Origin of the sequence: Variovorax sp. RO1, assembly GCF_002849325.1 — a bacterium.
Taxonomy (GTDB): Bacteria; Pseudomonadota; Gammaproteobacteria; order Burkholderiales; family Burkholderiaceae_C; genus Variovorax.
Genome location: NZ_PKMT01000008.1, coordinates 57672 through 113801 on the forward strand (window position 1 = coordinate 57672; position 56130 = coordinate 113801).

Genomic DNA, 56130 nt, shown 5'->3' on the forward strand with positions numbered 1-56130 from the left:
ACCGCGGCGCGGGCAAGCCCAACCCGGTACCCACCGGCGAACTCGGCGGTTTCCGCCTCGGCCCGATCTTCACGATGGGCAACCACATGGTGCTGACCGCGATGGAAAGCAACGGTGGGTTCGCGAGCCTGGACATCTCTGATCCGCTCAACCCCAAGGTGCTCGATTCGATCGCCGGCGCCACGCCGTTCTATTACGCGACCTGCTTCGACGGCAAGACCGTGCACACCTCCGCACGCGGCAGCGGCGCCAAGATGTACAGCTACGACCTGAGCGACCGCTCGCGCTTCGTGGCCGAAGACAACCGGCTCGTCATCGACGAACAGCTGTACTGCGCCACGCAGGACAACTACGTCATTCAAGGCGCACAGACCCGCATCCACAAGGTCGACGTGAGCAACCCGCTCAACCACGTGGAGGTGGGCCGCGGCGGCATCCTGCGCGAGGACGACCCCAACTACTCGCACTCGGACAACGGCCAGGTCGCGATGTTCGGCAACCTCGTCTTCGTGGGCAACGACCACGGCTCGGGCAGCGGCTTCGTCGTGCACTCGGTCGAGCCCGACACCACCAAGCCCGAAGTGAAGCAGGTCTCGCCCGTGAACGGTGCGAAGCAGCAAGCCCTCACCTCGCGCATCGGCCTGGGGATGACCGACAGCATCCGGCCGGAGAGCGTGAACAGCAACACCTTCATCGTGCGCCCGGTGGGCGGCAACACGCTGGCGGGCACCTACAGCGTGCAGCTGGGCATCGTCAACTTCCACCCCGCGCAGGCGCTGCTGCCAGGCACCAGCTATGAGGTGTTCCTGCCGGCCAACGGCGTGAAGGACTATGCGGGCAACGCCATCGGCGCCGACTACCGCTCCACCTTCAACACCGGCAACGCCAGCGACATCAACCTGATGCACCACTGGCCGCTCACGGGCAACCTGACCGACCAGATCGGCGCCAACGGCGGAAAGCCCCTGGCCGGCGACGCGTTCGAGAGCATCGGCCTGAACTTCGCGAACCGCACCACGGGCGTGGAGCTGAAGAACGACACCGTGGCCAGCGCGCTGGGCGGCACCGCCACGCTGAGCTTCTACATGAAGACCACGCAGGCCGGCAGTGCCAACTCGTGGACCGCGCCCGGCATCTTCGGTCGCGACCAGTCGGGCGGCACCGACGACGTGTTCTGGGGCTGGCTGGACAACAACGGGCGCATCAAGCTCTCGGTGGGCAATGACGCAGGCACCAGCTCCACCGCGGCCGTGAACGACGGCAACTGGCACCACGTCGTGCTCACGCGCGACGCGGCTTCGGGCGCGCAAGCGGTGTACGTCGACGGGGTGAAGACCACGTCGACCGGCTCCACCGGCACCAAGGGCCTGTCGACCAAGTTCAAGTACATGGGCCAGATCGAAGGCAACGCGGCGCTCTTCAAGGGCACGCTGGCCGAGGTGCGCGTGTACGGCCGCGTGCTCGGCCAGGCCGAGGTGGACACGCTGCGCGGCCAGGCCATCATCGGCGACCCGGGCCTGGGCGGCGGGCCCAAGCTGGTCAACGGCCAGCTGACGTTCAACCCCGCGACGCTCGGCGCCAGCGGTGTGCAGTTCCGCTGGAACTTCGGCAACGGCACGCAGACGGCCTTCTCGTCGGTACCGAACACCAGCTACACCTACACCACGCCCGGCCACTACACGGTGACCCTGACGGTGAAGGACAGCAGCGGCCGCGAGACCTACTACACCTACAACGTGACCATCATTGCGCCGGTCACCGCGACCGCGCCGACGCACACGACCAACATCGCGGGCGATGCGAGCCGGGTGTACTCGGTGAACCCCGACAGCGGCACGGTGGCCGCCGTCGACGCCACCTCCCTGGCCAAGCTCTGGGAAGTGCGCGTCGGCGACGAGGCCAAGACGCTGGCCGTCGGACCCGACGGCCGCATCTGGGTCGCGGTGCAGGGCGAGGACAAGCTGGTGGCGCTCAACGCCGCCGACGGTTCGCAGTCGGTGTCGATCCCGCTGGCCTACGGCAGCGGCCCCTACGGCGTGGCCTTCACGCCCAACGGCGCCAAGGGCCTGCTCACGCTCGAAAGCAAGTCGGTGCTCATGAGCTTCGACCCGAGCAATGGCACCACCACCGGCGCACTGGCGCTCGAAGGCGGCGTGCGCGGCATCGCCGTGAGCGCCGACTCGCAGGTGGCCTACGTCACGCGCTTCAAGTCGAAGATGACGGGTGGCCAGCTGCACAAGGTGAACCTGCAGACGCTGACCGCGCTGCAGACCATCCCGCTGCCGGTGGACACCACGACCGTCGACACCGAGAGCCGCGCGCGCGGCGTGGCCAACTACCTGAGCCAGGTGGTGATCTCGCCCGACGGCTCGCGTGCCGTGCTGCCTTCGAAGAAGGACAACATCGTGCGCGGCCGCTTCCGCGACGGCACCGACCTGCCACACGACCAGACGGTGCGTTCCATCCTGTCGCAGGTGAACCTGCAGGGCGCCGCCGAGGTGTTCGCCGAGCAGATCGACTTCGACGACCGTTCCCCCGCACGCGCCGCGCTGTACTCGCCGGCCGGCGACTACCTGTTCGTGGCGCAGATGGAAGGCAACCGTGTCGCCATCGTCGACAGCTACACCCGCGCGGTGCGCGGCGAAATCAACGCCAGCAGCGCCCCGCACGGCCTGTACCTCGATGCGGCGCGCAAGCGGTTGTTCGTGAACAACTTCCTGGCGCGCTCGGTGTCGGTGCATGACGTGGCGCAGGTGCTGTCGGCCGAGACCAACGCGGCGATCTTCCTGCAGAACGTGTCCACCGTGGCGCAGGAGCCGATGGCGGCCGCGGCGCTGCGCGGCAAGCAGGTGTTCTACAACGCGGCCGACCGGCGCATGAGCAAGGACAACTACATGTCTTGCGCCAGCTGCCACGCGGACGGCGGCGACGACGGCATGGTGTGGGACTTCACCCAGCGCGGCGAAGGCCTGCGCCGCACCATCAGCCTGCAAGGGCGGCGCGGCACCAGCCACGGCAAGTTGCACTGGACGGCCAACTTCGACGAAGTGCAGGACTTCGAGAACGACATCCGCAACGAGTTCGGCGGCACCGGCTTCCTGAGCAACGCCGACTGGACCGCCACGCAGGCACCGCTGGGCACGCCCAAGGCCGGCAGGAACGCGCAGCTGGACGACCTGGCCGTGTACCTGGGCTCGCTCAACAAGTACATGCGCAGCCCGGCCCGCGCCGCGGACGGCAGCCTGAGCGTGGACGCGGTGCGCGGACAGACCGTGTTCAACACGGCCCAGTGCGCCACCTGCCACACGGGCGCCACCTCCCGCGACGGCCTGCGGCACGACGTGGGCACCATCCAGACCTCGTCGGGCAAGGGCAGCAACCAGCCGCTGGCGGGCGTGGGCTTCGACACGCCGACCCTGTCGGGCACCTGGAACACCACCGCGTTCTTCCACAACGGCCAGGCGGCCACGCTGCAGGACCTGCTCACGGGCGGCCACGGCAATGCCTCCAGCCTGCCGGCGAACGACGTGGTGGCGCTGCGCGAGTACGTGCGCTCGCAGGACACCGCCCCGGCGGTGGTCACGCGGCTGCGCTCCGACCTCAACCCGACGATGTGCGTGAACATCAAGGGCGCCTCGACCACCAGCGGCGCGACGGCGGTGCAGTGGCCGTGCGGCAACGCGGGCAACGAGAAGTTCACGATGACGCCCGTCACCGGCGGCTACGTGCAATTCATCGCCGAGCACAGCGGCCTGTGCCTGGCACAGAACGGCACGGCGACCACGAACGCAGCGGTGGTGCAGGTGGCCTGCTCGACGGGCAACACGGCGCAGTGGAGCCTCGTGGGCGGCACGCTGCGCAACCGTGCCTCGGGCTCGTGCCTGGACGTGCCGAACGGATCGACCACGCAGGACACGGCGCTGATCACCTGGACCTGCAACGGCGGCAACAACCAGAACTGGACGCAGCTGCCGTAAGCGCCCAGCTTCGCACCTGATGCGAACCCGGCCGGCCGTTTCGACGGCCGGCTTTTTTTCGTCTGGCGCATGACCTCCCGCGTCATGGATTCGATGCATCCGTTCTGGAACAGTGGGTCCATCGATTCATCAACCACCAGGAGAAAAACCATGACCGGCTTCAACATCCTCCCGCTCGCCGTTGCCCTGCTGATCGGCATTGCCGCCCTCGGTTCGTGCCTCGGCATCGCGCTGGTGGGCCAGAAGTTTCTCGAAGGCACGACGCGCCAGCCCGAGCTGGTCGACACGCTGCAGACCAAGTTCTTCCTGGTCGCGGGCGTGACCGACGGGGCCTTCATCATCGCGACCGGCATCGGCCTCTGGTTCGCCACGGCCAGCCCGTTTGGTTGACGTTGGCGGAACCCTCCGGCGAGGGCACGGCGGGGCGGAAGCGACACGGTTCACTGGCACCATTCGTGCTAGTACCGTTGACACCGAATTGTTTACGGCTAAAGTATTTAACCATCAACAGTTCAGTTCTTTTTCCACCCTTCCTTCGCCGGAGAGACCGATGCGCCCCACGTTCCTGAAATCGCCCGCGCTGCCGCGCACCCTGCTCTCGCTGCTGCTGTGCGGCGCTGCCCTCGGCGCCTCGGTGTCGGCCGTCGCCGCGCCGGTCAAGGTCGGTTTGGCCCTTGATATTTCGGGGCCTTTCGCGGCCCTGGGCGCCGAGGCACGCGACGGCTTCGCGCTCGGCATCAAGCAGCTGGGCGGCAAGCTCGGCGGGCAGGACGTGGAGTTCGTGCAGGCCGACATGGCCGGCAGCCCCGACCAGGCCAAGCAGCTGGTCGACCGCATGATCCAGCGCGACAAGATCGACATCTTCAGCGGCCCCATCGGCTCCAACGTGGCGCTGGCCGTGGGCCCGACGCTGTTCAACGCCAAGGTGCCCTACCTGTCGGCCAACGCCGGCCCGAGCCAGTTCGCCGGCGCGCAGTGCAGCCCCTACTTCTTCGGCACCGCCTACCAGAACGACCAGTTCCACGAGGCCGCCGGCAAGTTCGCGCAGGACCGCGCGTTCAAGAAGATCGTGCTCATCGCCCCCAACTACCCGGCCGGCAAGGATGCGCTCGGCGGCTTCAAGCGCCAGTTCAAGGGCCAGGTGGCCGACGAGCTGTACACCAAGCTGGGCCAGATCGACTACGCCGCCGAACTCGCGCAGCTGCGCGCGGCCAAGCCCGACTCGATCTACTTCTTCCTGCCCGGCGCGATGGGCATCAACTTCATCAAGCAGTTCGTGGGCGCGGGCCTGTCGAAGGACATCACGCTCGTCACCAGCGGCTTCTCGGCCGACGAAGACGTGATCGGCGCCGTGGGCGAGCCGATGCTCGGCCTGTTCAACACCTCGCACTGGGCGCACGACCTGGACAACGCCGCCAACAAGGCCTTCGTGGCTGCGTTCCGCAAGGAATACAACGGCCGCTACCCCTCGGTGTACGCCGCGCAGGCCTATGACGCGATCCTCGCGATGGACGCCGCCGTGAAGCAATCGGGCGGCAACGCGCAGAACCGCGACGCCGTGGTCGCCGCCCTGAAGAAGGCCAACTACGCCTCGACGCGCGGCACCTTCAAGTACGCCAACAACCACTTCCCCATCGAGAACTTCTACCTGCGCGTGATCGGCAAGGACGCGCAAGGCAAGGTGACGAACAAGCTGATCAACACCGTGCTGACGAACTATGGCGACAGCTACGCCGCCAAGTGCAGCATGAAGTGATGCGGCTCGTTTTTCCATGAGCGGCATCCTCGTCCTCGAGCAATTGCTCAACGGCATCGGCTACGGCCTGATGCTCTTTCTTCTGGCGGCGGGCCTCACGCTGGTGTTCGGCATCATGGACGTGCTGAACCTCGCGCACGGCTCGCTGTTCATGGCCGGCGCCTACGTGGCGGCCGAGGCGCACACGCGCACCGGCTCGTTCGCCGCCGCCATCGTGGTCGCGGTGCTCGTCACCGTGGTGGTGGCGCTGCTCATCGAGGTGCTGCTGATGCGTCGCCTCTACAAGCGCGACCACCTGGCGCAGGTGCTCGCCACCTTCGGCGTGATCCTGGTGGCCGACGACATCGTCAAGATGATCTGGGGCCCCTCGCCCATCATGGCGCCCACGCCGGCCGCGCTCTCGGGCCCGGTCGAGCTGATGGACGGCCTGCCCTACCCCTCGTACCGCCTCGTGATCCTCGCGGGCGGCGTGCTGATGGCGCTGGCGCTGTACGTGCTCGTGAACCACACGCGCATCGGCATGCGGGTGCGCGCAGGCGCGTCCGACCGGCCGATGGCCGAGCTGATGGGCGTGCGCGTGGGCCGCATCTTCAACGGCGTGTTCCTGCTCGGCGCGGCGCTGGCCGCACTGGCCGGTGCGCTCATGGGCCCGATCGTCGCGGTGCAGGTGGGCATGGGCGAAGCCATCCTGATCCCGGCGCTGGTGGTGCTGGTGATCGGCGGCATCGGCTCGGTGCGCGGTGCATTCGTGGCCGCGCTGCTGGTCGGCGTGGTCGACACCATCGGCCGCGCCTTCGTGCCGATGCTGCTGCGCGCCACGCTGCCGCCCGCCACGGCGGCCGACCTGGGGCCGCTGTTCGCCGAGGTCGCGATGTACGCGCTCATGGTCGTCGTCTTGATCTTCCGGCCCTCCGGCCTTTTCTCGGCCCGCGCATGAAATTCTCGTCACGCACCTTCGGCCTCGGGCTGCTCCTCGTGGCGCTCGCAGCCTTTCCGCTGGTCGCGCCGCTGTTCGGGCTCGACTTCTACATCGGCTTCGTGCGGCGCGTGCTCATCGTCGCGCTGGCCGCCGCGAGCCTGAACTTCATCCTCGGCTTCGGCGGCATGGTGGCGCTCGGGCACGCAGGCTTCATCGGCATGGGCGCCTACACGGTGGTGGCACTCAGCGACGCCGGCGTGATGTCGGCCTGGCTCCTGTGGCCCATGGCCGCGCTGGTGGCCGGCCTCGTTGCCGCGCTGATCGGCACGGTGGCGCTGCGCACGCGCGGCGTGTACTTCATCATGACCACGCTGGCTTTTGCGCAGATGCTGTACTTCGTCGTCGTGTCGCTGCGCAAGTACGGCGGCGACGACGGCTACACGCTGATGTCGCGCCCCACGCTGCTGCCGGGCCTCGACCTCGGCAACGAGTCGACCTTCTACTGGGTGGTGCTCGCGGTGGTGGCGCTTGCGCTGTGGTGGCTGCACCGCGCCACGCAGGCGCGCTTCGGCCATGCACTCATGGGCATCCGCGACAACGAAACGCGCATGCGCGCGCTGGGCTACCCGGTGTTCCGGCTGCAGCTCGTCGGCTTTGCGGTCTCGGGCGCGATCGCCGGTCTGGCCGGCGCGCTGCTGGCCGGCGGCAACGGCTTCGTGAGCCCCGCGACCATGCACTGGACGCAGTCGGCCACGCTGGTGGTGATGGTCGTCATCGGCGGCCTCGGCCGCAGCTGGGGCGGACCGGTGGGCGCCGTGGTCTGGCTGGTGCTCGAGGAAGTGCTCAAGCAGCACACCGAACACTGGCACATGCCGCTGGGCCTGCTGCTGATCGCCGTCGCTCTCTGGGCCCCGCGCGGCCTCGCCGCACTGTCCACGAAACGCCGCACGGTCGCAGCAGCAGCGGCCTCCGCTGCAACTGCCGCAGGGAGCGCCAAGCCATGAGCCTTTTCAGAATCGAAGGGTTGGTCAAACGCTTTGGCGGCCTGCTGGCGACCGACCATGTGAACCTCACGGTGGAGCGCGGCGAAGTGCATGCGCTCATCGGTCCCAACGGCGCGGGCAAGACCACGCTGGTGAACCTCATCACCGGGCTGCTGGAGGCCGACGCGGGCCGGCTGATGCTCGACGGGCAGGACATCACGGCCTACAAGGACCACCAGCGCGTGGCTGCCGGCATGTCGCGCTGCTTCCAGGTGACGCGCGTGTTCGCCAAAGAAACCGTGCACGACAACCTGATGCTCGCGGCGCAGGCCCATGCGGGCAGCAGCCTGCGCTTTCTCGCGCCGCGTGCCAACGAACGCGCGCTGGTCGACCGTGCCCACGCACTGGCCGACCGCGTGGGCCTGGGCAGCGAGCGCCACCGCATCGCGGGCACGCTGCCGCACGGCGCGCAGCGCGCGCTCGACGTGGCACTGGCGCTGGCCGCCGAGCCCAAGCTGCTGCTGCTCGACGAGCCGATGGCCGGCATGGGCCCCGACGAGTCGGCGCGCATGGTCGATCTCATCGAATCGCTGCGCGAATCGATGGCCATCCTGCTCATCGAGCACGACATGGACGCCGTGTTCCGTCTCGCCAACCGCCTCACGGTGCTGGTGCAGGGCAAGGTGCTCATGAGCGGCACGGCCGACGAAGTGCGGGGCCACCCCGATGTGCAAGCCGTGTACCTCGGCACCGAAGCGGAAGGACACGCATGAGCACGACGACCACAACCACCGCCCTGCTCGAGGCCAGCGCCATCGAAGCCGGCTACGGCGCCAGCCAGGTGCTGTTCGGCATCGACGTGCGCGTCGGTGCGGGCGAAGTGATGGCGCTGCTGGGCCGCAACGGCATGGGCAAGAGCACGCTGCTGAAGGTGCTGACCGGCACGATCGCGCCGATGCGCGGCGGCGTGCAGTTCTGCGGCGCGGCCATCGGTGGCCACCGGCCCGACGCCATCGCGCGGCGCGGCATGGCCATCGTGCCCGAGGGGCGCCACGTGTTCCCCAACCTCAGCGTGGACGAGCACCTGCGCGCCTTCGCACGGCCCCGGCCCGACAGCGCGCCGCGCTGGACCGTCGAGGCGCTGTACAAGCTCTTTCCGCGCCTGTCGGAACGCAAGGCCAACGCGGGCAACCAGCTCTCGGGCGGCGAGCAGCAGATGCTGGCCATTGCCCGCGCGCTGTCGACGCACCCGCGCCTGCTGATCCTCGACGAAGCCACCGAAGGCCTGGCCCCGGTGATCCGCGAGGAGATCTGGCACTGCATCGCGACGCTCAAGTCCGAAGGCGAAGCGATCCTCGTGGTCGACAAGTACGTGCAGCGGCTGCTGCCGCTGGCCGACCGCCACATGATTCTCGAGCGCGGACGCGTGGTGTGGCAGGGCGACTCGGCGGCGCTCGACGCCGACCGGTCGCTGTGGACGCGCTACCTGGGCGTCTGAACGCGGGCCGGGCTCGTTATTCGGGCGCGGCGTCGAGCTTCAGGAGGAGGTCGCGGCTCGCTTGGTTGAGCCCCGTCACCTCCACCACGCTGCCATGCTTGCGCAGCCGCTCGACCCCCTTGGTCAGCGCGGTGACGGCGGTGACATCCCAGAAATGCGCCTGCGTCACGTCGATGCGCACCGGTGCGCCGTCGATCTCGCGCACGTCGAAGGCATCGACCAGCATGTCGGCCGAGGCGAAGAACACCTGGCCCGTCACACGGTAGACGCGCGTGTCGCCCTCTTCCACTTCGGCCTGCACCTGCAGCAGCCGCGCGACCTTGAAGGTGAAGAACACGCCGCTGAGCATCACGCCGACCGCCACGCCCGCGGCGAGGTTGTCGGTGGCGACGGTGACGGCCACCGTCGCGAGCATCACGGCGCTCGACATGCGCGGATGCCGCACCAGCGTGCGCAGCGAGCCCCAGTCGAAGGTCGAGGCCGACACCATCACCATGATTGCGACCAGCGCCGCCACCGGCACCTGCGACACCCAGGGCTTGAGCAGCACCATGAGGATCAGCAGGAAGACACCGGCGAACAGCGTCGACAGCCGCCCGCGCCCGCCGTAGCGCACGTTGCTCACGGTCTGGCCGATCATTCCGCAGCCCGCGATGCCGCCGAAGCAGCTGGCCGCGACGTTGGCGATGCCCAGGCCGCTGCACTCGCGGTTCTTCGAGCTCGGCGTGTCGGTGAGTTCGTCGACCACGCTCGCGGTCATCATCGATTCGAGCAGGCCGACCATGGCGATCGCGAAGGCCGGCAGCGCGATGATGCGCAGCGTCTCCAGCGTGAGCGGCACTGAAGGGAACGCGAACGTGGGCAGTGCATCGGGCAGGTGGCCGAGGTCGGCCACGGTCTTCAGCGGCAGGCCCAGCCACTGGCCCACCAGCGTCACGACCACGATGCACACCAGCGGCGACGGCACCGCGGTCGTCAGGCGCGGCAGCAGGTAGATGATGGCCAGCCCGAGCCCGACCATGGCCCAGGTCGCCGTGTTCGCGCCGATGAAGTGCGGCATCTGCGCCGCGAAGATCAGGATGGCCAGCGCATTGACGAAGCCGGTGCGCACCGACGACGACACGAAGCGCATCAGCACGCCGAGCCGCAGCAGGCCGAACACGATCTGCATCGCGCCCGCGAGCACGCCCGCGGCCAGCAGGTACGGCAGGCCGTGCGCATGCACCAGCGGCGCGGCCACCAGCGCCACCGAACCGGCCGCGGCCGACACCATGGCCGGGCGGCCGCCGGTGAAGGCGATCACGAGGCCGATGACGAACGAGGCAAAAAGGCCGACCGCCGGGTCCACGCCGGCGACGAAGGAAAAGGCGATGACCTCAGGGATGAGCGCGAAGGTGGCGACGGCGCCCGCCATCAGCTCGCGGGGAATGCTCGGGCACCACTCGGTGCGCAGGCGACTGTGGGTAGAAGACATGGGGAACGGCAACAGTCCGCAGGCGCCGCAAGAGCGCCGCGATGCGGAACAGAAAAGAGAAGGAGGCCGGCGTGCGGCCTCCGTGCGGATGGCGACGGCCGTGAGCCGCCGCGCTTCACGCCGCCCGTGTCAGGGAGGCGTCGGCCGCGAGCAGCCCGACTGCCGGCGGCGGATGGGGAAGCGGGGAATCCGGGAACACATGGGCGCCGATTGTAGGGAGCGCCGTTGCAAGAGACTCAGCTCAGACCGAACGCGTGATGCCGCCGTCCACGCGCAGGTTCTGTCCCGTGATGTAGCCCGCGCCTTCGGAGGCCAGGAAGCCGATGGTGGCGGCGATCTCGGCGCTGCGGCCATAGCGGCCCATGGGGATGCGCTCGCGGAACACGTCCTTCTCGGGCAGGCTGTCGATGAAGCCGGGCAGCACGTTGTTCATGCGCACGTTGTGCTTCGCATACTGGTCGGCGAAGAGCTTGGTGAAGGCCGCAAGGCCGGCGCGGAACACGCCCGAAGTCGGGAACACGGGGTCGGGCTCGAAGGCCGCGAAGGTCGAGATGTTGATGATCGCGCCGCCGCCCTGCTTCACCATGTGCGGCACCACGAGGCGCGCGGGTCGCACGGCGCTCAAAAAGTAGACGTCCATGCCGCGGTGCCAGTCGTCGTCGCTGATCTCCAGGATCGGCGCGCGCGGGCCGTGGCCGGCGCTGTTCACGAGCACGTCGATGCGGCCCCATTCGGCGATGACCTTGTCCACGAGGCGCTGGATGTCGTCGTTCGACTGGTTGGAGCCGGTCACGCCGATACCGCCGAGTTCCTGCGCCAGCGCCTCGCCCTTGCCCGACGAGGACAGGACGGCCACGCGAAAGCCGTCGTCTGCGAGCTTGCGCGCCGCGGCGGCGCCCATGCCGCTGCCGCCGGCGGTGACGATGGCTACTTTTTGGGGGGTGTCTGAAGGCATGCGGGCTCCTTGGGTTCGTTCATTCGAAACACGCATTGTGGCGAGGGCGCTGTGGGCTGAGGGCTCTCGGGGGGAATGCTTAGTGGGGGTTGCTTTCGGGGCGCGTGCACAGGCCACCGGGTACTTCCCTCCGCGAATGTCCCCCGGGCTTCGCCCTCCTCCTTGATTTCGCTGCGGGAAGCACCCAGTGTCCTGCGCCCGCTGAGCGCTGTCGTTGTGCGGGTCGATCAACGACCGCACTGCCCAACGCTCACGTCGATGGGGTGCCTTGCGCAGCGAAATCAAGGAGGAGCCCGAAGGGCGGGGGACATTCGCGGAGCAAGGTACCGCGTCGGCGGGAGCGTCGCCCTGAACTGCAGCAGCAGCAGCAGATCAGACCGTCGGCAACGTGGCCTGCATCGACGGCCGCTGGTTGAACGCCGCAAACCACTTCGCGCTGTTCGGCGCCTGGGCGCGCCAGTCCACCGAGGGAAAGCGGAAGTCCATGTAGCCCAGGGCGCAGCCGAAGGCGATGGTGCCGATGTCGACGCGCTCGCCAAACGACGGCGCCGCCGCTTCGAGCCATTCGAGGCCGGTGCGCACCTTGTCAAGCTGGCCGTCGGTCCAGTCGGTCCAGCGCAGCGCCTCGGGGCGCAGCATGGTCTCGTAGCGCGCGAGCAGCGCGGCGCCGGTCATGCCGTCGGCCAGCGACAGCTCGGTCAGGCGCTCCCAGCGCGCGGGTCCGGTGGCCGGGAACAGGCCGCCAGCGTGTGTCGTGTCGAGGTACTCGCAGATCACGCGGCTGTCGAACAGCACCTGGCCGTCATCGGTGAGGAAGGTCGGCACCTGGCCCAGCGGGTTGTTGGGGAGGATGCTGGCGTCGCGCTTCACCGGGCCGGCGGCGCTGGGCAGCTTCTCGATGCGATCGGCCACGCCCAGCTCGTGGGCAACGATCATGCACTTGCGCACGAAAGGAGACGCGGGAGAGAAGAAGATCTTCATGGTCGGAGCGATCGAGCGAGTGAGTGAAGGAAAGCGGAGGACGTTCAGCCCGTGATCGGCGTGCGCGCCGTACCGGGCTTGCGGATGCGCAGCATGCCCTCTTGCGCCGCCGAAGCCACGAGGCGGCCGTCGCGCGTGTAGATGCTGCCGCGGCACAGGCCGCGCGCACCGCCCGCGCTGGGCGAGTCGACCACGTAGAGCAGCCAGTCGTCCAGGCGGAAATCGCGGTGGAACCACATCGCGTGGTCCAGGCTGGCGGGGCGCACCTGGCCGCTCATGAAGCTCAGGCCGTGCGGCAGCATCGCGGCGCGCAGCAGGCCGTGGTCGGAGGCATAGGCCAGCAACGCACGGTGCACGGTCAGGTCGTCGGGCAGCGGCGCGATGGCGCGCATCCAGATGGCGCTCTGGTTCTCGGTGGGGCGCACCTCGGGCCGCAGCAGGTCTTCGGGGTCGACGCGGCGGTACTCGATGCCGTGCGGCTGGATGGCCTTGGAGCGCCAGGGTTCGGGCAGGCGATCGCCGAGCGCGATGCGCTGGTCGAGCTCGCTGGTCAGGCCGTCGGGGCCTTCGACCGCGGGCATGGGGAACTGGTGCTCGACACCCTCGTCCACCGTCTGGAACGACGCCGACATTTCAAAAATGATGCGCTCCTGCTGGCGCGCCACCACGTGACGCGTGGTGAAGCTGCGGCCGTCGCGCACGCGATCAACGCTGTACTCGATGGGCGCGTGCTCGCCGGGCAGCAGGAAGTAGGCGTGCATCGAATGCACGGGGCGCTCAGCGCCCACCGTGAGGCTGGCGGCCATGAGCGACTGGCCGAGCACCTGGCCGCCGAAGACGGCGGGCGTGCCGATGTCCTCGCTCTGGGCCAGGAAGCGGTCGCCGCCCAGCGGTTCGAGCTGCATGAGGGCGACGAGGTCGGCAACGAGGCGGGCGGCAAGGACGGGTTCGGGGGTCATCGGAGGGAGATTTCTGGGCGAAAAAAGCAGCCCTCGACGATAGCAAAGGCCGGGCCCGCGCGCTGTCGCGGCCCGGTCAGCAGCGCCCGGCCGGCCTACTTGAAGAAGCAGATGTCCAGCATCAGGCGCAGGCTGCAGCCGTGGTCGGTGCCACCATCGATCATGCGCACCGGCACGCCGCCCAGCAGCATCGCGCCGTCGGCGCCGTACACCAGCGGCGAGCGCTCGGCCTGGCTGAACGCGCCGCTGAGCGTTTCCTGCTCGACGTACTTCAGGTACTGGCGGCGCGAGAAATCGACCGTGTCGGCCGACTTCAGCGCGACCGCCGCGTAGCGCTTGCCGTAGACGGTGCCGAAGTAGCGCAGCACCGGGCCGGTGCGGTCGCCGTACTTCACCTCGGCCTTGGCGAAGCCGGTCTGCACGAGGAAGTTGCGGTCTTCGGGCGTCAGATCGGCGTCGAAGGCCATCAGCACGTACTGGCCTTCGAAGCTCTGGTTGCGCGCCACCTTCAGTTCGCCGATGAGCGCGGGCGTGACCTTCGTGCGGCCGTCCCAGCGCAGCAGCGCGGCCACGGAGGGGTCGCCGTCGAACACGTAGTGGTACTTGTCGCCGGCAATGGCGACCTTGCGGCCGTCCTTGGCCGCGACGAAGCTCAGCACGCGGTCCTTGCCGTGGACAGGGTCGCCCTCGGGGGTGCTGGCGCAGCCCACCTGCAGCAGGCCGAAGGCGGCGCAGGCCAGCGCCAGGAAGAGGCGACGCGCGGGGGTCGACAGCGAAGAAGAGAGAGGCACGGTGTGTCCGGGGTTCGAGTTCATCCAGCCCCGGACTCTAGCGCCGCGCCGCGCTCAACGGTCCAGGTCGACGCCGTCGGCCGCCAGCTTTTTCTGCAGCGCCGCCACGTCGATCGCCGCAAAGCGCCCGCTGCCCAGCGAGGCCGCCGCCGTGCCCGCCGCCTGCCCCATCACGAAGCAGCCGCCGCTGGCGCGCGCGGCCGACTGGCCCTCGTGCGTCATCGAGGCGCAGCGTCCGGCCACGAGCAGGTTGTCGACCGTCTGTGGCACCAGCATGCGCCACGGCAGGTGGTTGTAGGCGTTGGCTTCGTCGCGCGGGAAGGCCCATTCGATGCGGCCGTCGGCGTGCATTTCCATCGGCCAGGCGTTCAGGCCGATGGTGTCGTCGAAGGTGGCCGAACCGAGGATGTCTTCGCGGTCCAGCGCATACAGGCCCTGGATGCGCCGCGTCTCGCGGATGCCGACCTGCGGCGCGATCTCCACGATGGCCGACGGCGCAAAGCCCGGCACCTCGGCCTGCAGGAACTTGAAGTACGCGGCGATCTGGCGCCGGCCTTCGAGTTCGCCGTCGCTGAGTTCGCGCGCATCGACGCCGTTCATCGCGCCGCCGGCGGCGTTGCGGATCTGCGTGACGTTGGCGCGCCATTCGCGCGGGTCCTTGTTGGGCCGCAGGATCGCGCCTTCGCGCGGAAAGCTGTACTTGCCCGGGTGCTGCTGCTCGGCGCGCGCCATGAAGCCGTTGATGGCCGAGAACTCGCCCACCGCGGCCAGCGCGGCCGGTGCGTCGACCTGGCCGATGCGGAACATGGTGGTCGGGAACAGCCCGCTGCCGTGGCCGTCGCCCACCTCGAAAGGCACGCCCGCGAAGGCCGCCACGTCGGCGTCGCCGCTGGCGTCGATGAAGGCGTTGGCGCGGATCGCCTGGCGGCCCGACTTGGTCTCGACCACCAGCGCGGCAATGCGCGCGCCGTCGTGCAGCACCGCCGCGGCGTACGCGTGGAACAGCATCTGCACACCGGCCGCTTCGAGCAGCTGGTCGGCAGCCAGCTTGTAGGCCGAGGTGTCGTACGAGCGCACGCAGATGCGCCCGCCCATGCCGTTCTGCGGCGCGTTCATGCCGTTGAAGCCGGCGATGCGGTCGATGAGGTCGTCGACCACGCCGCGCACCAGCTGCGTCATTTCGCCGCGGCGCTTGCCGTACAGGCCCGCGAAGTTGGTCACGCCGCCCGCGGTGCCCATGCCGCCGAGAAAGCCGTAGCGCTCCACCAGCAGCGTGCGCGCACCGTGGCGCGCGGCGCTCACGGCGGCGGCAATGCCGGCGGGGCCGCCGCCGACCACGACCACGTCGAAGTCGCCGAACACCGGCAGCGCGCGCGCCGGTTCGTTCAGGGTGGGTGGTTGCTGCGTTGTCGTCATCACTGGATCTTGATGCCGCGCGTGGCGATGATCTTGCTCATGATCGCCGCCTCTTCCTTCACGCGCGTGCGCATGCCGTCCGGCGAGGTGCCCACGGCCTGCCAGCCTTGCTCGAAGAGCTTGCGGCGCACGTCGGGGTCTTTCATGACGATCTCGATCTCGCGGCTGATGCGGGCCTGTGCGGTCTTCGACAGGTTGGCCGGGCCGAGCAGCGCCACCCACACCTCGAGGCTGAAGTCTTTCACGCCGGCTTCGGCCAGCGGGGCGATCTCGGGCACCAGCGCACTGCGTCCGCCCGTGAGGCCCACGGCCTTGAGCTTGCCCGCGCGGATCTGCGGCATGGCCACGCCCGGCGGGATCAGGCCCATCTGCACCTGGTCGCCCAGCATGCCGGTGACGACCTGCGGGTTGCCCTGGTAGGGCACGTGCTCGGGCTTGAAACCGTTCACGCGGCTCTTGAGCAGTTCCATGCCCAGGTGGCCGACCGAGCCCACGCCCACCGAGCCGTAGTTCCACTTGTCGCCGGCCTGGCGCGCGGCGTCGAAGAAGGCGGTGCCCGAGGGCAGGCTGTTCTGTGCCACGAGCACCAGCGGCGCGGTGGCGATCAGCGACAGGTAGGTGAAGTCTTTCGCCGGGTCGTACGGCAGCTTGGGGTACAGCATCTTCGACGACGTGAGGTTGCCGTTGATGACGATGCCCAGCGTGTGGTCGTCGGTGGCCTTGGCCACCTGATCGGCCGCGATGTTGCCCGAGGCACCGGCCTTGTTGTCCACCACGACTGGCTGGCCCAGCGCGCGGGACAGCGGCTCGGCGATGGTGCGCGCCGCGATGTCGGGCGTCGATCCGCCCGGGAAACCCACCAGCAGGCGGATCGGCTTGGTCGGCCACGCGGGGGTGTCGGCGCTGGCGGACAGCGGCAACGCCGCGGTGGCGGCCAGGCCGCAGGCGATCAGGAGGGCTCTCTTGGTGGCGTGCATGGGAAAAAGACAGTCAAAAAGGTGAACAAAAATGCAAAGGGAGGCAGCTTAACTGCGGCGCCGAGCCCAGGGCAAGGCGCACTCTCGTCAGTCGAGGCTGATGTTGCCCCGGCGCACCAGCTCGCCGTACACCTTCGACTTCGCCTCGGCGTTGCGCTCGATCTCCTCGGGCGACCAGGCCAGCGGCTCGAAGGCGAAGGTGTCGAAGCGGGCGCGGATGTCGGGGTCGGCGATGACCTTGGCCACGTCGGCGTTGATCTTGGCCTTCACGGCCGCCGACACGCCCTTGGGCGCCAGCAGCGACACGAAGGAATTGACCTCCAGCGAGGCCGGGCCGCCGGCCTCGGCCATGGTCGGCACGTCGGGCATCTGCGGGATGCGCTTGGGCGCGGCCACGGCGATGTAGCGCAGCTTGCCGGCCTTGTAGATGCCCTGGCTCGATGGGATGCTCGCGAAGGCCCACGGCACCTCGCCGGTGCCCACGTTGGAATACAGCTGCGACACCTCGCGGTACGGCGCATGCCGCATGCGGATGCCCGTGAGCGCCTCGAGCTGCTGCGCGCCCAGGTGGCCCGGGCTGCCGACGCCCCACGAGCCGTAGACGATGCCTTCGGGGTTGGCCTTGGCGGCGGCGATCAGGTCGCCCATGGTCTTCCACTTCGACTCGCTGCCCACGGCCACGAAGAAGGGCGTGCGGAACAGCGAGGCGACCGGGTCGAAGTGCTGCAAGGTCACGAAGTTGCGCGACTTGTACAGGTGCGGCAGCGCGGCGATGTGCTCGCTGTCCAGCTGCAGCAGCGTGTAGCCGTCGGGCGCGGCGCGGCGCGCCTGGTCGATGGCGATGAAGCCGCCGCCGCCGGGCCGGTTGTCGACCACCACGCGCTGGCTCCACAGGCGCGAGAGCTTGTCGGACACCAGCCGCAGCACCGCGTCGGGGCCGCTACCGGCCGCGAACGGGGTGATCAGCGTCACCGGCTTGCTCGGGTAGTCGCTGCCCTGCGCCCATGCGCCGGAGGCGGCGGTCAGGGCGAGGACGGCGGTCGTCAGCAATGCGCGCGGAAAGTTCATGGGTTGTCTCCTGGGCCTTCGGCCTCGTGGGTGGGATATCGCAGAAAAACCGTGTCAGCGCGGCATGGGCGCGTCGCCCAGGCAGTGCTCGGGTCGCCAGGCATAGAGCCATTCGACCGCATCGTAGAAGCGTTCGGGCGTGCGCCCGGTCCACAGGCTGTTGCGCACCAGGCGCTCGACGCCTTGGGCGTGGTACAGGCGCCCCATCTCGCGCACCGACAGCACGACGCGCGCGCAGCGTGCGATGCGGGCCTGCTCGTAGCGCTGGAAGGCGGCGGTCATGTCGAAGTCGCAGGCCTTCACGGCCTCGCCGAGCGTCACGGCGTCTTCGAGCGCCATGCACGCGCCCTGCGCGAGGTACTGCATCATGGGATGCGCCGCATCGCCCAGCAGCGTGGCCGGGCCGTCGCTCCAGCGTTCGACGGGGTCGCGGTCGGCGGTGCTCCAGCGGCGCCACGAGGTCGGGCGATCGAGCAGCTGGCGCGGGCGCGCGTGCACGCCTTCGAAGTACGACAGCACTTCGTCCTTGCTGCCATCGGTGACGCCCCACTCTTCTTCTTCACGGCTGTGGAAGGTGACGACCAGGTTGTACTGCTCGCCATGGCGCAGCGGGTAGTGCACGAGGTGGCAGTTGGGGCCGGCCCAGACCACGGGCGCGTTCCATTGCAGGTCGGCGGGCATGTCGGCCGCAGGCACGACGGCGCGGTAGACCACGTGGCCCGAGACGCGCGGCGCGTCGCCGATCAACTTCGCGCGCACCACCGACTTCACGCCGTCGCAGCCGACGATGGCATCGGCCTGGAAGCGGCGGCCGTCGCGCGTGACGGCCGTGACGCCGTGCGCGCCGATGTCGATCGTCTCGACCTGCGCCGAGGTGTGGAAGCGGATCAGCGGATGCTGCTTCACGGCCTCGTGGATCGCGCCGTGCAGGTCGGCGCGGTGGCTCACGGCATACGGATTGCCGAAGCGCGCACGGAAGGCCTCGCCGACGGGCACCGAGGCCACCTCGGTGCAGTCGACGGCGTCCATCATCACGAGCCGGTCGGTGAAGACCGAGCTGCGGCGCACGGCCTCGCCCACGCCGAGCGCGTCGAGTGCCGCGAAGGCGTTGGGGCCGAGCTGCAGGCCGGCGCCGATCTCGCCGATGACGGCGCTCTGTTCGAGCAGGTCGATGGCCACGCCCAGGCGTGCGAGCGCGAGCGCGGCGGCCATGCCGCCGATGCCGCCGCCGACGAGCAGCACGGAGGGAGGTTGCTTCGAGAGGGTCATGCGCGGGCCGGGGCGCTCAGTCGATGCGGACCGTGAGCGACGGCAGGCGCTCGATGCTGACCTTGATCGTCTGGCCCGGCTTCACCGCGCCCACGCCTTCGGGCGTGCCCGTGAAGATCAGGTCGCCGGGCTGCAGCGCGAACAGCGTCGAGAGGTTGGCGATGACTTCGTTCACCGACCAGATCAGGTGCGCGATGTCGCTGTTCTGGCGCACCTGGCCGTCGACCTCGAGCGTGATGGCGCCGGCGTTGATCTCGCCCACGTCGGCCAGCGTGCGCAGCGGCGCAATGGGGGCCGAGAAGTCGAAGGCCTTGCCGATCTCCCACGGGCGGCCGGCTTCGCGCATCTTCATCTGCAGGTCGCGGCGCGTCATGTCCAGGCCCACGGCATAGCTGTGGATGTGGCTGGCGGCCTGGTCGACCGGAATGCCCTTGCCGCCCTTGCCGATGGCCACCACCAGCTCGGCTTCGTAGTGGTAGTTGCTCGTGAGCGAGGGGTACGGCACGGTGCCGGTGGCGCCTTCGGCCACGGGCACGACCGAAGCGTCGTCGTTGGGCTTGCAGAAGAAGAACGGCGGTTCGCGGTCGGGGTCGAAACCCATCTCGCGCGCATGCGCCGCGTAGTTGCGGCCGACGCAGTAGACGCGGCGCACGGGGAACTGCTTGTCGGAGCCCACGATGGGCAGGCCGACGATGGAAGGGGGCGTGAAGACGAAAGACATGAAGGCTCCTGCCGCGTGGGACGGCACATCAGACAAACAAGAAAAGAAGGAAGGAAGGAAGGTCGCCGCGCTTTCAGGCGTCTTCGAGGAAGGCTTCGCGCAGGATGCCCATGGCCTGCTGCACGGGACGGTCGGAGAAGCTGAAGAGCACCGTGTCTTCGTTCGGCGACGACAGGCGCAACGGCGCCCACGACGGCACGACGAAGGTGTCGCGCGGGCCGAAGTCGAAGCGCTGGCCTGCAATCTCGGCCGTGCCGTGGCCTTCGACCACGCTGTAGACGGTGCCGTCGGTGGCACGGTGCGTCCGGCCCGCGAAGCCCTGGGGCAGCAGCTGCAGCTGGGTCGAGATGGTCGGCATCGGCGAACCGCCCGTCAGCGGGTTGATGTAGCGCAGCTTGTGACCGAGCCAGGCATCGGGCGCTTCCTGCTTCTGCAACTGCGCCAACGCCTCGCGGCTACGCAGGTAGGGGTAGTTGAAGATCGGCGAGGTGGCCGAAGTGTGGTCGTGCCGCACCGGCACCATGTTGTGGCCGAAGCGCGCCAGGCTGTGGCCTTCGGGCCGCGCCACGTGCTGCACCTTGGCGTCGTCGTTCTCGGCGAAGCCGGCGTCGAAGAAGCGCAGCATCGGAATATCGAGGCCGTCGAGCCACACCACCGGCTCGGTCACGCCTTCGATGCCTTCGTTGCCATGGTCGTGCCAGGCCCACGAGGGCGTGATGATGAAGTCGCCCGGGTGCATCGTCGTGCGCTCGCCGCCCACGGTGGTGTAGGCGCCCTTGCCGTCCACGATGAAGCGCAGCGCCGACTGCACATGGCGGTGCGAAGGCGCCACCTCGCCCGGCATGATGAGCTGCAGGCCCGCGTAGATCGACTGCGTGATCGACGCGTTGCCGGGCAGCGCCGGGTTCTCGAGCACCAGCACGCGGCGCACGGCCTCTTCGGCGGTGATGAGGCCGGCCGACTCCATGAGCAGCGGACGGATCTCGTCGTAGCGCCACAGCGCGGGCACGCACGGGCTCTTGGGCTCGCGCGGCACGAGCACGTGCAGCGACTCCCACAGCGGCGAGAGATTCAGCGGGCGGATGCGGGCGTAGTAGTCGCGGCGTTCGGCCAGGTTGGCCGGTGCACCAGCGGCACTGGAAGGGGCACTGGAAGAAGCGGGGTTCATGGGTCGGGGTCTCCGTTGGCGGCATTGTTGTCCCGCCCCACTATTTGCTCAAGACCGCGTGCCAATACACGGAATTCGAAATTTCGATAATGGTGTCTTTCGCCTTCAGGGCTCCACCCCGCCTCACCCCATGTCCAAGCTCGATCTCGAATGGCTCGCCGTGTTCGACGAGGTCTACAAGACCGGCAACGTCACCAAGGCCGCCGAGCGGCTGGGCATGGCGCAGGCGGCGGCCAGCACGGCGCTGAACAAGCTGCGCGCGCACTTCGACGACCGCCTGTTCACCCGCACCGCGCAGGGCATGCAGCCCACGCCGCACGCCGAGCGCATCTACCCGAACCTGCGCGAGGCGCTGGCGCAGCTCGCGCAGGCCCAGGGCAACCGCAGCAGCTTCGAGCCGGCGCATGCGCAGCGGCGCTTTCGCATCTGCATGACCGACATCAGCGAGGTGGTGCTGCTGCCCGGCCTGCTCGACCACCTGCGGCAAGCGGCACCGGGCGTGCATATCGAGACCGAGATCATCTCCACCCACAGCGGCCGTCGGCTGCAGGACGGCGACGTCGACCTGGCCGTGGGCTTCATGCCGCAGCTGGACGCGGGCTTCTACCAGCAGGTGCTGTTCATGCAGAACTTCGTCTGCCTGGCGGCGCAGAACCATCCGCGCATCGGCGCCAAGCTCACGCGCAAGCGCTTCGAGGAAGAGGCGCACGCGGTGGTGTCCAGCTCGGGCACGGGGCACGCCATCGTCGACACCACCATCGCGCGCCTGGGCCTGAAGCGCAACGTGGTGGTGCGGCTGTCGAGCTTTTTGAGCGTGGCGCGCATCGTGGCCCACACCGAGCTGATCGTGGTGGTGCCGCGCATCCTGGGCAACGTGCTGGCCACGCAGGAGCCGGTGAAGGTGCTTGCGCCGCCGTTCACGCTGCCGGCCTACGCGGTCAAGCAGCACTGGCACGAGCGCTTTCATGCCGACCCGGGCAACGCCTGGCTGCGCCGCACGCTGGCCCAGCTGTTCAGCGGCAGCTGAGCGCCGGCGGCAAGGCGACGGGCGGGTGCCAAAGCGAGTCCGGGCGCTCGCATAATCGCGGCTCCCCACCCACTGCCCACAGAGAAAAGGCGCGCCCCATGTCTTCCATCACCCTCCGGTTTCTGGCCGAACCCAGCACCGTCAACTTCGGCGGCAAGGTCCACGGCGGCACGGTCATGAAGTGGATCGACGAGGCCGGCTACGCCTGCGCCACCAGCTGGGCCAAACGCTACTGCGTCACCGCCTTCATCGGCAGCATCCGCTTCCACCGGCCGATCATGATCGGCGACCTGGTCGAGGTCGAAGCCCGCCTGGCCTACACCGGCACCACCAGCATGAACATCTCGGTCGAGGTGCGCAGCGGCGACATGAAGGGCGGCACGATGGAAAAGACCACCGAATGCCTGATCGTCTTTGTCTCGGTCGACTCGCACGGCCGGCCGCTGCCGGTGCAGCCCTTCGTGCCCGGCACGCCCGGCGAAATGGCGCTGGCCGAGCGCGCCAAGTCGCACCTCGATGCCAGCCGCGCCGCCGGCGGCACGCCCTGATCCTGAGCGCGGGGATAGGCGGCGCGCCCTAACCACGGGGCGCGCGGGCGGCTAGAGTCATGCGATTGCATACCAAGGAACACATTGCATGGCCACCTCCAAAGACGACAGCAGCAGCAGCGACGACAAGACCGACCGCATCAAGGACTCGGCCCAGCAGATCTGGCTGGCCGGCCTCGGCGCCTTCGCCAAGATGCAGCAAGAGGGCAGCAAGGCCTTCGAGGCGCTGGTCAAGGACGGCGCCGGCATGCAGAAGAAAACCCAGCAGGCCGCTGAAGAAACGCTGGCCCAGGCCCAGCAGCGCATGGCCGGCTTCGCCAGCGAGTTCGGCACCAAGGCCGCCGGCCAGTGGGGCAAGCTCGAAAACATCTTCGAAGAACGCGTGGCGCGCGCGCTCGAAAAACTCGGCGTGCCCTCGGCCGCCGACGTGGCTGCACTGCAGGCCCGCATCGAGGCGCTCGAAGCCCAGTTGAAGCAGCGCGATGCCAAGGCCGCCGCAACGGCGCCTCGCAAGTCCACCGCGCGCAAGGCCGCGCCAGCCCCCGCCGCCAAGAAGACCCTGCGCCGCACCAAGGCCGGCTGACATCGTTCTGTAATTGCGGCACTGCACAAAAATTCAGCGCCGCAAAACATGTCCCGCACCGTTCATGGTGCAGCGCACATGCGCTAGAGTGCCCCCAAGACCAAGAGAAACCACGGGGGCACCGACATGGCAAAGAAGGCGCCACGCCGCACTGCGCAACGCATCCTCGAAGCTGCATTGGATTTGTTCAACCGCTTCGGGGAGCCGAACGTGTCGACCACGCTGGTGGCCGGCGAGCTGAACATCAGCCCCGGCAATCTCTACTACCACTACCCCGCCAAGGAAGAGCTGATCAACAAGCTCTACGAAGGCTACGAAGCCGAGCTCAACGAGCTGCTGCACGCCAGCGAAGGCGTGCACGACGTGGAGGACGCCTGGTTCTTCATGCACAGCCTGTTCGAGCTGATCTGGCGTTACCGTTTTCTGTACCGCGACCTCAACGACCTGCTGAGCAAGAACCGGCGCCTGGAGACCCAGTTCCAGCTCGTGCTCAAGAACAAGGCGCGCGCCATCCGCCAGCTGATCGCCGGCCTGAGCCGCGCCGGCCACCTGGACATCGACGCGCACGAGGTCGACACGCTCGCGCAGAGCATGGTCGTGGTGCTCACCTACTGGCTGAGCTACGAGTACGTGCGCAACCCGCGCCAGGCGCTGGAGCCTGCGCACGCGCAGGGCGCGCTGATGCGCGGCGGCCATCACACGCTGCACCTGCTCGCGCCCTACCTCGCACGCGACCAGCGCCGCCACCTGCTGGCGCTGAGCAATGCCTACAACGGCGAAAACGCCGCAGCAAGCAGCAACCCCAGCCCCGTGCCACCGACGGTCGATATGGCGGCCTAGAACATCCATGCCCCACTCCGATTTCAAACCGCTCTCGCTGCTGTCCGCCGGCCCCGCCGCGGCCACGGCCGCCGCCGGCACCGAACCCTGGACGCCCCTTCCCTACCCCGATGTGCCGCGCTACGACGCGCGCAGCCTGCTCGCGCACTGGCCGCGCCTGCACGCCGGCCACGCGCTGCCGCCGCCCGCGGCCGACGCGCCACTGGCCGAGGGATGGGCGCTGTACCACAGCGGCGAGTTCGAACGCGCCGCCGCCCTCGGCCTGCGGCACGGCCCCGACGGCCTGGCGCTCGCCAACCAGGCGACCGCGATCTACGCCAACTACCTGGAGCCCCGCGAAGCAGTGCGGCTCGTGCTGTTCCGTCAGGTGATCGAACGCGCCGGCGCGCAGGTCGCGGCCGAGCCCGACAACTGCCAGGCGCTTTACTGGCAGGCCTACGCGCTGGGCCGCTACAGCCAGGGCATCAGCGTGGCGCGCGCATTGGCGCAGGGCCTGGGCACCAAGCTCAAAGGCGCGCTGGAGCATGTGATCGAACTGCAGCCCGAGCACGGCGACGCGCACCTCGCGCTGGCAGCCTTCCACGCCGAGGTGATCGACAAGGTCGGCGCGCTGGTCGGGCGCATGACCTACGGCGTGCGCGCCGAGACCTCGATCGAGCTGTTCGAGCGCGGGCTGGCGCTGCACCCGCAGTCGGCGGCCGGGATGATGGAGTACGCGCGTGCGCTGCTGATGCTGCACGGCGAGTCGCGCACGGGCGAGGCGAACGGGCTGTATGAAAAGGCGGCGGCGCTGACGCCGGCGGATGCGCGGGAGCGGCTGGATGTGGAACTGGCACGCGCAGGCCTGACGGACTGAAAGGCCGGAACGCTTGCGATTGGTACCAGTTGGTACCAATCCATTTATGATGCCCGCTTTCTGACCTTCTTCCCGACCGCCATGTCCGACCTCAACGCCCTATTCGAAGCCGCCCAGGCCAACTCCAAGCTGCTGGCCGAGCGCCCCGACAACCCGACGCTGCTGAAGATCTACGGCCTGTTCAAACAGGCGACCGAAGGCGACAACACCGCCAAGAAGCCCAGCTTCAGCGACATCGTCGCGCGCGCCAAGTGGGACGCGTGGACCGCCCAGAAGGGCGCCACCGCCGACGAGGCGAAGCAGAAGTACATCGACCTGATCGAATCCTTGCGCGCCTGACCGGCCGCACCGGCTAGCCGACGATCCCGCGTTCCTGCAGCGCGGCGATCTGCTCGGCGCTCAGGCCGATCTCTTTCAGCACCGCCTCCGTGTCCGCCCCCAGCGCCGGCGCGTTGCGCCGGTGGCCGGCCGGCGTGAGCGACAGCTTGGGCACGAAGCCGGGCACCGCGAGCGCGCTGCCGTCGGGCATCTTCACCTCCTGCAGCATGCCGCGCGCGGCGTAGTGCGGGTCGGCCGCGATGTCGGCGATGGTGTAGATGCGCCCGGCCGGCACGTGCGCCGCATCGAGTGCTGCCAGCACCTCCGCCACCGTGCGCTGCGCGGCCCAGTCGCCGATGGCGGCGTCGAGCAGGTCGACCTGCGCGACGCGGCCCGTGTTGCCGGCCAGCGCCGGGTCGGCCGCGAGGTCGGGCCGGCCGATGCAGGCCATGAGCCGCTTGAAGATGCTGTCGCCGTTGCCCGCGACGATGGCGTAGCCGCCGTCCGCGCAGCGGTAGGCGTTGGTGGGCGCAATGCCCGGCAGCGCGCTGCCGGCCGCCTCGCGCACCGCACCGAAGGCGCCGTACTCGGGCAGCAGGCTTTCCATGCAGTTGAAAACCGCCTCGTACAGCGCCACGTCGACCACCTGGCCGCGGCCCTTCGGGAATTCGGCGCTCACGGTGGCGTGGCGGTGCTGCATGGCCATCAGCACGCCGATCACGCCATGCAACGAGGCCAGCGTGTCGCCGATCGACACGCCCACGCGCACCGGCACGCGGCCCGGCTCGCCCGTGAGGTGGCGCAGCCCGCCCATGGCCTCGGCCACCACGCCGAAGCCCGGGCGATCGCGGTAGGGGCCGGTCTGGCCGTAGCCGCTGATGCGCAGCATCACGAGCGCGGGGTTGGCGTCCAGCAGTTCGTCGGGCCCCAGGCCCCAGCCTTCCATCGCGCCGGGGCGGAAGTTCTCGACCAGCACGTCGGCCTCGGCCGCGAGCTGCCGCACGATGGCCTGCGCCTCGGGCTCGCGCAGGTCCAGCGCCAGCGAGCGCTTGTTGCGCGACTGCACCTGCCACCACACGGAAGTACCGTCCTTCAGCAGCCGCCAGGTGCGCAGCGGGTCGCCTGCGCCGGGCGGTTCGATCTTGACCACGTCGGCACCGAAGTCGGCCAGCGTGCGCGCTGCGAACGGGCCGGCGATCAGTTGCCCGAGTTCGACGACCTTGAGGCCGGCCAGCGGACCCGCGGCCGGAGGGGAAAGAGAGCTTTGCGTCATGGCTTCCGAGTGTGCCGTGCCGCCCGGAAGAAGCGCCGTGTCTCAGGCAAAGCGGCTGCCGCCCTGCGGCGCTTCGAGCAGCGCGTCGAGGTTGCGCGCGATCTTCTGCTCGATCTGGTCGCTGAAGCTGCTGAACAGGAACCCCAGCGTCGCCTCGAGCCGGAAGGTGTCGGCCGTGACCTCCACCGTGCCGTCGATGCCCGCGCGGCTGAACTGGGCCACGTCGCAGTCGGTGCCTTCGGTGTAGGTGCATTCGAGACCGTAGTCCTGCTCGACCTGATGCACCCATTGGCGCGCGACTTCGCGGGCGCCGGCAATGCCCAGCGTGTGGTTGCGTTCGATTTGGATGTCAGGCACCGTGGTCTCCGTTGTCGTCGTGTGTGCGGCCTTGGCGCGCGTGGGTGTGCAGGATACCCGTGGCGGCCTGCAACGCATTGCGGCGCTCTTCCGTGGTGGGCAGCGCGGCAATGCGCCGCACCGCAGTGTAAAAGCGCGGCCAGTCGCGGCCCTCGCGTTCGAACAGCGCCTCGAAGCTCGGCACCAGGTCGTCGTACGCGCCCTGCGCACCGAAGGCCGCGTTGTTGGCGCGCGCCACCCAGCCGTCGTAGGCGTTCTGGCGCGGGCCGGTCCATGCCGTCTTCAGCACGGCATAGCGCTCGCGGAAGTCGGCCATGGCGGCCTGCTTCTGCGCCTCGACCTTCGTCCAGTCTTTGGCCTTGGCTTCGGGCGATTCGTACACCTGCGTGAGCGCGCGGCGCGTGTTGAGCGCGAGCGCGCGAAAGTCCTGCCGCTGCGCATTGAACTGCGCGTATTCGGCGCGCGCCGCCTCGCCGGCTTCGCGCTGCAGCCACATCGCGCCGCCGATGCGCTCGACGGCCGTGGCGTACGACTCGTTGAACACCGTGTCGCCCGACACATAAAGCACCTGGTGCGCCAGCTCATGGAACACGAGGCGCGCCAGTTCGCCTTCGGGGTAGCCGATGAAGGTGGACAGCAGCGGATCGCCGCCGGCCCAGTTCATCCAACCCAGCGTGGAGTAGGCAGGCACGGGGTACACGGCCACTTCGAGGCCGTTGGTTTTCTGCGCCTCGGCCTCGGTCTTGGCGGCGGCCTCGTCGTAGTAGCCGCGATAGCCCACGCAGCCCGCGACCGGGAAGCACCAGCTCTTGAGCGTGAGCGAGTACGGCGGTGCGGCCACCACGTTCCACACGGCAGCGGGGCGGTGCAGGTCGGCATACGAGGTGTAGCTCGCGTTGTCGGGCAGGCCGAGTTCGCTCGAGGCGAAACGGCGGATGCGCTGCGCGAGTTCGAGTTTGGCCTTGAGCGGCGCCCCCACGGCCGGGTCGGCCAGCCACTCGGGCACGGGCTTGGCGGCGCGCAGGATGTCGAGGTGGCCGTTGGCCGACTGCCAGTAGTAGCCGAGGTCGGCGCAGCCGCTCAAGAACATCGCGCCGGCCAGCGCCAGCGCAGGTGCGCGCAACCGCCGCATCACGCCTTTTCGACCTGCACCAGGCAGTCGTAGAAGGTCGGGCCGCGGCCGATGTCGGTCAGGCGCTGGCTGGTCAGCTCGTTGACGTTGGTGCCATCCATGCCGAGCTTGCGCCACCAGATGCCCATGCCGTGCACCACGCCGCGGCGCGCGCGGCGCGACACCTCGGCGCGACAGCGATGCTCACCGCGCTGGTTGAACACGCGCACCGTGGCGCCGTCCTCGATGCCGCGCGCGGCGGCGTCGTCGGCATGGATCTCGAGCAGCGGCTCGACCTCGATGGCGCGCAGGCTGATCACGTTGACGAAGGTCGAGTTGAGGAAATTGCGCGCCGGCGGCGAGATCATCGCCAGCGGGAATTCGGTCGAGCTGCCGGCCGGTTCCCAGTTGGGCACATGGTCGGGCAGGCCGTCCATGCCCATGGCCTGCAGGCGCTCGCTGAAGAACTCGCAGCGGCCCGAAGGCGTGGGGAACTTGCCTTCGGCGAACGGCGCCTCGGCCAGCTTCAGGCTGGTGAAGCCCTGTGCGCGCAGCTGGTCGAAATCGATCGTGTTCTCGGCGAAGGCGGTGCGGCACAGCGACTCGTCGCTCTCGGCAAAGCAGGGCTCCTCGAAGCCCAGCCGGCGCGCCAGCTCGCGGAACACCCAGGCGTTGCTGCGGGCCTCGCCGCGCGGCGCAACGGCCGGCTGGTTCAGCAGCACGTCGGTGTGGCCGTAGCTGCAGTGAATGTCCCAGTGCTCGAGCTGCGTGGTGGCGGGCAGCAGGTAGTCGGCGTAGTCGGCGGTGTCGGTGCGGAACTGCTCGAGCACCACGGTGAACAGGTCTTCACGCGCGAAGCCCGCCACCACCTTGGCCGACTCGGGCGCGACCGCGACCGGGTTGCTGTTGTAGACCACGAGGGCCTTCACGGGCTTGGTGGTGTCGAGCAGCGCATCGCCGATGGTGCTCATGTTGATGGTGCGCGGCTTGCGCCCGGCCAGCAGGTCGGGGCGCTGCAGCGCGGCGCGGTCGACCGGGTAGTGGCCCGAGCTGCTGAGCAGCAGGCCGCCCGCGCGATCGCGCCAGGCGCCAACCAGCGACGGCAGGCAGGCGATGGCGCGCGCCGCGTTGCCGCCGCCGCGCACGCGCTGCATGCCGTAGTTCAGGCGGATCGCGGCCGGCTTCGTCGTGCCGTAGGCCTGGGCCAGCGCCACGATCTGCGCTTCGGGAATGCCGCAGACCTCGGCCGCGCGCGACGGCGGCCACTGCAGCGCGCGCTCGCGCAGCTGCTCCCAGCCCAGCGTGTGGTTCGCGATGTAGTCGTGGTCGAGCCAGTCGTGCACGATGAGTTCGTGCATGAGCGCCAGTGCCAGCGCGGCGTCGGTGCCGGGCAGCAGCGCGATGTGCTCGTCGCACTTGTCGGCGGTTTCGGTCTTGCGCGGGTCGATGCACACCAGCCGCGCGCCGGCGCGCTTGGCGGCCTGGGCGTGGCGCCAGAAGTGCAGGTTGCTGGCGATGGAGTTGCTGCCCCAGATGAGGATGAGCTTGGCCTCGGCAAAGAACTCGATGCGCATGCCGACCTTGGCGCCCAGCGTGTAGACCATCGCTTCGCCGCCGGCCATCGAGCAGATGGTGCGGTCCAGCAGCGAGGCGCCGAGCTTGTGGAAGAAGCGCCGGTCCATCGATTCGCCCTGCACGAGGCCCATGGTGCCCGCATAGCTGTAGGGGAGAATTGCTTCCGGTTCGGCTTGCAACCCCCGAAGATGCGCGGCGATGTCGTCCAATGCAGCCTCCCACGAGACCGGCTCGAAGTGGCCGCTGCCCTTGGGTCCGACGCGTTTCAGAGGCTGCACCAGCCGCTCGGCATGGTCATTGCGTTCGATGTAGCGGGACACCTTGGTGCACAGCACGCCGCCGGTGTGCGGGTGGGCGGGGTTGCCCTGCAGCTTGACCGCCACGCCGTCCTTGACGGTGGTGACGAGCGCGCAGGTGTCGGGGCAATCGTGCGGGCAGGCGCCGAGCACCGTCGAGGGTACGGAGGCGTCGGGCGTGTCGAGGAGGGAATCCGTTGCGTGGGCCATCGAACAAGTCTAATTTGAGTATCAACACACAGGGCAGAGGGAAGATTTCACCATGACGATGCATCTGAATCGCAGGCATTTTTCGATCGCCACGGCGGCCGCCGCCACGCTGGGCGGCTTCGGCATCGCCCGGGCGCAGAGCGAGACGCCGCTGGTGCTGGGCCAGTCGGCGCCGTTCACGGGGCCGGCCGCGCAGCTGGGCATCCAGTTCCACCAGGGCGCCAAGTTGTTCCTGGAGCAGTACAACGTGCAGCCGGGCCGCCGCAACGTGGTGATCAAGAACCTCGACGACGGCTATGAGCCCGATCGCTGCGCGGCCAACACACAGAAGCTGATCGAGGAAGACGTGTTCGCGCTGTTCGGCTACATCGGCACGCCGACCAGCCTGGCCGCGCTGCCGCTGGCGGTGAAGGACAAGGTGCCGTTCATCGCGCCGTTCACGGGCGCGATGTCGCTGCGCGAGCCGTTTCACCGCAACGTGTTCCATCTGCGCGCTTCGTACAACGACGAGACGGCATTGATGGTGAAACAGCTCACCCACCTGGGCATGAAGAAGATCGCGGTCTTCTACCAGAACGACGCCTACGGCAAGGCCGGGCTCGACGGCGTGACGCTGGCGCTGGCCCAGCAGGAACTCAAGCCCGTGGCGCTGGCCACGGTGGAGCGCAACTCGGCCGACGTGGCCGCGGCCGTGAAGACGATCGTGGCAAGCCAGCCGGCGGCGGTGGTCCAGGTCGGCGCCTACAAGGCCTGCGCGGCGTTCATCCGCGAGGCGCGCAAGGCGGGTTACGGCGGTGTGTTCTTCAACCTTTCGTTCGTGGGCACGCAGGCGCTGGCGGACGAGCTGGGCAAGGAGGCCGCGGGCGTGATGGTCACGCAGGTGGTGCCCTCGCCCTACAACCAGGCCAATGCGCTGGCCCGCGAGTTCACCGAGGCGGTGCGCAAGGCGGGCGGCGGTGCGAGCGCCAATTTCTCGAGCATGGAAGGCTATCTGGCCGCCAAGGTGCTGACTGAAGGCTTGCGCCGCGCACCGGGCGGCAAGGGCACGCGCGACGGGCTGATCGCGGGGCTGGAAAGCATCGAGCGGCAGCAGTTCGGCGGCTTCGAGGTGTCGTTCTCGCCGAAGAGCCATGTGGCGTCGCGGTTCGTCGAGCTGTCAATGCTGACGGCGGATGGGCGGGTGCGGACTTAAGGTCTGGCTTGTTTCAGGGCGCGGTCGTTGTGCTGCGCGATTGATCACCGCACTGCCCAACGCTCATGTCGATGGGGTGCCTTGCGCAGCGAAATTAAGGGGGAGCCCGAAGGGCGGAGGACATTCGCGGAGCAAGGTGCCCCATCGGCGTGAGCACGCCAGAGCGCACGCCAAAACGGTTCAGGCGCTGAGCCCGTCCACCGCCTGGAACATTGCCTGTCGCGCCTGGCTCACGATCTGGCCGCGCCAGGCGTCGCTGTCCGTATAGAACGCCTCGACCATCCGCGCGCGGATGCCGTCGGCCAGGTCGGCCGGCGCGTCCGGGTGCGTGTGCAGCCAGTGGTCGGCGCGCAGCGCACCGGTCACTTCGAGCATCGGCAGCGTGCCGTACTCGAGCGCGATGCCGGTGTACTCGGCCTGCGGGCACTCTTCGTAGACGGCGTCCCACATCAGCCCGCGCAGCAGCGCCGAGGTCGAGGAACCGTCGTAGATCGAGGTGACGGGCGCGGCGGGCGTGCCCCACCAGGCGTTGGCGCGGGCATAGGCGACCTTGTCGTCGCGACAGGCAAAGATGCGCTCGCCCAGGCCGTTGGGGCCGAGGCCCGTGTGCAGGTCGATCCAGGCGAGGCGCTTGGCGGTGCCCGCATGGCGACGCAAGACGCTGCGCAGGGTCTTATTGCTCCAGGTCGGCGCCTTGCCGCCGAAGAACAGGCCGTCGTCGAACTGGTACTGGCCGCTGGTCACCGCCGCTTGGTAGGCCGTGGCGCCGTGCTTGTCGATCCACTTCTCGACGGCGGCCTGATTCTCGGGCGTCGGCGGCCAGGTGTCGGGCAGCAGCAGCGGATGCAGCTTGGCGTAGGGCTCGTTCACCGGCACGGGCTTCGAGAAGTCGAGGAAGTTGCGGTTCAGGTCGACGTTCTCGTGCGTCACGCGGCGGCCGTACGAAAAGCCGTGCGGGTTCAGCGCGTGCACGTACAGCACCGCCACGCCCTGCGCCTTGGCCTTCTCGCGCCATTCGGCGTCGTGCAGTGCGAAGACCTGCACGCCGCTGCCGCAGTGGCCTTCGACGCCGTGGCAGGCGCTGGTGACGACGAGCAGTCGCTCGGCGTTGGCGTCGCCGTCGAGCGCCACGTCCATCGACAGGTCTTCGCCGTCGCGGCCCTTGAGCGGGTGCGCGTGCGGCTCGACCGTGAGGCCGGCGCTCACGCAGCCCTGCAGGAACTTTTGCCGCGCTTGGGCGTAGCGCGGCGAAAAGGCCTCGCCGATGCCGATCATGCGGCGCTACCGTCGCTGCCGCCGGGCTTGAGGAACTGCTCGGCGATCTGCACCCAGCAGGTGGCGCCCAGCGGAATGAGGTCGTCGTTGAAGTCGTAGCTGGCGTTGTGCAGCGTGCATGGGCCTTCGCCGTGGTGCACGTCGCGGTGCGCGCCGTCGCCGTTGCCGATGAAGGCGTAGGCGCCGGGCTTGGCCTGCAGCATGAAGGCGAAGTCTTCCGAGGTCATGGCGGCCTCCTGCTTGAGCACGTTCTCGGGGCCGACGATGCCGGCCATCACGTCGCGCGCAAAGTTGGCTTCGGCCTCGGTGTTGATGGTCGGCGGGTAGTAGCGCTCGAAGCGGAACTCGCAGGTGGCGTCGTGCGCGGCGCAGATGTGCTCGCTGATCTGCTGCATCTTGGCCTCGATCATGTCAAGCACCTCGAGCGAGAAGGTGCGCACGGTGCCCGACAGCTCGCAGTTGTCGGGGATCACGTTGTTGGTTTCACCGGCATGGATGGTGGTGACCGAGATCACCGCCGAATCGGTCGGCTTCATCTTGCGCGTGAGGATGGTCTGGAAGGCCTGCACGATCTCGCAGGCGATCGGCACCGGGTCGATGCCGGTCTGCGGCAGCGCCGCGTGGCCGCCCTTGCCGACCACGTTGACGTGGAACTTGTTGCCCGACGCCATCACCGGGCCGGGGCTCACGGCGAACTGGCCGGCCTTCATGCCGGGCCAGTTGTGCATGCCGAACACGGCGTCCATGGGGAACTGCTCGAAGAGCCCTTCCTTGATCATCTCGCGCGCGCCGCCGCCGCCCTCTTCGGCCGGCTGGAAGATCAGGTAGACGGTGCCGTCGAAGTTGCGGTGCTTGGCCAGGTGCTGCGCTGCAGCGAGCAGCATCGCCGTGTGGCCGTCGTGGCCGCAGGCGTGCATCTTGCCGTGGTGCTGGCTGGCATGGGCGAAGGTGTTGAGTTCGGTGACGGGCAGCGCGTCCATGTCGGCGCGCAGGCCGACGGCGCGGTTGCTGGTGCCGTTCTTGACGATGCCCACCACGCCCGTGGTGCCCAGGCCGCGGTGGATGGGAATGCCCCATTCGGTGAGCTTGCCTGCCACCACGTCGGCGGTGCGGACTTCTTCGAAACAGAGTTCAGGGTGGGCATGAAGGTCACGCCGGACGGCCGCGATGCCGGCCGCCTGCGTGACGAGCGAGTCGATGAGTTTCATAGGACACAGTCTAGGCTTTGCGATCAGCGCCGCAAAGACCGTGCCGGGCAAACCCTCAGCGGCCGATGCTCTTCAGGTAGTCGGTGCGTGCGGCCCGCGCGGTGTCGGTGAAGTCGGTGAAAACGCCATCGACGCCGAGCTTGTAATAGACCGCGTATTCGTTCTTGCCGTCCTTGTTGTAGTCGGACGCCAGCCGGCGCGACTCGTTACGGAACGTGAAAGGGTGAACGAACAGGCCCGCCTTGTGGGCGTCGGCGATCAGCGTGGTGGGGGCCGTCGAGGTGGCGTCGGCATCGTTGATCTTGCCGTCCTTGTTGACGTCCACCACCTTGCCGTCGGCGCCGACCGTGCCCTTGACGCTCACGATGTAGCGCTTCCAGGGGCCGATGCCGTCGGCATAGGTCTTGATCTCGGCCAGCCCGGCGGGCGTGACCATGACGTCGAAGTTGCGCTTGTCGCCGGCCTTGGTCCACTCGTAGGGGCGGTCGACGGGCACGGCGTAGGTCATGGCGCCGGTCTTCATGTCGATGCCGTCGCCGTCGATCAGCTGGATGAGCCGGGTGTTCAGGCCCTTGCTCTTCATGTACTTGAGGCTGCCGGGCTCGAACGACTGCACGTAGATGGGCGCGGTCTTGCTGTTCCAGCCGGCGGCGTTGATGGCGGCGATGACCTTGTCTTCCATGGGCATGCCCAGGTCGCGGAAGTAGGTCGGGTTCTTGGTTTCCGGGTAGATCGCGATGGTGCGGCCGGTTTCCTTCGACTTGGCCTTGGCGAAATCGATGATCTCCTGGAAGGTCGGGATCTTGAACTTGCCGTTGAATTCCTGCGGGCGCTCGGGGTCGGTCGAGATGCCGCCCAGGGTCTTGATCTCGGCCAGCGTGAAGTCGTTGCTGAACCAGCCGGTCTGGGTTTCGCCGTCGACCTGGATGGTCTTCTTGCGCGAGGCAAAACGCGCGTGCTTGGCCACGTCGGTGCTGATGGCCAGGTTGGGGTCGTGGCGGGCAATGAGCACGCCGTCCTTGGTGGAGACCAGGTCCATCTCGATGACGTCGGCGCCCAGTTCGATGGCGCGCGCATACGACTCCAGCGTCTGTTCCGGCAGGTAGCCCGAGGCGCCGCGGTGGGCAATGACCAGCGGCGGCTGGCCGTCCAGCGTGAGCAGCTTGGTTGCCGACGGGCCGGTGGTGCCGCAGGCGGCGAGGCTCAGGACGGCCGCGGCGGTCAGGGTGATCTGCAGGGACATGCGCATGTTGTCTTCTCCATCCAAACAAAGAAAAAAGAAGAAGCAGGCTACCCGCTGCGCGTGACAACGCCGGTACCCGTCTGCGCGCGCGTTCAACTTCCCGGACAATCTGTTGCATGCAGCACACGCTTTCTCCCCAGAGCCTCTTGATGGCGCAAACCTTGGTTCGCATGAACACGGTGAGCGCAAACAGCAACCTCGAGCTGATCGACTTCGCCCAGGCGCACCTCGCCGCCCTGGGCGTGAAGAGCCGCATCACCTACAACGCCGAGCGCACCAAGGCGAACCTGTTCGCCACGCTGGGCGAGGGCAAGCCGGCCGGCGTGATCCTCTCGGGCCACACCGACACGGTGCCCTGGGACGGCCAGGCCTGGAGCGTCGACCCGCTGTCGGCCGTGGTGCAGAACGAGCGCCTGTACGGCCGCGGCTCGGCCGACATGAAGAGCTACATCGCGATCGCGCTGGCGAACGCCCAGCGCTTCCTCGAGGGCGACGCGCCCTTCGCGGTGCACTTCGCCTTCACGTATGAAGAAGAGATCGGCTGCTTCGGCGTGCGCGAACTCATTGCCGACATGCGCGACGCCGGCATCAAGCCGCTGGCCTGCATCGTGGGCGAGCCCACCAGCATGGTGCCGGCCATCGCGCACAAGGGCGTGTACCGCTACAAGTGCTGCGTGCGCGGCAAGGAGGCGCACTCGTCGCTCACGCCGAAGTCGGTCAACGCCATCGAGATGGCCGCGCGCGTGATCGGCAAGGTGCGCGACATGGCCGAGGACTTCGAGCGCAGCGAGCCGCGCTACGACGGTTTCGACGTGCCCTTCAGCACCGCCAGCGTGGGCCAGTTCCACGGCGGCATTGCCGACAACGTGGTGCCGCGCGACGCCGAGTTCCGCTACGAATTCCGCGACCTGCCCACGGCCGACGCCAAGCGCATGCAGTCCGACGTGCTGGCCTACGCCGCGAGCATCGAGCCGGCCATGAAGAAGGTGGCGCCCGACGCCGGCTTCAAGTTCGAAACGATCTGCGAAATCCCGAGCTTCCTGGGCGCCGCTGGCGACCCGGTCACGCTGCTCGCGCAGCGCCTGGCCAGCGAAGACCGCACCACACTGGTGGCCTTCGGCACCGAAGCGGGTCTGTTCAAGAACGCCGGCATCCCCACGGTGGTGTGCGGCCCCGGCAGCATCGAGCAGGCGCACCAGCCCGACGAGTTCGTGAGCCTCGAACAGCTCGCGCGCTGCGAGTTGTTCATGGAGCGCCTCGCAACTTCGCACAGCATTGGCTGAAGACCCAAGCAGCGCCGCACTGCAGCGCATGAAGCGCATCGCGCTCGGCCTGCTGTGCGCGGCGGCGCTGCTCTATGCCGTGGCGAGCGCGCTGCATTCGCAGCATCCGGCCTGGGGTTACGTGGCGGCCTTTGCCGAGGCCGCGATGGTCGGCGCCATTGCCGACTGGTTCGCGGTGGTGGCGCTGTTTCGCCACCCGCTGGGCCTGCCGATCCCGCACACGGCCATCATCCCGAGCAACAAGGACCGCATCGGCGCCAAGCTCGCCGGCTTCATCTGCGACAACTTCCTGAGCACCGCGCAGGTGCTGGCCAAGCTGCGCCAGTTCGATGCAGCGGCCCGCATCGCCGAGTGGCTGGCCCGGCCCGCCAGCGGCGAGAGGCTCGGCGAATGGGGCGTGGCCGCCACGCGCTACGGCCTCACCGCCTTCGACGACGAGCGGGTGCGCGACTTCATGGGCCGCGCCGCCGCGGCCGGCCTGGCCAAGATCGACCTCTCGCGCCTCACCGGCCAGGCACTCGACGCACTCACGGCCGGCGGGCGCCACCAGGCGCTGCTCGACGACGTGCTGCAGCAGGTGGCCGAGCTGCTCGACGGCGAGGAGGTGCAGGCGCACATCACCGAAGGCATCGCACGCGAGATCAAGACGCTGCGCTACGTCGGCCTGGACCAGGTGGCGGCCAAGCTCGCGACGCGCAAGATCGTGGCCGCCATCGCGCGCACGCTGGCCGAGCTGGCGGCCGAGCCCGACCACCCGATGCGCAAGCGCTTCGACCACTTCGTCGACGACTTCGTGGTGCGCCTGAAGCTCGACCCCGAGTTCCAGCAGCGCGGCGAGCAGATCCGCGCCGAGCTCATCGCGCACCCCGCGCTGGGCGACTACCTGCACGGCCTGTGGGGCGAGCTGCTGGGCTGGTTGCACGACGACCTCGGGCGGCCTGACTCGACCATCCGCCAGCGCATCGCGACGATGGCCGGCGCGCTGGGCCAGCGGCTGCAGAACGACGCGGCGATCCGCGCCTGGATCAACGAGCAGCTCGAAGCCGCCGCGCCGGCGGCCATCGAACGCTACCGGGAAGACATCCGCCGCTACATCGAGGAGCGCGTGGGCGAATGGAACGCGCACGAGATGACCGACGAACTCGAGCGCCACATCGGGCGCGACCTGCAGTTCATCCGCATCAACGGCACGCTGGTGGGCGGGCTGGTGGGGCTGCTGATCCACACGGCGACGCAGCTGCTGCGCAACTGAAGCTGCGGGTTATCCGCAGCGGACGAAAGTCTGCGTCTTGTCCCGCGAGCGACTGCGCGGCGTCGGTCGACTCCTAGACTGCGGCCACATCGTCACCCAGAGGAGATCGCCATGCCCCGTCGCTCGATCCGCGCAGCCGCGCTGACCGCCGCCCTCGCCCTGCTCGCCGCCTGCAGCTCGCTGTCGCCACCGCCCAAGCGCCCGGCTTCGTGGGCGGCGCCCGAGGTGCTCGTGGCCCCATCGGCCTTCGCGGGCGTGCACGGCCTGGCCATCGATGCAAAGGGCCGGCTGCTCGCGGGCTCCGTGCTCGGCAACACGCTGTGGGAGGTCGACCGCCAGACCGGCGCCGCCAAGGTGCTGATCGACGCGCCCGAAGGCCAGGCCGACGACATCGCGGTCGGGCCGAAGGGCGAGCTGGCCTGGACCAACTACCTCATGGGCATGCTGCGCTACCGCGAGAGCGACAGCGCACCGCTGCGCGTGCTCGCCAAGGACCTGCCCGGGCTGAACTCGCTGGACTTCGACCGCAAGAACGGCAAGCTCTATGCCTCGCAGGTGTTCCTGGGCGATGCGCTCTGGGAGATCGACCGCGAAGGCAAGCAGCCGCCCCGGCTCATCAAGAAGGACATGGGCGGCTTCAACGGCTTCGAGGTCGGACCCGACGGCCTGCTCTACGGCCCGCTGTGGTTCAAGGGCCAAGTGGTGAAGATCGACCCGGCGAACGGCAACCTGACCGTGATCGCCGACGGCTTCAAGATCCCGGCCGCCGCCAACCTCGACGGCAAGGGCAACCTCTGGGTGGTCGATGCGCGCAGCGGCGAGCTGGTGCGGGTGGACCTCGCCACGGGCCGCAAGACCGTGGCCAAGCAGCTGCGCCCGTCGCTCGACAACCTCGCCATCGCGCCGGACGGGACGATCTACGTCTCGAACATGGCCAACAACGAGGTGCAGGCCTTCAACCCCGCCACCGGCGAGCTGCGCACGCTCACCAGCGGCAAGGTGGCGGTGCCCGCGGGCCTGAAGATCGACGGCAACGACCTCTGGGTGGCCGACGTGTTCGGCTTCCGGCAGGTCGACGTGCGCACCGGCGAGGTGCGCGACGTGTTCCGCATGCAGCGCGAGCCCGAGCTCGACTACCCGTTCGCGGTCGGGCTGTCGCCCAAGCTCTTCGCGCTGACCTCGTGGTTCACGGGTTCGGTGCAGCTGATCGACAGAAAGACCCTGAAGACCGTCGAAACGATCCACGGCCTGAAGGCCCCGTTCGACGCGCTGCCGATGCCCGACGGCAGCGTGATCTACGCCGAACTCGCCACCGGCAGCATCACGCGCGCCAGCGGGCCGAAGTTTGCAGAGAAGTCAGTGCTGGCTAGCGGCCTGAACGGCCCGGTGCAACTGGTGGTCGGTCAGGACGGCGCGCTCTACGTGACCGAGGCGGCCGGCAAGCTGCTGCGCATTCCGCTGGACGCCAGCGCGCCGCTGCGCACCGTGGCCGACGGGCTGGCGCTGCCCGAAGGCCTGGCCCAGACGCCGTGGGGCAGTTTCATCGTGGCCGAGAGCGCGGCGCGCCGGCTGGTCGAGATCGATCCGGCCACCGGCACCCGCCGCACCGTCGCCGAGAACCTGCCCATTGGCCTGGCCGCCGGGCCCGGCTTGCCGCCGCCTTACGTGGTGACCGGCGTGGCCGTGGGGCGCGACGGCACGGTCTACGTGTCGGCCGACAAGAACAATTCGATCTATCGAATTCGACCTGTTATGCAGGGTAACAATTAGTACAAATCTTTGTTTACTTTTATAAACATATATTACAAACTGGCCGGGACGCCTCGCAGCGTTCCGATCGCATAGGGCAGTCGGGGGTCTGCGAAGCGCTCTTTCCGAAGGGACATCGCATGACTCCGCTCGTCGTAGGCCAGGTGCTATCGCCCGAATACTCCCTGGGGCTGGTCGCACTTTCGTTCGTCATTTCCTTCTTCGGCTCGCTGGTGGCCCTGATCTGCGCCGGGCGCATGGTCGGCGCCGACGGCAAACCCAACCTGGCCATCGTGGCCTGCGCCGCGGTGGCGCTCGGCGGCATCGGCATCTGGTCGATGCACTTCATCGGCATGCTGGCCTACCGGCTGCCCTTCGGCATCTCGTACAACATGCCGATCACCATCGTCTCGCTGGTGGCGGCCATCCTGATCTCGGGCATTGCGCTGTACCTGGCGGGCGGGCGTGCCAAATTCAGCCGCTCCGGCTGGCTGGCTGGCAGCCTGCTGGCCGGCCTGGGCGTGTGCGTGATGCACTACATGGGCATGTTCGCGATGAACATGCGGGCCACGATGAGCTTCGACCCCGGCATGGTCGCGCTGTCGGTGGTCATCGCCATCACGGCCGCCGCCGCGGCGCTGTGGCTGGCCTTCAACCTGCGCAAGCTGAGCCACCAGGTGGCGGCAGCCGCGGTGATGGGCGTGGCGGTCTGCACCATGCACTACGTGGGCATGAGCGCGGCCAGCATGATCTGCACGGCCGCCGCCCCGGCCGACGCGCTCACGCTCGGCGGCAGCTACATGGGCCTCACGGTGTTCGGCACGGCCGGCGCGGTGCTGATCTTCATCTACTGGGTGGTCACGGGCAGCAGCCTCGACGCCCCTGCCACCGCGGCGCGGCAGCGCGTGCGTCCCAGTTAAAAGCGGCGCGTACGCGCCCCAGCTAGTTGGCGCAAGCGGGCCGGGGGCCCGCCTCCTACAGTCTGTGCGAACGACACGTTGCGCTTCGCACAGACCCCCATGCCCTTTCTCGAATCCCGGCTGCAGACGGCCGCAGACACCTACCAGGCCAACCGCGCGAGCATGCTGTCGCTGCTGGACCAGGTCCGGTCGCACGAAGCCCGTGCCGTGGCCGCCTCCAGCGCCTCGGCCGAGCGCTTCGCCAAGCGCGGCCAGCTGCTGCCGCGCGAACGCCTCGCCCTGCTGCTCGACACCGGCGCACCCTTCCTGCCGCTGGCCACGCTCGCAGGCCTGGGCCAGGACAACCCCGACCTCACCAAGAGCGTGCCCGGCGGCGGCCTGATCGCCGGCATCGGGCGCGTGGCCGGCGTGCGCTGCATGATCAGCGCCTCCGACTCCGGCATCGACGCCGGCGCGCTGCAGCCCATGGGGCTGGACAAGCAGCTGCGGCTGCACGAGATCGCGCTGGAGAACAAGCTGCCTTTCATCCAGTTGGTGGAAAGCGCGGGCGCCAACCTCATGCAGTACCGCGTGCAGGACTTCGTGCGCGGCGGCAACATCTTCCGCAACCTCGCGCGGCTCTCGGCTGCGGGCCTGCCGGTGGTGACCGTGACGCACGGCTCGTCGACCGCGGGCGGCGCCTACCAGACGGGCCTGTCGGACTACATCGTGATGGTGCGCGACCGCACGCGGGCCTTCCTGGCCGGGCCGCCGCTCCTGAAGGCCGCGACCGGCGAGATCGCCACCGAAGAAGAACTGGGCGGCGCCGTCATGCACACCCACATCTCCGGCCTGGGCGACTACCTGGCCGAGGACGACCGCGACGCGCTGCGCATCGCGCGCGCCATCCTCGGCGGCATCGACTGGGCGCGCGACGAAACGCCGCGCACCTTCGCGCCGCCGCGCCACGACGCCGAGGAGTTGATGGGCCTCATGCCCGCCGACGGCCGACGGCCGGTGGACATGCGCGAGGTCATCGCGCGCATCGCCGACGGCTCCGAGTTCCTGGCCTTCAGCGAGCACTACGGCAGCGCCACCGTCTGCGGCCACATCCGCCTGGAAGGCCACGCGGTGGGCATCATCACCAACAACGGCCCCATCGATTCCGACGGCGCCACCAAGGCCACGCACTTCATCCAGGCCTGCTGCCAGTCGCGCACGCCCATCGTCTACCTGCAGAACATCACGGGCTACATGGTGGGCCGCGCGCACGAGGAGGCCGGCATCATCAAGCACGGCGCCAAGATGATCCAGGCCGTGACCAACGCCAACGTGCCGCAGATCACGCTGCACTGCGGCGCCTCGTACGGCGCGGGCAACTACGGCATGTGCGGACGCGGTTTTGCGCCGCGCTTCTGTTTCTCGTGGCCCAACGCGCGCACCGCCGTGATGGGCGGCGAACAGGCCGCGCAGACCATGGCGATCGTGATGGAAGCCGGCATGGCCCGCAAGGGCGCGGTCGATCGCGACAAGATCGACGCCATGCAGCGCCAGATCGTCGAACGCTTCGACCGCCAGATGAGCGTCTTCACCACCAGCGCGCTGCTGCTCGACGACGGCGTGATCGACCCGCGCGACACGCGCGCCGTGCTGGCCGAGGCGCTGTCGATCTGCCGCGACGCCGAGGCGCGCGCGCCGCAACCCATGCAGTTTTCGGTGGCACGGCCATGAGCGCAGCGCCGGGCCGCCCCAAGCAAGCTCGCACCGCAGCGCGAAGCGTGGAGGTTTTTCAGTGAGCACTTTTCACAAGATCCTGATCGCCAACCGCGGCGAGATCGCCGTGCGCGTGATGCGCACCGCGCGCGCCATGGGCTACCGCACGGTCGCCGTGTACTCCCGCGCCGATGCAGACGCCGAGCACGTGCGCCAGGCCGACGAGTCGGTGTGCATCGGCGAGCCGCTGCCCGCGCAGAGCTACCTGAACATCGACGCGATCATTGCGGCGGCCCGCGCCAGCGGCGCCGACGCGGTGCATCCGGGCTACGGCTTCCTCGCCGAGAACGCCGCCTTCGCGCAGGCGTGTCGCGACGCGGGGCTGGTCTTCATCGGCCCGTCGCCCGAGGCCATCGTCGCGATGGGCGACAAGGCCGGCGCCAAGCGGCTGATGCAGGCGGCTGGCGTGCCGTGCATTCCCGGCTACCAGGGCGACGATCAACGCACCGCCACGCTGGCTGCCGAGGCCGAGCGCATCGGCTGGCCCGTGATGATCAAGGCGACCGCCGGCGGCGGCGGGCGCGGCATGCGGCTCGTGACGTCGGCCGACGCCTTCGCCGAGCAGCTGCAGAGTGCGCAGTCCGAGGCGCTGCATGCCTTCGGCGACGCCACCGTGATCCTGGAGCGTGCCATCGTCGCGCCGCGCCACATCGAGATCCAGGTGTTTGCCGACCGGCACGGCCACGCGATCCACCTCGGCGAGCGTGACTGCTCGGTGCAGCGGCGCCACCAGAAGGTGATCGAGGAAGCGCCCTCGCCGGCCGTCGATGCCGCGCTGCGCGCGCGCATGGGCGCCACCGCCGTGGCCGCAGCCAAAGCCATCGCCTACGAAGGCGCGGGCACGCTCGAGTTCCTGCTCGACGCGCAAGGCCAGTACTGGTTCATGGAAATGAACACGCGGCTGCAGGTGGAGCACCCCGTGACCGAAGCGGTGACGGGCCTCGACCTCGTCGAGCTGCAGCTGCGCGTGGCGGCCGGCGAGCCGCTGCCGCTCACGCAGGACGACGTGCGCATCGCCGGCCACGCCATCGAGGTGCGTCTGTGCGCCGAAGACCCGCAGCAGGGCTTCCTGCCGCAGAGCGGCACGCTGAGCGCATGGCGCACGTCACCCGCGCTGCGCACCGAGCACGCGCTGCGTGACGGCGCCGACGTGCCGCCCTTCTACGACTCGATGATCGCCAAGCTCATCGCCTCGGGCCGCACGCGCGACGAAGCACGGCAGCGGCTGCTGGCGGGCCTGCGCGACACGGTCGCGCTCGGCCTGCCGACCAACCAGGCGCTGCTGCAGCGCGCACTCGCGCACCCGGTGTTCGCGAACGGCGAGGCGACCACCGCCTTCATCGGCGACCACCTCGACGCGCTGCTCGCCGCCGATGCCGCGGCCGACACGCGCGCCGCCTTGCTCGCGGCCCTGCTGCTGCAGACCGGCGCGCGCGGCTGGCCCTCGCCGCTGGCGCACACGCTGCCCAACGCCTTGCGCTTCGCGCTCGACGGCGCCGTGCACACGGCGCGCGTGACGCCGCGCGGCGCAGCGCGCTTCGAGGTCGTGCTGGACGACGCCGCGCCCGTGTCGCTCGCCTTGCTGGCGCTGTCGGACGACGGCCTGCTGCGCTTCGCCTGCGACGGCGTGGCCGCGCAGGCGCGGGTCGTGCGGTGCGCCGAACGCGTCGACTTCCATTTCGACGGCCGCGCCTTCCACCTCGACGATCTCACGCACGTGGCCGTGGCGCGCGCCGACGCGGGCGGCGGCGATGGCCTGCTGCGCGCGTCGATGAACGGCCGCGTGGTCGCGCTGCTGGCCGCCGAGGGCGACACCGTCGCCGCGGGCCAGCCGCTGGTCACGCTCGAGGCCATGAAGATGGAACACGTGCACTGCGCACCCCGCGCAGGCCGCGTCGCGGCGCTGCATGTGGCCGTGGGCGCGCAGGTCGCTGCACGCCACATCGTGGCCGAAATCGCCGAGGCCTGATCGCTTCCTCCCCTTTGCCAGAGCACTTCCCATGAACGCACCCTACTACCGCTCCGTCTTCGCGCCCGCCCTGTTCGGCGGGCAATGCATCGTTGTCACCGGCGGCGGCTCGGGCATCGGCCGCTGCACCGCGCACGAACTGGCCGCGCTCGGCGCCCATGTGGTGCTGGTCGGCCGCAAGCCCGAGAAGCTCGATGCAGTGCGCGCCGAGATCGAAGCCGCCGGCGGCCAGGCCAGCACGCAAGCCTTCGACATCCGCCAGGAAGACGCCGTGCGCGAGGCGGTGAAGGCCATCGTCGCGGCGCACGGCCGCATCGACGGGCTGGTCAACAACGCGGGCGGCCAGTACATCACGCCGCTGGCCGCCATCTCGGCCAAGGGCTGGGAGGCGGTGATCCACACCAACCTCACGGGCGGCTTCCTGGTGGCGCGCGAGTGCTACGTGCAGAGCATGCAGGCCCACGGTGGCGCCATCGTCAACATCGTGGCCGACATCTGGGGGTCGATGCCGAACATGGGCCACAGCGGCGCCGCGCGCGCCGGCATGGTGAGCTTCACCGAGACCGCCGCCGCCGAATGGGCCGTGAGCGGCGTACGCGTAAACGCCGTCGCACCAGGCTACATCGCCTCCAGCGGCATGGACCACTACCCGCCCGAAGCCGGCGACATGCTGCGCGCCATGCGCAAGACCGTGCCCGCGGGCCGCTTCGGCAACGAGGCCGAGACCTCCGCCGCCATCGCCTTCCTGCTGAGCCCGGCCGCCGCCTTCATCAGCGGCTCCGTGCTGCGCGTGGACGGCGCGCGCCCGCAGGCGCGCATGGGCTGGCCGATGGAGCTGCCCGACGCGCAGGCGCAGCAGCGCCCCGCGGTGCGGCCCTACGACGGCTTTCACCTCGCGCAGACACCGCGCGTGTTCCAGGACAAGTAAAGAGCGATCGAACGAACGGACAACGGAGACCCCTGATGCAGTACACCCATGAACACCTCGAGATGCAGAACACCCTGCGCCGATTCATCGACGAGGAGATCAACCCCCACGTCGACGAATGGGAGGAGGCCGAGATCTTTCCCGCGCACGAGGTCTTCAAGAAGCTCGGCAACCTCGGCCTGCTGGGCCTGAACAAGCCCGAGGCCTTCGGCGGCGCCGGGCTCGACTATTCGTACGCCATGGCCTTCGCCGAGGGGCTGGGCCACATCAGCTGCGGCGGCGTGCCGATGGCCATCGGCGTGCAGACCGACATGTGCACGCCCGCGCTCGCGCGCTTCGGCAGCGATGAACTGCGCCGCGAGTTCCTGGTGCCCGCCATCGCGGGCGACACGGTCGGCTGCATCGGCGTGAGCGAGCCCGGCGCGGGCAGCGACGTGGCGGGCCTGAAGAGCCACGCGCGCAAGGACGGCGACGACTACCTCATCAGCGGCCAGAAGATGTGGATCACCAACAGCCTGCAGGCCGACTGGATGTGCATGCTGGTCAACACCAGCGACGGGCCCGTGCACCGCAACAAGTCGCTCGTGATGGTGCCGATGAACCTGCCCGGCATCGAGAAGGCCAGGAAGATCCGCAAGATCGGCATGAACTCGAGCGACACCGGCCTCATCTACTTCGACAACGTGCGCGTGCCGCAGCGCTACCGCATCGGCGAAGAGGGCCAGGGCTTCGTCTACCAGATGCAGCAGTTCCAGGAAGAGCGGCTGTGGTGCGCCGCCAGTTCGCTCGCGCCGATGGACGACTGCATCCAGCAGACCATCGAGTGGGCGCAGCAGCGCCAGATGTTCGGCGCCACGCTGGCCGACCAGCAGTGGGTGCAGTTCAAGCTGGCCGAGCTCAAGACCGAGGTGGAGGCGCTGCGCGCCCTCACCTACCGCGCGTGCGACCTGCATGTGAAGGGTGAGGACGTGCTCGAGCTCGCGTCGATGGCCAAACTCAAGACCGGCCGCCTCACGCGCCAGGTGGCCGACACCTGCCTGCAGTTCTGGGGCGGCATGGGCTTCACGCTGGAGAACCGCGTGGCGCGCCTGTACCGCGACGGCCGCCTGGGCTCCATCGGCGGTGGCGCCGACGAGGTGATGCTCGGCATCCTCGCCAAGACCATGGGCATCGCCAAGCGCCCGCCGCGCGGCTGACCGGACACGCCATGGACGCGGAACTGCAGGCCGACCGTGCCGCGCTCGCCGACACGGTGCGGCGCTTCGCCCAGACCGAGATCGCACCGAACGTGCAGGCCTGGGACGAGGCCGGCGAATTCCCGCGCGCGCTGTATGCGCGCGCGGCCGAACTGGGCCTGCTGGGCCTGGGCTACCCGGAAGCACTCGGCGGCACGCCCGCCTCTTATTCACTGAAGCTCCCCGCATGGATCGCGCTCGCGCGCCACGGCCAGAGTGGTGGCGTGCTCGCGAGCCTGTTCTCGCACAACATCGGCCTCCCGCCCGTGGTGCTGCATGCGAGCGATGCCGTGCGCCACGAGGTCGTGCCCTCGGTGCTGCGCGGCGAAAAGATTGCCGCGCTCGCGATCACCGAACCCGGCGGCGGCTCCGACGTGGCGGCGGTGCGCACCACAGCGAAACGCGACGGCGACCACTACGTGCTCAACGGCGAGAAGACCTTCATCACCTCGGGCATGCGCGCCGACTGGATCACCGTGGCCGTGCGCACCGGCGAAGGCCGCGGCGCGGGCGGGCTCTCGATGCTGCTGGTGCCCGGCGACGCGCCCGGCCTCTCGCGCACACGGCTCGCCAAGATGGGCTGGCTGTGCTCCGACACCGCCACGCTGCATTTCGACAACGTGCGCGTGCCCGCGCGCTACCTGCTCGGCGAAGAGGGCGCGGGCTTCCGCATGGTCATGGGCAATTTCAACGGAGAGCGCGTCGGGCTCGCAGCCGGTGCGCTGGGCTTTGCACAAGCATGTCTCGACGAAGCGCTGGCCTGGTCGCGCGAACGCAAGACCTTCGGCGCCGCGCTCATCGAGCACCAGGCGGTGCGCCACAAGCTGGTCGACATGCAGATGCGCATCGCCTCGACCGAGGCTTGGCTCGAGGCCGTGTCCGCCGAGGGCGATGCCCACGAAGCAGCGGGCCGCATCAACGCGCCCGAGTGGGTGGCCCAGGTCTGCATGCTCAAGAACCACGCCACGCAAACCATGCAGTTCTGCGCCGACCAGGCCGTGCAGATCCTCGGCGGCATGGGCTTCATGCGCGGCACCGTGAGCGAGCGCGTCTACCGCGAGGTCAAGGTGATGATGATCGGCGGCGGCGCCGAAGAGATCATGAAAGAGCTGGCGGCGCGGCAGCTGGGGTGGGTGTAGCGGCAGCACCGACCTTCGACCTTTATTCCGGCCCCGGCCGGAACGCCGCTGCCGCAGCGGGTGTCCAACCGTCCAGCACCTTTGCTGAGTCGCGGGAGATCACCATGCTCTCTTTCACTTATGGCATCGGCGCCATCGCTCTGGTCTTGCTGGCGGCGCTGCTCTTTTCGGCGATATGGATTTTCCGGGAGTACGAGCGCGGCATCGTGTTCACCCTGGGGCGCTTCTCGAAGGTGGCGGGGCCCGGGCTGGTGTTCGTGATCCCGGCCATCCAGCAGGTGGTGCGCGTCGACCTGCGTACCGTGGTGCTCGAAGTGCCGACGCAGGACGTGATCTCGCGCGACAACGTGTCGGTGAAGGTCAGCGCGGTCGTCTATTTCCGCATCGTCGATGCGGCCAAAGCCATCATCGAGGTCAAGGACTTCTTCAACGCGACCAGCCAGCTGGCCCAGACCACGCTGCGCTCGGTGCTCGGCAAGCACCAGCTGGACGACATGCTGGCCGAGCGCGAGAAGCTCAACCTGGATGTGCGCGAGTCGCTGGACGTGCAGACAGCGTCGTGGGGCATCAAGGTGTCGAACGTCGAGATCAAGCAGATCGACCTCACCGAATCCATGATCCGTGCCATCGCACGGCAGGCCGAGGCGGAACGCGAACGCCGTGCCAAGGTGATCCATGCCGAGGGCGAACTGCAGGCGTCCGAGAAGCTGTTCCAGGCCGCACGCGTGCTGGCGCAGGAACCGCAGGCCATCCAGTTGCGCTACCTGGAAACGCTCACGGTGATCGGCGCGGACAAGAACACGACCATCGTGTTTCCGCTGCCGGTGGACCTGATGGCGAGCTTTCTCGGCAAGCAGCACGCATAGCGTGCAACGCACGAAAGCGGAAACTGTTCTTCGCGCGCGAAGGCCTGCGACGCATGGCCCTTCGCGAGGCGCGCGTCAGTCCGCGTCTTCTCCATTGCGCGTCTGTGCGGCCAGCGCCGCCGCCGCGCGCAGCTTGTCCTTCTTGCTCGGCCGCGCGCCCTTGATGCCGCCGTTGCCCGAGGCATCGACCACCACCGGCGCCGTTTCGACCGGCTCGAAGCCCGCGATGCGTTCGCGCGGCACCTGCTGGCCCTGGCGCTTCTCGATCAGGCGGAAGTGCGCCTCGGTCGCGGCGCTCACGAAGCTGATCGCCAGCCCGCTCGCGCCCGCGCGGCCGGTGCGGCCGATGCGGTGGATGTAGTCGGTCGGCGAACGCGGCAGGTCGTAGTTGATGACCACCGGCAGCTGCGCGATGTCGAGGCCGCGCGCGGCGAGGTCGGTGGCGATCACCACGTCCCAGCGGCTCTGCTTGAACTGCGCGAGGATGTCGCTGCGCGTGCCCTGGGCGATGTCGCCATGGAAGGGCACGGCGTAGATACCGTTCTTGTAGAGCTTCTCGGCCACGGTCTGCGCCGCGTGCTGCGTGGCGACGAAGACGAGCACGCGGTCCCAGGTGCCTTCGTTTTCCTTCAGCAGTTGGCGAAGCAGTTGGGTGCGGCGGCTGGCGTCGACCTCGATGGCGCGCTGCACGATGTCAGGCGCCGTGCCGGGCTCGCCCTGCACGTCGACCAGCACCGGGTCGCGCAGCATGTCGTCGGCCAGGGCCTGGATGGCCGTCGGGAAGGTGGCGGAAAACAGGAGGTTCTGGCGTTGCTTCGGCAGCAGCGCGAGGATGCGGCCCAGCTCTTCGGCAAAGCCCAGGTCGAACAGGCGGTCGGCCTCGTCGAGCACAAGCATCGACACGGCGTCGAGCGCGAGCGCGTTGTGCTCGACCAGGTCGAGCAGCCGGCCCGGCGTGGCGATCACGATGTCGGCGCCGCCGCGCAGGCGCATCATTTGCGGGTTGATCGAAACACCGCCGACCGCGACGACGATCTTCAGGCGCTCGGGCAGGTGGCGGGCGAAGTCTTCCAGCGACTCGCCGACCTGGGCCGCGAGTTCGCGCGTGGGCACGAGCACCAGCGCGCGCAGGCGGCGCGAGGTCGACGACGCAGGCTCGGCGGCCAGGCGCTGCAGCAGCGGCAGGGAAAATGCGGCCGTCTTGCCGGAGCCGGTCTGTGCCGAGCCCCGCAGGTCGCGGCCCTGCAAAATTGCAGGGATGGCCGCGGCCTGGATGGCGGTCGGCGCGGCAAAGCCGCTCGCGGCGGCCGCTTGCGCGAGCGCGGGGGTCAGGCCCAGGGTATCGAATGGCATGGAACGGGCACCGAGAAAAAAGAGAGATCGAAAGAAAGACGAAAGACGGATCGCATGGGAACGATGAAGAACCACCGCACCGGCAGCACGCTGGTGTACTCCACCGAGGCGGGCGGGCGCATGTGCCCCGACTGCGGCGCCCCGGTGGCGCAATGCCGCTGCAAGGAACTCGCGAAGGCACAAACGGCGGCCTCGGACGGCATTGTCCGCGTATCGCACGAGACCAAGGGCCGAAAGGGCAAGGGCGTGACCGTGGTCAAGGGACTGCCGCTCGACGCGGCGGCGCTGGCGGCCGTGGGCAAGCAGCTCAAAGCGGCCTGCGGCACGGGCGGCACGGTGAAGGACGGCACGGTCGAGATCCAGGGCGATCACCGCGAGGTGGTGATCGCCGCCCTCGTGAAGCAGGGCCACACGGTCAAGCGCGCGGGAGGCTGAGCAGCACATGCACCCCGAAGACCTGCAGCGCCTGGTGACGCTTCAAATGCCTTTTGGCAAGCACAAGGGCACGCTGATCGCCGATTTGCCCGGAAATTACCTGACCTGGTTTGCGCGCGAGGGTTTTCCCTCGGGAGAAATTGGCCGACTGCTCGCTTTGATGCATGAAATAGACCACAACGGCCTGTCCGACCTCCTGAAACCGTTGCGAAACCGCCCGCCGGGCCGGAATGTTTCTCGATAACACAAAAATTCCTCCCTTTTTTTGGGAATCGGGCCGGATAATCCGGCTCACGTGTCTGCGAGCCTCGGCTCCCGTGCACGTAATTTGGTGATCGGTCAGTTTCGCGCCACAGCGCATTAGTTTGTTGTGATTCTGGGACTCCATCGCTTTGTGTTTTTTTGGTTTGAATTAGGAGTCCCTCCATGGGCAAGAAACTTTACGTGGGCAACCTCGCCTACTCCGTGCGTGACAACGACCTGGAACAGTCTTTCGGCGAGTTCGGCACGATCGTCAGCGCCAAGGTCATGATGGAACGTGACACCGGCCGTTCGAAGGGCTTCGGCTTTGTCGAAATGGGCACCGACGCTGAAGCACTCGCTGCAGTCGAAGGCATGAACGGCGCATCGCTGCAGGGCCGCGCCCTGACGGTGAACGAAGCCCGTCCGATGGAAGCACGTCCCCCCCGCACCGGCGGTGGTGGCGGCTACGGCGGCGGCGGCGGCGGCGGCTACGGTGGTGGCGGCGGCGGCGGTTACGGCGGCGGCGGCGGTGGTGGCCGCAGCGGTGGCGGCGGCGGCGGTTACGGCGGCGGCGGCGGTGGCCGCGGCGGCTACTAAGCCCTCCCCCACACACTCATGAGCGCCTCGGCGCTCTGAATGAATGAAAAAGCTCCTTCGGGAGCTTTTTTCGTTTCCGAGCCCCTCATTCCCACACTCGCCCCGGTCCCTTCGTGAAACGCCACGGAACCGGCTTTGCCGGGCCGTTGGCGTTGCCCCCGGAAGGGGGTTGGCGCAGCGACACGAAGTGCGCGAAGCCTGGGGGAGAACCAAGTCCATCGACACGAAGTGCGCGAAGCCTGGGGGAGAGCCAGTACTTACCCTTGTACGCATTTGTCCTTACCAAAGCGGTCAGCCGACGGTCAGCCGCTGGCGACGACCCTCGTCCCCTTCGAAACAGAGGGTCGAGACAATGCAAATCAAGAGACAGGCGGACTTCTTCTCAGGAGTCATGTTCGCCACCGTCGGTGGCGCGTTCGCCATCGGCGCCACCACCTACACCATCGGCGACGGCGCCCGCATGGGGCCGGGGTACTTCCCGCTGATGCTGGGCATCCTGCTGGCGCTGCTGGGCGCGCTGATCATGTTCCAGGCCATGGTGGTCGAGAGCGCCGACGGCGACAAGATCGGCAAATGGGCCTGGAAGCCGCTGGCCTTCGTGCTCGGCGCCAACCTGGCCTTCGGCGTGCTGCTGGGCGGCCTGCCGAGCGTCGGGCTGCCGGCGATGGGCATGATCATCGCGATCTACGCGCTGACGATCATCTCGAGCATGGCCGGCCAGCACTTCAAGCTGCGCGACGTGCTGGTGCTGGCGACCATCCTGGCCGCTGGCAGCTATGTGGCCTTCATCTGGGCGCTCAAGCTCCAGATCCAGGTCTGGCCCACGTTCATTTCGGGTTGAGGAGCACACCGCCATGGAACTGTTCCACAACCTGGCGACCGGCTTCGGCGTCGCCTTCACCTTCACCAACCTGCTGTACTGCCTGGTCGGCTGCATCCTGGGCACGCTGATCGGCGTGCTGCCGGGCATCGGCCCCGTCGCGACCATCGCGATGCTGCTGCCCGCCACCTACGCGCTGCCGCCCGTGTCGGCGCTGATCATGCTGGCCGGCATCTATTACGGCGCCCAGTACGGCGGCTCGACCACGGCGATCCTGGTGAACCTGCCCGGGGAGTCGTCCTCGGTGGTCACCTGTATCGACGGCTACCAGATGGCAAGGCAGGGCCGCGCAGGCCCCGCGCTGGCGGCTGCGGGCCTGGGCTCGTTCTTCGCGGGCTGCGTCGGCACGCTGATCCTGGCCGCCTTCGCGCCGCCGCTGACCGAGCTGGCCTTCAAGTTCGGCCCGGCCGAGTATTTCTCGCTGATGGTGCTGGGCCTGATCGGCGCCGTGGTGCTGGCATCGGGCTCGCTGCTCAAGGCGGTGGCGATGATCGTGCTGGGCCTGCTGCTGGGCATCGTCGGCACCGACGTGAATTCGGGTGTCGCGCGCTTCAGCTTCGACATTCCCGAGCTCACCGACGGCATCGGCTTCGTGGTGATCGCCATGGGCGTGTTCGGCTACGGCGAAATCATCGGCAACCTCTCGCAGCCCGACGACGAGCGCGAGGTGTTCACGCACAAGGTGAAGGGCCTGTGGCCCACCAAGGACGACTTCAAGCGCATGACGCCCGCCGTGCTGCGCGGCACGGCACTGGGCTCTGCCCTGGGCATCCTGCCCGGCGGCGGTGCACTGCTGGCGGCTTTCGCGGCCTATGCGCTGGAGAAGAAGATCAAGATGCGCCCGGGCGAAGTGCCCTTCGGCAAGGGCAACATCCGCGGCGTGGCCTCGCCCGAGTCGGCCAACAACGCCGGCGCGCAGACCTCCTTCATTCCGCTCTTGACGCTGGGCATTCCGCCCAACGCCGTGATGGCGCTGATGGTGGGCGCGATGACGATCCACAACATCCAGCCCGGTCCGCAGGTCATGACCAGCAACCCCGAGCTGTTCTGGGGCCTGATCGCCTCGATGTGGATCGGCAACGCAATGCTGATCATCCTGAACCTGCCGCTGATCGGCATGTGGATCAAGCTGCTGACGGTGCCCTACAAGTTCCTGTTCCCCGCCATCGTGCTGTTCTGCGCCATCGGCGTGTACTCGACCAACAACAACACCTTCGACGTGTGGATGGTGGCGATCTTCGGCTTCATCGGCTACCTGTTCCTGAAGCTGCGCACCGAGCCGGCCCCGCTGCTGCTGGGCTTCATCCTCGGGCCGATGATGGAAGAGAACCTGCGGCGCGCGCTGCTGCTGTCGCGCGGCGCGTGGAGCGTGTTCGTCACGCGGCCGCTGTCGGCCGGGCTGCTGGTGGCCGCGGCGCTGCTGCTGTGCATCGTGCTGCTGCCGGCGATCAAGGCGAAGCGCGAAGAGGCATTCGTCGAGGACTAAGCAACGCCGGTTCCTCGGTGTTCCGAAAAAGCCCCTGGCCTCACGCCTGGGGCTTTTTCATTTCAGGAACGCGTCGTAGGCCGTCTTCAGGATGAGTGCACTCACCACCACAATGAACACGATCCGCACGAAGCCCGCGCCGTGCTTCAGCGCCACGCGCGTGCCCACCAGGCTGCCGGCCACGTTGGCCACCGCCATCACCAGCCCGTAGTGCCACCAGACGTGGCCCTTGGCGGCCAGCAGGATCAGCGCGGCGGCGTTGGTCAGCGTGTTGATGACCTTGGCCGAGGCCGAGGCGTTGAGAAAGTCGTAGCCCATCCAGCGCACGAACAGGAACACCAGGAAGCTGCCCGTGCCCGGTCCGAAGAAGCCGTCGTAGAAACCGATGGTCAGGCCGATGGTGCTGGCCGCCAGGGTTTCGGCGCGGCCGCTGAAGCGCGGCGCGTGCAGCCGGCCCATGTCCTTGCGCGCCAGCGTGTAGATCAGCACGCCCAGCAGGATGACCGGCAGCGCCCGGCGCAGGAAGTCGCCCGGAAAGACCGTGACGGTCCAGGCGCCGACCATCGAGCCGCCGAAGCCCAGCAGCGCGGCCGGCCACATGGCGCTCCAGCGCATCTGCACGCGCTGGCTGAACTGGGCTGCCGAGGCCGCGGTGCCCCAGATCGACGCGCTCTTGTTGGTGCCCAGCAGCGTGGCGGGCGGCGCGCCCGGAAACACCGCAAAGAGGGCCGGCACCAGGATCAACCCGCCGCCGCCCACGATCGCATCGATAAAACCCGCGAGCAGTGAGGCGCCCGTGACCACCAGCATTTCCATGCGGGCGATTGTCTCACCGAATCGCTATCGAAACGATAGCTGTGGTGGCCGACACCGGTTGACCAGAAGGCGTGTTTGGCTTGGAGGAAATCGCCTGCGATCGCGCGGCGAGCAGGCAAAAAAAAGCGCCGACCAGCGGCGCTTTTCAAATATCAGACAGGCATCTCGTACGGAGCCTTTGAAGAATGTTCTTGTTGATCGATCGGAAGTTGTCTCCTCGGACCCTCGGCAGTACGAGCAGGGCCCGTCGCGAGTGCGCAGATTGTGCAAGCGCGCACCGCCCCAGTGCATTAGGAATTACCCGCTTCGACTTACTTCGCCCCCCCGGTTGGGAAACGAAAGTGTTTCAGCCAGTTAACAAGATGGCATGACTCATGCACACAGGCCTCCTGTCCACCACTCCAAGAAGAAACGGTCATGGCCCTGCTGGCACCCCAAGCCTCCCTGAACGCGGCCGACACCGCCTGGATGATGACCTCGACCGCGCTGGTGCTGCTGATGACGCTGCCCGGCATCGCGCTCTTCTATGCCGGCATGGTCCGGCGCAAGAACGTGCTGGCCACCATGGCCGGGGTGGTGGCGATCGCGGCGGTGGTCTCGCTGACCTGGTTCGCGCTCGGCTACTCGCTGGCCTTCACGCCCGGCTGGCCCTGGCTGGGCAACCTCTCGCGCATCGGCTTCTCGGGCTTCGAGTACCTGAAAGACGCCGGCCAGGTGGCCGTGAGCCATGTGGCGCCGAACGTGCCGGAGTCGGTCTACGCCATGTTCCAGCTGAGCTTCGCGATCATCACCACCGCGCTGGTGCTCGGCGCTTTTGTCGAGCGCATGCGCTTCTCGGCGCTGCTGTGGTTCGCGCTGCTGTGGAGCGTGCTCGTGTACGCGCCCGTCGCGCACTGGGTGTGGGAACCGGGCGGCTGGCTCGCGCAGATGGGCGCGCTCGACTTCGCGGGCGGCTCGGTGGTGCACGTCAACGCGGGCATCGCGGGGCTGGTGTGCGCCTATGCGCTCGGCCCGCGCCGGGGCTACGGGCGCGAGGCCTTCGAGCCCTACAGCCTGGCGCTCACCATGACCGGCGCGGGCCTGCTGTGGGTGGGCTGGTTCGGCTTCAATGCCGGCTCGGCGGTGGCGGCCGACGGGCGCGCCGGCCTGGCCATGCTGGTGACGCACATCGCGGCGGCGGCCGGCGCCCTGAGCTGGATGATCGGCGAATGGATCGTGCGCCGCAGCCCCTCGCTGCTGGGCCTGTGCTCCGGCCTCGTGGCCGGGCTGGTGGCGATCACGCCGGCGGCCGGCTTCGTCACGCCGCTGGCGGCGCTGGCCATCGGCGCCATCGCCGGGCTGGCCTGCTACTGGGGCGCCACGGGCCTGAAGCACCTGCTCGGTGCGGACGACTCGCTCGACGTGTTCGGCGTGCACGGCATCGGCGGCATCGTGGGCGCGCTGCTCACGGGCGTGTTCGCCGACCCGCGCATCTCAGGCGCGACGGGCAACGTGCTGACGCAGGCAATCGCCGTCGGCAGCGTGGCGATCTACAGCGCGACGGGCACGGCCATCGTCCTGTTCCTCGTGCATGTGCTGGTCGGATTGCGCGTCGACCCCGAGAGCGAACTCGTGGGCCTCGATCTTGCTCAACACAAGGAACACCTGGGAGCTTGACCCAAAAGACGGAGACCCCGCCATGCCATCCATGTCCGAAAGCGAACGCATCGCCCTCGCCGCCCGCCTGCACGTGGCGCTGCGGCGCAAGCACGGACGCGTGACCGACACCGAATGGATGGCCACCAACGCCGAGTACGCCGCCGAGATCGTGCGCATGACGCGCATCCACGCCGCCGAAACGAAAGACGACGAACTCGACCAGCTCGCCACGCGGCTCGAGCAGGCCATGGAACCGCTGGCCCGCGCCGCGCGGCTGGCGGCGCGCCAGCCCGATGGCCTGCCGCCGACGCCGCCGCCGCGCTACGTCGGCGGCCTGCGCTGACGACGCCTCAGTTCGCGGCCAACGCCGCCTTGCGGATCGACTGCAACGTGCTCGCGGGCGTGATCGCCTCGGGGTCCAGCAGGCAATGCAGGATCGCCGGCTTGCCGCTCGCACGCGCACGCGCGAGTGCGGGGCCGAATTCTTCCGTCGTGGTCACGCGCTCGCCGTGGCCGCCGAACACCTCGGCATAGCCGCGGAAGTCGGGGTTCTTCAACTGCGTGGCGCTGATGCGGCCGGGGTAGTGCTTTTCCTGGTGCATGCGGATCGTGCCGTACATGCTGTTGTCGAGCAGCACGACGAGGATCGGCAGGCCGTACTGCACGGCGGTCGCGAACTCCTGGCCATGCATCATGAAATCGCCGTCGCCCGCGAACACGACCACCTCGCGCTCGGGCCACAAGCGCTTGGCACCGACGCCGGCC

At 68.7% G+C, this 56130-nt stretch carries 52 protein-coding genes (2 of these 52 running past the window's edge); 31 read left to right on the forward strand and 21 right to left on the reverse strand.

The annotated features are described in order from the left end of the window. From CY658_RS28545 to CY658_RS28575, 7 genes are all read left to right on the forward strand, one after another. Positions 1-3977 carry the 3' portion of an RICIN domain-containing protein gene (locus CY658_RS28545; protein WP_101493383.1) on the forward strand. The gene continues 745 nt to the left of window position 1, outside the view, so only the last 3977 of its 4722 coding nucleotides appear in the window; its start codon lies off the left edge, out of view; it ends in the stop codon at positions 3975-3977. A gap of 150 nt (positions 3978-4127) precedes the next feature. After that, entirely contained in the window at positions 4128-4367 is a 240-nt protein-coding gene (atpE, locus tag CY658_RS28550) for a F0F1 ATP synthase subunit C (RefSeq protein ID WP_099794683.1), read from the forward strand. A gap of 160 nt (positions 4368-4527) precedes the next feature. Next, complete coding sequence (locus tag CY658_RS28555; protein ID WP_101493384.1) at positions 4528-5733, forward strand: ABC transporter substrate-binding protein; 1206 nt, start codon at positions 4528-4530, stop codon at positions 5731-5733. Between the two features lie 16 nt (positions 5734-5749). Next, complete coding sequence (locus CY658_RS28560; RefSeq protein WP_056584164.1) at positions 5750-6670, forward strand: branched-chain amino acid ABC transporter permease; 921 nt, start codon at positions 5750-5752, stop codon at positions 6668-6670. Then, positions 6667-7656 (forward strand): branched-chain amino acid ABC transporter permease, encoded by a 990-nt coding sequence (locus CY658_RS28565; protein WP_101493385.1) that lies wholly within the window; start codon positions 6667-6669, stop codon positions 7654-7656. Before CY658_RS28560 ends, CY658_RS28565 begins: the two co-directional genes overlap by 4 nt. After that, the gene (locus tag CY658_RS28570; protein WP_101493386.1) at positions 7653-8408 is read left to right on the forward strand and encodes an ABC transporter ATP-binding protein; all 756 of its coding nucleotides are present in this window, start codon (positions 7653-7655) and stop codon (positions 8406-8408) included. The genes CY658_RS28565 and CY658_RS28570 overlap by 4 nt, the downstream gene beginning before the upstream one ends. Positions 8409-8431: 23 nt before the next feature. Next, the gene (locus CY658_RS28575; protein ID WP_374221142.1) at positions 8432-9133 is read left to right on the forward strand and encodes an ABC transporter ATP-binding protein; all 702 of its coding nucleotides are present in this window, start codon (positions 8432-8434) and stop codon (positions 9131-9133) included. A 16-nt stretch (positions 9134-9149) separates the two neighbouring features. Here the strand turns inward: CY658_RS28575 and CY658_RS28580 are convergent, their stop codons facing one another. The 11 genes from CY658_RS28580 to gtdA all read right to left on the reverse strand — a co-directional run bounded on the left by CY658_RS28580 (position 9150) and on the right by gtdA (position 20912). After that, a complete protein-coding gene (locus CY658_RS28580) occupies positions 9150-10607 on the reverse strand; it encodes a SulP family inorganic anion transporter (protein ID WP_101493388.1) in 1458 nt (485 codons plus the stop codon). Positions 10608-10848: 241 nt separating this feature from the next. Next, positions 10849-11562 (reverse strand): SDR family oxidoreductase, encoded by a 714-nt coding sequence (locus CY658_RS28590; protein ID WP_101493389.1) that lies wholly within the window; start codon positions 11560-11562, stop codon positions 10849-10851. 372 nt (positions 11563-11934) lie between these two features. Then, positions 11935-12543 carry a glutathione S-transferase gene (locus CY658_RS28595; RefSeq protein WP_101493390.1) on the reverse strand — a complete coding sequence of 203 codons (609 nt, stop codon included), beginning with the start codon at positions 12541-12543 and terminating at the stop codon, positions 11935-11937. A 44-nt stretch (positions 12544-12587) separates the two neighbouring features. Further along, the gene (locus tag CY658_RS28600; RefSeq protein WP_101493391.1) at positions 12588-13502 is read right to left on the reverse strand and encodes an acyl-CoA thioesterase; all 915 of its coding nucleotides are present in this window, start codon (positions 13500-13502) and stop codon (positions 12588-12590) included. A 95-nt stretch (positions 13503-13597) separates the two neighbouring features. Beyond that, on the reverse strand, positions 13598-14293 hold the full coding sequence (locus CY658_RS28605) for a hypothetical protein (RefSeq protein WP_257885011.1): 696 nt from the start codon (positions 14291-14293) through the stop codon (positions 13598-13600). Between the two features lie 54 nt (positions 14294-14347). Then, on the reverse strand, positions 14348-15709 hold the full coding sequence (locus tag CY658_RS28610; RefSeq protein WP_101493393.1) for an FAD-dependent oxidoreductase: 1362 nt from the start codon (positions 15707-15709) through the stop codon (positions 14348-14350). Then, positions 15709-16686, reverse strand: coding sequence for a Bug family tripartite tricarboxylate transporter substrate binding protein (locus CY658_RS28615; protein ID WP_101493394.1), 978 nt, complete (start codon positions 16684-16686; stop codon positions 15709-15711). Before CY658_RS28615 ends, CY658_RS28610 begins: the two co-directional genes overlap by 1 nt. Before the next feature lie 87 nt (positions 16687-16773). Next, positions 16774-17754 carry a Bug family tripartite tricarboxylate transporter substrate binding protein gene (locus tag CY658_RS28620; RefSeq protein WP_101493395.1) on the reverse strand — a complete coding sequence of 327 codons (981 nt, stop codon included), beginning with the start codon at positions 17752-17754 and terminating at the stop codon, positions 16774-16776. 54 nt (positions 17755-17808) lie between these two features. After that, positions 17809-19023 carry a 3-hydroxybenzoate 6-monooxygenase gene (locus tag CY658_RS28625; RefSeq protein ID WP_101493396.1) on the reverse strand — a complete coding sequence of 405 codons (1215 nt, stop codon included), beginning with the start codon at positions 19021-19023 and terminating at the stop codon, positions 17809-17811. Between the two features lie 16 nt (positions 19024-19039). Further along, complete coding sequence (locus CY658_RS28630; RefSeq protein WP_101493397.1) at positions 19040-19744, reverse strand: fumarylacetoacetate hydrolase family protein; 705 nt, start codon at positions 19742-19744, stop codon at positions 19040-19042. A gap of 73 nt (positions 19745-19817) precedes the next feature. Further along, entirely contained in the window at positions 19818-20912 is a 1095-nt protein-coding gene (gene gtdA, locus CY658_RS28635; RefSeq protein WP_101493398.1) for a gentisate 1,2-dioxygenase, read from the reverse strand. Positions 20913-21042: 130 nt separating this feature from the next. On the opposite strand from gtdA, the gene CY658_RS28640 reads away from it, so the two are divergent. The 6 genes from CY658_RS28640 to CY658_RS28665 all read left to right on the forward strand — a co-directional run bounded on the left by CY658_RS28640 (position 21043) and on the right by CY658_RS28665 (position 25105). Beyond that, positions 21043-21939, forward strand: a complete 897-nt coding sequence (locus tag CY658_RS28640) for a LysR family transcriptional regulator (protein WP_101493399.1) — start codon at positions 21043-21045, stop codon at positions 21937-21939. A 98-nt stretch (positions 21940-22037) separates the two neighbouring features. Next, positions 22038-22487 carry an acyl-CoA thioesterase gene (locus tag CY658_RS28645; protein WP_101493400.1) on the forward strand — a complete coding sequence of 150 codons (450 nt, stop codon included), beginning with the start codon at positions 22038-22040 and terminating at the stop codon, positions 22485-22487. A gap of 88 nt (positions 22488-22575) precedes the next feature. Continuing rightward, on the forward strand, positions 22576-23070 hold the full coding sequence (locus tag CY658_RS28650) for a phasin family protein (protein ID WP_101493401.1): 495 nt from the start codon (positions 22576-22578) through the stop codon (positions 23068-23070). A gap of 126 nt (positions 23071-23196) precedes the next feature. After that, complete coding sequence (locus tag CY658_RS28655) at positions 23197-23910, forward strand: TetR/AcrR family transcriptional regulator (protein WP_101493402.1); 714 nt, start codon at positions 23197-23199, stop codon at positions 23908-23910. Between the two features lie 7 nt (positions 23911-23917). Beyond that, on the forward strand, positions 23918-24766 hold the full coding sequence (locus tag CY658_RS28660; RefSeq protein WP_180839069.1) for a hypothetical protein: 849 nt from the start codon (positions 23918-23920) through the stop codon (positions 24764-24766). Between the two features lie 81 nt (positions 24767-24847). Further along, positions 24848-25105, forward strand: coding sequence for an acyl-CoA-binding protein (locus tag CY658_RS28665; protein ID WP_101493403.1), 258 nt, complete (start codon positions 24848-24850; stop codon positions 25103-25105). 13 nt (positions 25106-25118) lie between these two features. On the opposite strand, the gene CY658_RS28670 is transcribed toward CY658_RS28665, so the two are convergent. From CY658_RS28670 to CY658_RS28685, 4 genes are read right to left on the reverse strand one after another with little or no spacing between them, the layout of a single operon-like run. After that, positions 25119-26357, reverse strand: a complete 1239-nt coding sequence (locus CY658_RS28670) for a CaiB/BaiF CoA transferase family protein (RefSeq protein ID WP_101493404.1) — start codon at positions 26355-26357, stop codon at positions 25119-25121. 42 nt (positions 26358-26399) lie between these two features. Further along, the gene (locus CY658_RS28675; RefSeq protein ID WP_101493405.1) at positions 26400-26714 is read right to left on the reverse strand and encodes a polyhydroxyalkanoic acid system family protein; all 315 of its coding nucleotides are present in this window, start codon (positions 26712-26714) and stop codon (positions 26400-26402) included. Continuing rightward, positions 26707-27846, reverse strand: coding sequence for an aminopeptidase (locus CY658_RS28680; RefSeq protein ID WP_101493406.1), 1140 nt, complete (start codon positions 27844-27846; stop codon positions 26707-26709). Before CY658_RS28680 ends, CY658_RS28675 begins: the two co-directional genes overlap by 8 nt. Next, positions 27846-29906 (reverse strand): molybdopterin-containing oxidoreductase family protein, encoded by a 2061-nt coding sequence (locus CY658_RS28685; protein WP_101493407.1) that lies wholly within the window; start codon positions 29904-29906, stop codon positions 27846-27848. The genes CY658_RS28680 and CY658_RS28685 overlap by 1 nt, the downstream gene beginning before the upstream one ends. A 58-nt stretch (positions 29907-29964) precedes the next feature. Here CY658_RS28685 and CY658_RS28690 point away from each other — a divergent pair, with 58 nt between their 5' ends. Next, positions 29965-31098 (forward strand): ABC transporter substrate-binding protein, encoded by a 1134-nt coding sequence (locus tag CY658_RS28690; protein WP_101493567.1) that lies wholly within the window; start codon positions 29965-29967, stop codon positions 31096-31098. Positions 31099-31278: 180 nt separating this feature from the next. On the opposite strand, the gene CY658_RS28695 is transcribed toward CY658_RS28690, so the two are convergent. Genes CY658_RS28695 through CY658_RS28705 form a run of 3 tightly spaced genes read right to left on the reverse strand, consistent with a single transcriptional unit; the run spans position 31279 to position 34830 of the window. After that, on the reverse strand, positions 31279-32373 hold the full coding sequence (locus tag CY658_RS28695; protein ID WP_101493408.1) for a M14 family metallopeptidase: 1095 nt from the start codon (positions 32371-32373) through the stop codon (positions 31279-31281). Then, on the reverse strand, positions 32370-33581 hold the full coding sequence (locus CY658_RS28700; RefSeq protein ID WP_101493409.1) for a M20 aminoacylase family protein: 1212 nt from the start codon (positions 33579-33581) through the stop codon (positions 32370-32372). The genes CY658_RS28695 and CY658_RS28700 overlap by 4 nt, the downstream gene beginning before the upstream one ends. Before the next feature lie 55 nt (positions 33582-33636). Beyond that, the gene (locus tag CY658_RS28705; RefSeq protein WP_101493410.1) at positions 33637-34830 is read right to left on the reverse strand and encodes a glycerophosphodiester phosphodiesterase; all 1194 of its coding nucleotides are present in this window, start codon (positions 34828-34830) and stop codon (positions 33637-33639) included. A 110-nt stretch (positions 34831-34940) separates the two neighbouring features. Here CY658_RS28705 and argE point away from each other — a divergent pair, with 110 nt between their 5' ends. The 10 genes from argE (at position 34941) to CY658_RS28755 (ending at position 47917) form a co-directional block, all read left to right on the forward strand. Next, positions 34941-36107 carry an acetylornithine deacetylase gene (gene argE, locus CY658_RS28710; protein WP_095743248.1) on the forward strand — a complete coding sequence of 389 codons (1167 nt, stop codon included), beginning with the start codon at positions 34941-34943 and terminating at the stop codon, positions 36105-36107. Continuing rightward, a complete protein-coding gene (locus CY658_RS28715; RefSeq protein WP_257885012.1) occupies positions 36100-37359 on the forward strand; it encodes a DUF445 domain-containing protein in 1260 nt (419 codons plus the stop codon). The genes argE and CY658_RS28715 overlap by 8 nt, the downstream gene beginning before the upstream one ends. A gap of 111 nt (positions 37360-37470) precedes the next feature. Continuing rightward, positions 37471-39129: a hypothetical protein gene (locus CY658_RS28720; RefSeq protein WP_101493411.1), complete on the forward strand. Its 1659-nt coding sequence runs from the start codon at positions 37471-37473 to the stop codon at positions 39127-39129. Between the two features lie 119 nt (positions 39130-39248). After that, entirely contained in the window at positions 39249-40028 is a 780-nt protein-coding gene (locus tag CY658_RS28725) for an MHYT domain-containing protein (RefSeq protein ID WP_101493412.1), read from the forward strand. A 99-nt stretch (positions 40029-40127) separates the two neighbouring features. Continuing rightward, positions 40128-41738 carry an acyl-CoA carboxylase subunit beta gene (locus tag CY658_RS28730; protein WP_101493413.1) on the forward strand — a complete coding sequence of 537 codons (1611 nt, stop codon included), beginning with the start codon at positions 40128-40130 and terminating at the stop codon, positions 41736-41738. Between the two features lie 118 nt (positions 41739-41856). Next, the gene (locus CY658_RS28735; RefSeq protein ID WP_374221143.1) at positions 41857-43749 is read left to right on the forward strand and encodes an acetyl/propionyl/methylcrotonyl-CoA carboxylase subunit alpha; all 1893 of its coding nucleotides are present in this window, start codon (positions 41857-41859) and stop codon (positions 43747-43749) included. Between the two features lie 31 nt (positions 43750-43780). Next, positions 43781-44677, forward strand: coding sequence for an SDR family oxidoreductase (locus CY658_RS28740; protein WP_101493415.1), 897 nt, complete (start codon positions 43781-43783; stop codon positions 44675-44677). Positions 44678-44712: 35 nt separating this feature from the next. Further along, a complete protein-coding gene (locus CY658_RS28745; protein ID WP_101493416.1) occupies positions 44713-45873 on the forward strand; it encodes an acyl-CoA dehydrogenase family protein in 1161 nt (386 codons plus the stop codon). A gap of 11 nt (positions 45874-45884) precedes the next feature. Then, a complete protein-coding gene (locus CY658_RS28750; protein WP_101493417.1) occupies positions 45885-47051 on the forward strand; it encodes an acyl-CoA dehydrogenase family protein in 1167 nt (388 codons plus the stop codon). Positions 47052-47155: 104 nt separating this feature from the next. Further along, positions 47156-47917 (forward strand): slipin family protein, encoded by a 762-nt coding sequence (locus CY658_RS28755; protein WP_101493418.1) that lies wholly within the window; start codon positions 47156-47158, stop codon positions 47915-47917. A 75-nt stretch (positions 47918-47992) separates the two neighbouring features. Here the strand turns inward: CY658_RS28755 and CY658_RS28760 are convergent, their stop codons facing one another. Continuing rightward, on the reverse strand, positions 47993-49270 hold the full coding sequence (locus CY658_RS28760; RefSeq protein ID WP_101493419.1) for a DEAD/DEAH box helicase: 1278 nt from the start codon (positions 49268-49270) through the stop codon (positions 47993-47995). A gap of 54 nt (positions 49271-49324) precedes the next feature. On the opposite strand from CY658_RS28760, the gene CY658_RS28765 reads away from it, so the two are divergent. The 5 genes from CY658_RS28765 to CY658_RS28790 all read left to right on the forward strand — a co-directional run bounded on the left by CY658_RS28765 (position 49325) and on the right by CY658_RS28790 (position 52911). Continuing rightward, the gene (locus tag CY658_RS28765; RefSeq protein WP_101493420.1) at positions 49325-49705 is read left to right on the forward strand and encodes a translation initiation factor Sui1; all 381 of its coding nucleotides are present in this window, start codon (positions 49325-49327) and stop codon (positions 49703-49705) included. Positions 49706-49712: 7 nt separating this feature from the next. Next, complete coding sequence (locus CY658_RS28770; protein ID WP_101493421.1) at positions 49713-49949, forward strand: DUF3820 family protein; 237 nt, start codon at positions 49713-49715, stop codon at positions 49947-49949. Positions 49950-50131: 182 nt separating this feature from the next. Beyond that, positions 50132-50545: an RNA recognition motif domain-containing protein gene (locus tag CY658_RS28775; RefSeq protein WP_099794641.1), complete on the forward strand. Its 414-nt coding sequence runs from the start codon at positions 50132-50134 to the stop codon at positions 50543-50545. 352 nt (positions 50546-50897) lie between these two features. Further along, positions 50898-51386, forward strand: coding sequence for a tripartite tricarboxylate transporter TctB family protein (locus tag CY658_RS28785; protein WP_101493422.1), 489 nt, complete (start codon positions 50898-50900; stop codon positions 51384-51386). A 13-nt stretch (positions 51387-51399) separates the two neighbouring features. Continuing rightward, positions 51400-52911 (forward strand): tripartite tricarboxylate transporter permease, encoded by a 1512-nt coding sequence (locus tag CY658_RS28790; RefSeq protein WP_101493423.1) that lies wholly within the window; start codon positions 51400-51402, stop codon positions 52909-52911. Positions 52912-52968: 57 nt separating this feature from the next. Here the strand turns inward: CY658_RS28790 and CY658_RS28795 are convergent, their stop codons facing one another. After that, positions 52969-53727, reverse strand: coding sequence for a sulfite exporter TauE/SafE family protein (locus CY658_RS28795; RefSeq protein WP_101493424.1), 759 nt, complete (start codon positions 53725-53727; stop codon positions 52969-52971). 417 nt (positions 53728-54144) lie between these two features. Between CY658_RS28795 and CY658_RS28800 the strand changes: the two genes are divergently transcribed. Then, a complete protein-coding gene (locus tag CY658_RS28800; RefSeq protein ID WP_101493425.1) occupies positions 54145-55383 on the forward strand; it encodes an ammonium transporter in 1239 nt (412 codons plus the stop codon). A 22-nt stretch (positions 55384-55405) separates the two neighbouring features. Continuing rightward, positions 55406-55708, forward strand: coding sequence for a hypothetical protein (locus CY658_RS28805; protein ID WP_082549084.1), 303 nt, complete (start codon positions 55406-55408; stop codon positions 55706-55708). Between the two features lie 7 nt (positions 55709-55715). Here the strand turns inward: CY658_RS28805 and CY658_RS28810 are convergent, their stop codons facing one another. Then, positions 55716-56130 carry the 3' portion of a thiamine pyrophosphate-binding protein gene (locus tag CY658_RS28810; protein WP_101493426.1) on the reverse strand. 1259 nt of this gene lie beyond the right edge of the window, so 415 of the gene's 1674 nt are visible here — the last part of the coding sequence; its start codon lies off the right edge, out of view; the stop codon is at positions 55716-55718.

What these genes read in the sequence shown, in the direction of transcription:
- CY658_RS28570 (WP_101493386.1), top strand. Translation starts at nt 7,653, where the DNA reads ATGAGCCTTTTCAGAATCGAAGGGTTGGTCAAACGCTTTGGCGGCCTG.
- CY658_RS28700 (WP_101493409.1), bottom strand. Translation starts at nt 33,581, where the DNA reads ATGAAACTCATCGACTCGCTCGTCACGCAGGCGGCCGGCATCGCGGCC.
- CY658_RS28660 (WP_180839069.1), top strand. Translation starts at nt 23,918, where the DNA reads ATGCCCCACTCCGATTTCAAACCGCTCTCGCTGCTGTCCGCCGGCCCC.
- CY658_RS28805 (WP_082549084.1), top strand. Translation starts at nt 55,406, where the DNA reads ATGCCATCCATGTCCGAAAGCGAACGCATCGCCCTCGCCGCCCGCCTG.
- CY658_RS28625 (WP_101493396.1), bottom strand. Translation starts at nt 19,023, where the DNA reads ATGACCCTCTCGAAGCAACCTCCCTCCGTGCTGCTCGTCGGCGGCGGC.
- CY658_RS28620 (WP_101493395.1), bottom strand. Translation starts at nt 17,754, where the DNA reads ATGAACTTTCCGCGCGCATTGCTGACGACCGCCGTCCTCGCCCTGACC.
- argE (WP_095743248.1), top strand. Translation starts at nt 34,941, where the DNA reads ATGCAGCACACGCTTTCTCCCCAGAGCCTCTTGATGGCGCAAACCTTG.
- CY658_RS28800 (WP_101493425.1), top strand. Translation starts at nt 54,145, where the DNA reads ATGGCCCTGCTGGCACCCCAAGCCTCCCTGAACGCGGCCGACACCGCC.
- CY658_RS28595 (WP_101493390.1), bottom strand. Translation starts at nt 12,543, where the DNA reads ATGAAGATCTTCTTCTCTCCCGCGTCTCCTTTCGTGCGCAAGTGCATG.
- CY658_RS28580 (WP_101493388.1), bottom strand. Translation starts at nt 10,607, where the DNA reads ATGTCTTCTACCCACAGTCGCCTGCGCACCGAGTGGTGCCCGAGCATT.
- CY658_RS28565 (WP_101493385.1), top strand. Translation starts at nt 6,667, where the DNA reads ATGAAATTCTCGTCACGCACCTTCGGCCTCGGGCTGCTCCTCGTGGCG.
- CY658_RS28750 (WP_101493417.1), top strand. Translation starts at nt 45,885, where the DNA reads ATGGACGCGGAACTGCAGGCCGACCGTGCCGCGCTCGCCGACACGGTG.
- CY658_RS28695 (WP_101493408.1), bottom strand. Translation starts at nt 32,373, where the DNA reads ATGATCGGCATCGGCGAGGCCTTTTCGCCGCGCTACGCCCAAGCGCGG.
- CY658_RS28760 (WP_101493419.1), bottom strand. Translation starts at nt 49,270, where the DNA reads ATGCCATTCGATACCCTGGGCCTGACCCCCGCGCTCGCGCAAGCGGCC.
- CY658_RS28645 (WP_101493400.1), top strand. Translation starts at nt 22,038, where the DNA reads ATGTCTTCCATCACCCTCCGGTTTCTGGCCGAACCCAGCACCGTCAAC.
- CY658_RS28735 (WP_374221143.1), top strand. Translation starts at nt 41,857, where the DNA reads ATGCGCACCGCGCGCGCCATGGGCTACCGCACGGTCGCCGTGTACTCC.
- CY658_RS28615 (WP_101493394.1), bottom strand. Translation starts at nt 16,686, where the DNA reads ATGCACGCCACCAAGAGAGCCCTCCTGATCGCCTGCGGCCTGGCCGCC.
- CY658_RS28610 (WP_101493393.1), bottom strand. Translation starts at nt 15,709, where the DNA reads ATGACGACAACGCAGCAACCACCCACCCTGAACGAACCGGCGCGCGCG.
- CY658_RS28685 (WP_101493407.1), bottom strand. Translation starts at nt 29,906, where the DNA reads ATGGCCCACGCAACGGATTCCCTCCTCGACACGCCCGACGCCTCCGTA.
- CY658_RS28770 (WP_101493421.1), top strand. Translation starts at nt 49,713, where the DNA reads ATGCACCCCGAAGACCTGCAGCGCCTGGTGACGCTTCAAATGCCTTTT.
- atpE (WP_099794683.1), top strand. Translation starts at nt 4,128, where the DNA reads ATGACCGGCTTCAACATCCTCCCGCTCGCCGTTGCCCTGCTGATCGGC.
- CY658_RS28725 (WP_101493412.1), top strand. Translation starts at nt 39,249, where the DNA reads ATGACTCCGCTCGTCGTAGGCCAGGTGCTATCGCCCGAATACTCCCTG.
- CY658_RS28680 (WP_101493406.1), bottom strand. Translation starts at nt 27,846, where the DNA reads ATGCGGCGGTTGCGCGCACCTGCGCTGGCGCTGGCCGGCGCGATGTTC.
- CY658_RS28795 (WP_101493424.1), bottom strand. Translation starts at nt 53,727, where the DNA reads ATGGAAATGCTGGTGGTCACGGGCGCCTCACTGCTCGCGGGTTTTATC.
- CY658_RS28745 (WP_101493416.1), top strand. Translation starts at nt 44,713, where the DNA reads ATGCAGTACACCCATGAACACCTCGAGATGCAGAACACCCTGCGCCGA.
- CY658_RS28705 (WP_101493410.1), bottom strand. Translation starts at nt 34,830, where the DNA reads ATGCGCATGTCCCTGCAGATCACCCTGACCGCCGCGGCCGTCCTGAGC.
- CY658_RS28730 (WP_101493413.1), top strand. Translation starts at nt 40,128, where the DNA reads ATGCCCTTTCTCGAATCCCGGCTGCAGACGGCCGCAGACACCTACCAG.
- CY658_RS28765 (WP_101493420.1), top strand. Translation starts at nt 49,325, where the DNA reads ATGGGAACGATGAAGAACCACCGCACCGGCAGCACGCTGGTGTACTCC.
- CY658_RS28665 (WP_101493403.1), top strand. Translation starts at nt 24,848, where the DNA reads ATGTCCGACCTCAACGCCCTATTCGAAGCCGCCCAGGCCAACTCCAAG.
- CY658_RS28740 (WP_101493415.1), top strand. Translation starts at nt 43,781, where the DNA reads ATGAACGCACCCTACTACCGCTCCGTCTTCGCGCCCGCCCTGTTCGGC.
- CY658_RS28650 (WP_101493401.1), top strand. Translation starts at nt 22,576, where the DNA reads ATGGCCACCTCCAAAGACGACAGCAGCAGCAGCGACGACAAGACCGAC.
- CY658_RS28560 (WP_056584164.1), top strand. Translation starts at nt 5,750, where the DNA reads ATGAGCGGCATCCTCGTCCTCGAGCAATTGCTCAACGGCATCGGCTAC.
- CY658_RS28640 (WP_101493399.1), top strand. Translation starts at nt 21,043, where the DNA reads ATGTCCAAGCTCGATCTCGAATGGCTCGCCGTGTTCGACGAGGTCTAC.
- CY658_RS28790 (WP_101493423.1), top strand. Translation starts at nt 51,400, where the DNA reads ATGGAACTGTTCCACAACCTGGCGACCGGCTTCGGCGTCGCCTTCACC.
- CY658_RS28755 (WP_101493418.1), top strand. Translation starts at nt 47,156, where the DNA reads ATGCTCTCTTTCACTTATGGCATCGGCGCCATCGCTCTGGTCTTGCTG.
- CY658_RS28720 (WP_101493411.1), top strand. Translation starts at nt 37,471, where the DNA reads ATGCCCCGTCGCTCGATCCGCGCAGCCGCGCTGACCGCCGCCCTCGCC.
- CY658_RS28555 (WP_101493384.1), top strand. Translation starts at nt 4,528, where the DNA reads ATGCGCCCCACGTTCCTGAAATCGCCCGCGCTGCCGCGCACCCTGCTC.
- gtdA (WP_101493398.1), bottom strand. Translation starts at nt 20,912, where the DNA reads ATGAACCCCGCTTCTTCCAGTGCCCCTTCCAGTGCCGCTGGTGCACCG.
- CY658_RS28655 (WP_101493402.1), top strand. Translation starts at nt 23,197, where the DNA reads ATGGCAAAGAAGGCGCCACGCCGCACTGCGCAACGCATCCTCGAAGCT.
- CY658_RS28670 (WP_101493404.1), bottom strand. Translation starts at nt 26,357, where the DNA reads ATGACGCAAAGCTCTCTTTCCCCTCCGGCCGCGGGTCCGCTGGCCGGC.
- CY658_RS28785 (WP_101493422.1), top strand. Translation starts at nt 50,898, where the DNA reads ATGCAAATCAAGAGACAGGCGGACTTCTTCTCAGGAGTCATGTTCGCC.
- CY658_RS28590 (WP_101493389.1), bottom strand. Translation starts at nt 11,562, where the DNA reads ATGCCTTCAGACACCCCCCAAAAAGTAGCCATCGTCACCGCCGGCGGC.
- CY658_RS28630 (WP_101493397.1), bottom strand. Translation starts at nt 19,744, where the DNA reads ATGTCTTTCGTCTTCACGCCCCCTTCCATCGTCGGCCTGCCCATCGTG.
- CY658_RS28600 (WP_101493391.1), bottom strand. Translation starts at nt 13,502, where the DNA reads ATGACCCCCGAACCCGTCCTTGCCGCCCGCCTCGTTGCCGACCTCGTC.
- CY658_RS28690 (WP_101493567.1), top strand. Translation starts at nt 29,965, where the DNA reads ATGCATCTGAATCGCAGGCATTTTTCGATCGCCACGGCGGCCGCCGCC.
- CY658_RS28775 (WP_099794641.1), top strand. Translation starts at nt 50,132, where the DNA reads ATGGGCAAGAAACTTTACGTGGGCAACCTCGCCTACTCCGTGCGTGAC.